This is a genomic window from Mesorhizobium sp. XAP4 (assembly GCF_029269325.1).
GTDB classification, from domain to species: Bacteria; Pseudomonadota; Alphaproteobacteria; order Rhizobiales; family Rhizobiaceae; genus Mesorhizobium; species Mesorhizobium ciceri.
In genome coordinates this window covers 334,432-390,972 of the sequence record NZ_JARIXW010000001.1, presented here as the reverse complement: position 1 = coordinate 390,972, position 56,541 = coordinate 334,432, and the positions used below count along the sequence as shown (strand labels likewise).

Annotated in this window: 56 protein-coding genes (1 of these 56 only partly in view); 22 read left to right on the top strand and 34 right to left on the bottom strand. The window is 63.4% G+C overall.

The window, feature by feature from the left end; genetic code table 11:
- Positions 1-2 precede the first annotated feature (2 nt).
- From P3C39_RS01965 to P3C39_RS01955, 3 genes are all read left to right on the top strand, one after another.
- Positions 3-446, top strand: a complete 444-nt coding sequence (locus P3C39_RS01965) for an SRPBCC family protein (protein ID WP_013530517.1) — start codon at positions 3-5, stop codon at positions 444-446.
- A 153-nt stretch (positions 447-599) separates the two neighbouring features.
- On the top strand, positions 600-1,748 hold the full coding sequence (locus P3C39_RS01960) for an amidohydrolase (protein WP_013530516.1): 1,149 nt from the start codon (positions 600-602) through the stop codon (positions 1,746-1,748).
- A gap of 43 nt (positions 1,749-1,791) precedes the next feature.
- The gene (locus P3C39_RS01955; RefSeq protein ID WP_027160885.1) at positions 1,792-2,265 is read left to right on the top strand and encodes a VOC family protein; all 474 of its coding nucleotides are present in this window, start codon (positions 1,792-1,794) and stop codon (positions 2,263-2,265) included.
- Between the two features lie 20 nt (positions 2,266-2,285).
- Here P3C39_RS01955 and P3C39_RS01950 read toward each other — a convergent pair whose 3' ends face one another.
- Together P3C39_RS01950 and P3C39_RS01945 are read right to left on the bottom strand one after the other, a co-directional pair.
- Positions 2,286-3,287, bottom strand: a complete 1,002-nt coding sequence (locus P3C39_RS01950; protein ID WP_024503923.1) for an NADP-dependent oxidoreductase — start codon at positions 3,285-3,287, stop codon at positions 2,286-2,288.
- Between the two features lie 65 nt (positions 3,288-3,352).
- Positions 3,353-4,168 (bottom strand): oxidoreductase, encoded by an 816-nt coding sequence (locus P3C39_RS01945; RefSeq protein WP_275952545.1) that lies wholly within the window; start codon positions 4,166-4,168, stop codon positions 3,353-3,355.
- Positions 4,169-4,271: 103 nt separating this feature from the next.
- Here P3C39_RS01945 and P3C39_RS01940 point away from each other — a divergent pair, with 103 nt between their 5' ends.
- Positions 4,272-4,841, top strand: a complete 570-nt coding sequence (locus P3C39_RS01940) for a TetR/AcrR family transcriptional regulator (RefSeq protein ID WP_013530512.1) — start codon at positions 4,272-4,274, stop codon at positions 4,839-4,841.
- 118 nt (positions 4,842-4,959) lie between these two features.
- Here P3C39_RS01940 and P3C39_RS01935 read toward each other — a convergent pair whose 3' ends face one another.
- From P3C39_RS01935 to P3C39_RS01925, 3 genes are all read right to left on the bottom strand, one after another.
- The gene (locus P3C39_RS01935) at positions 4,960-5,829 is read right to left on the bottom strand and encodes a sigma-70 family RNA polymerase sigma factor (protein ID WP_164747167.1); all 870 of its coding nucleotides are present in this window, start codon (positions 5,827-5,829) and stop codon (positions 4,960-4,962) included.
- Between the two features lie 62 nt (positions 5,830-5,891).
- On the bottom strand, positions 5,892-6,650 hold the full coding sequence (locus tag P3C39_RS01930; RefSeq protein WP_275952544.1) for an SDR family oxidoreductase: 759 nt from the start codon (positions 6,648-6,650) through the stop codon (positions 5,892-5,894).
- Between the two features lie 208 nt (positions 6,651-6,858).
- Entirely contained in the window at positions 6,859-7,920 is a 1,062-nt protein-coding gene (locus P3C39_RS01925; protein ID WP_275952543.1) for a hypothetical protein, read from the bottom strand.
- Positions 7,921-7,994: 74 nt separating this feature from the next.
- On the opposite strand from P3C39_RS01925, the gene P3C39_RS01920 reads away from it, so the two are divergent.
- On the top strand, positions 7,995-9,197 hold the full coding sequence (locus P3C39_RS01920) for a cytochrome P450 (RefSeq protein WP_275952542.1): 1,203 nt from the start codon (positions 7,995-7,997) through the stop codon (positions 9,195-9,197).
- 71 nt (positions 9,198-9,268) lie between these two features.
- On the opposite strand, the gene P3C39_RS01915 is transcribed toward P3C39_RS01920, so the two are convergent.
- The 4 genes from P3C39_RS01915 to P3C39_RS01900 form a co-directional block, all read right to left on the bottom strand.
- Positions 9,269-10,852, bottom strand: a complete 1,584-nt coding sequence (locus P3C39_RS01915; RefSeq protein WP_275952541.1) for a GH3 auxin-responsive promoter family protein — start codon at positions 10,850-10,852, stop codon at positions 9,269-9,271.
- Positions 10,842-11,525 (bottom strand): hypothetical protein, encoded by a 684-nt coding sequence (locus P3C39_RS01910; protein WP_156949269.1) that lies wholly within the window; start codon positions 11,523-11,525, stop codon positions 10,842-10,844. The genes P3C39_RS01915 and P3C39_RS01910 overlap by 11 nt, the downstream gene beginning before the upstream one ends.
- Positions 11,526-11,920: 395 nt before the next feature.
- Positions 11,921-12,118, bottom strand: a complete 198-nt coding sequence (locus P3C39_RS01905) for a hypothetical protein (protein WP_013530509.1) — start codon at positions 12,116-12,118, stop codon at positions 11,921-11,923.
- A 120-nt stretch (positions 12,119-12,238) separates the two neighbouring features.
- Positions 12,239-12,472: a hypothetical protein gene (locus P3C39_RS01900; RefSeq protein WP_013530508.1), complete on the bottom strand. Its 234-nt coding sequence runs from the start codon at positions 12,470-12,472 to the stop codon at positions 12,239-12,241.
- 203 nt (positions 12,473-12,675) lie between these two features.
- Between P3C39_RS01900 and P3C39_RS01895 the strand changes: the two genes are divergently transcribed.
- The gene (locus P3C39_RS01895) at positions 12,676-13,665 is read left to right on the top strand and encodes a Gfo/Idh/MocA family oxidoreductase (RefSeq protein ID WP_275952540.1); all 990 of its coding nucleotides are present in this window, start codon (positions 12,676-12,678) and stop codon (positions 13,663-13,665) included.
- An 89-nt stretch (positions 13,666-13,754) separates the two neighbouring features.
- Here P3C39_RS01895 and P3C39_RS01890 read toward each other — a convergent pair whose 3' ends face one another.
- Positions 13,755-14,030 (bottom strand): hypothetical protein, encoded by a 276-nt coding sequence (locus tag P3C39_RS01890; protein WP_013530503.1) that lies wholly within the window; start codon positions 14,028-14,030, stop codon positions 13,755-13,757.
- 143 nt (positions 14,031-14,173) lie between these two features.
- Here P3C39_RS01890 and P3C39_RS01885 point away from each other — a divergent pair, with 143 nt between their 5' ends.
- Complete coding sequence (locus P3C39_RS01885; RefSeq protein WP_275952539.1) at positions 14,174-16,198, top strand: amidase; 2,025 nt, start codon at positions 14,174-14,176, stop codon at positions 16,196-16,198.
- Between the two features lie 10 nt (positions 16,199-16,208).
- Here the strand turns inward: P3C39_RS01885 and P3C39_RS01880 are convergent, their stop codons facing one another.
- The 9 genes from P3C39_RS01880 to P3C39_RS01840 form a co-directional block, all read right to left on the bottom strand.
- Positions 16,209-16,622, bottom strand: a complete 414-nt coding sequence (locus P3C39_RS01880; protein WP_063168681.1) for a hypothetical protein — start codon at positions 16,620-16,622, stop codon at positions 16,209-16,211.
- 94 nt (positions 16,623-16,716) lie between these two features.
- Positions 16,717-17,094 (bottom strand): hypothetical protein, encoded by a 378-nt coding sequence (locus P3C39_RS01875; protein WP_224674977.1) that lies wholly within the window; start codon positions 17,092-17,094, stop codon positions 16,717-16,719.
- A gap of 26 nt (positions 17,095-17,120) precedes the next feature.
- On the bottom strand, positions 17,121-17,768 hold the full coding sequence (locus P3C39_RS01870) for a ThuA domain-containing protein (RefSeq protein WP_013530499.1): 648 nt from the start codon (positions 17,766-17,768) through the stop codon (positions 17,121-17,123).
- 41 nt (positions 17,769-17,809) lie between these two features.
- Positions 17,810-18,832, bottom strand: a complete 1,023-nt coding sequence (locus P3C39_RS01865) for an LLM class flavin-dependent oxidoreductase (RefSeq protein ID WP_224675031.1) — start codon at positions 18,830-18,832, stop codon at positions 17,810-17,812.
- A gap of 69 nt (positions 18,833-18,901) precedes the next feature.
- Positions 18,902-19,789, bottom strand: a complete 888-nt coding sequence (locus P3C39_RS01860; RefSeq protein WP_275952538.1) for an ABC transporter permease — start codon at positions 19,787-19,789, stop codon at positions 18,902-18,904.
- Positions 19,786-20,745, bottom strand: a complete 960-nt coding sequence (locus tag P3C39_RS01855) for an ABC transporter permease (RefSeq protein WP_275952537.1) — start codon at positions 20,743-20,745, stop codon at positions 19,786-19,788. Before P3C39_RS01855 ends, P3C39_RS01860 begins: the two co-directional genes overlap by 4 nt.
- A 7-nt stretch (positions 20,746-20,752) precedes the next feature.
- Positions 20,753-22,390 (bottom strand): ABC transporter substrate-binding protein, encoded by a 1,638-nt coding sequence (locus P3C39_RS01850; RefSeq protein WP_275952536.1) that lies wholly within the window; start codon positions 22,388-22,390, stop codon positions 20,753-20,755.
- Between the two features lie 34 nt (positions 22,391-22,424).
- Positions 22,425-23,201: a DUF427 domain-containing protein gene (locus P3C39_RS01845; protein WP_024503939.1), complete on the bottom strand. Its 777-nt coding sequence runs from the start codon at positions 23,199-23,201 to the stop codon at positions 22,425-22,427.
- Positions 23,202-23,215: 14 nt separating this feature from the next.
- Complete coding sequence (locus tag P3C39_RS01840) at positions 23,216-24,574, bottom strand: LLM class flavin-dependent oxidoreductase (protein WP_024503940.1); 1,359 nt, start codon at positions 24,572-24,574, stop codon at positions 23,216-23,218.
- Positions 24,575-24,765: 191 nt separating this feature from the next.
- Between P3C39_RS01840 and P3C39_RS01835 the strand changes: the two genes are divergently transcribed.
- From P3C39_RS01835 to P3C39_RS01820, 4 genes are all read left to right on the top strand, one after another.
- Entirely contained in the window at positions 24,766-26,574 is a 1,809-nt protein-coding gene (locus P3C39_RS01835; RefSeq protein ID WP_275952535.1) for an ABC transporter ATP-binding protein, read from the top strand.
- Positions 26,575-26,742: 168 nt separating this feature from the next.
- The gene (locus tag P3C39_RS01830) at positions 26,743-27,183 is read left to right on the top strand and encodes a hypothetical protein (protein ID WP_245459329.1); all 441 of its coding nucleotides are present in this window, start codon (positions 26,743-26,745) and stop codon (positions 27,181-27,183) included.
- A 291-nt stretch (positions 27,184-27,474) separates the two neighbouring features.
- On the top strand, positions 27,475-29,334 hold the full coding sequence (locus tag P3C39_RS01825; RefSeq protein WP_275952534.1) for an ABC transporter ATP-binding protein: 1,860 nt from the start codon (positions 27,475-27,477) through the stop codon (positions 29,332-29,334).
- A complete protein-coding gene (locus P3C39_RS01820; protein WP_275952533.1) occupies positions 29,334-31,226 on the top strand; it encodes an ABC transporter ATP-binding protein in 1,893 nt (630 codons plus the stop codon). The genes P3C39_RS01825 and P3C39_RS01820 overlap by 1 nt, the downstream gene beginning before the upstream one ends.
- A 26-nt stretch (positions 31,227-31,252) precedes the next feature.
- On the opposite strand, the gene P3C39_RS01815 is transcribed toward P3C39_RS01820, so the two are convergent.
- From P3C39_RS01815 to P3C39_RS01780, 8 genes are all read right to left on the bottom strand, one after another.
- Positions 31,253-32,032: an ABC transporter ATP-binding protein gene (locus P3C39_RS01815; protein WP_063168688.1), complete on the bottom strand. Its 780-nt coding sequence runs from the start codon at positions 32,030-32,032 to the stop codon at positions 31,253-31,255.
- Between the two features lie 10 nt (positions 32,033-32,042).
- Entirely contained in the window at positions 32,043-32,810 is a 768-nt protein-coding gene (locus tag P3C39_RS01810) for an ABC transporter permease (protein ID WP_027160903.1), read from the bottom strand.
- 109 nt (positions 32,811-32,919) lie between these two features.
- Positions 32,920-33,930, bottom strand: coding sequence for an ABC transporter substrate-binding protein (locus P3C39_RS01805; protein ID WP_164745972.1), 1,011 nt, complete (start codon positions 33,928-33,930; stop codon positions 32,920-32,922).
- Between the two features lie 197 nt (positions 33,931-34,127).
- Positions 34,128-35,426: a hypothetical protein gene (locus tag P3C39_RS01800; protein WP_275953154.1), complete on the bottom strand. Its 1,299-nt coding sequence runs from the start codon at positions 35,424-35,426 to the stop codon at positions 34,128-34,130.
- 29 nt (positions 35,427-35,455) lie between these two features.
- A complete protein-coding gene (gene hutC / locus P3C39_RS01795; protein ID WP_027160906.1) occupies positions 35,456-36,187 on the bottom strand; it encodes a histidine utilization repressor in 732 nt (243 codons plus the stop codon).
- 32 nt (positions 36,188-36,219) lie between these two features.
- Positions 36,220-37,245: a zinc-binding dehydrogenase gene (locus P3C39_RS01790; RefSeq protein WP_275952532.1), complete on the bottom strand. Its 1,026-nt coding sequence runs from the start codon at positions 37,243-37,245 to the stop codon at positions 36,220-36,222.
- Between the two features lie 15 nt (positions 37,246-37,260).
- Positions 37,261-38,583, bottom strand: a complete 1,323-nt coding sequence (gene hisD / locus P3C39_RS01785) for a histidinol dehydrogenase (protein ID WP_275952531.1) — start codon at positions 38,581-38,583, stop codon at positions 37,261-37,263.
- A 207-nt stretch (positions 38,584-38,790) separates the two neighbouring features.
- Positions 38,791-39,564, bottom strand: coding sequence for a glucose 1-dehydrogenase (locus tag P3C39_RS01780; RefSeq protein ID WP_275952530.1), 774 nt, complete (start codon positions 39,562-39,564; stop codon positions 38,791-38,793).
- A gap of 130 nt (positions 39,565-39,694) precedes the next feature.
- On the opposite strand from P3C39_RS01780, the gene P3C39_RS01775 reads away from it, so the two are divergent.
- Entirely contained in the window at positions 39,695-40,798 is a 1,104-nt protein-coding gene (locus P3C39_RS01775) for a histidinol-phosphate transaminase (protein ID WP_275952529.1), read from the top strand.
- Positions 40,799-40,903: 105 nt separating this feature from the next.
- On the top strand, positions 40,904-41,272 hold the full coding sequence (locus P3C39_RS01770; protein WP_275952528.1) for a hypothetical protein: 369 nt from the start codon (positions 40,904-40,906) through the stop codon (positions 41,270-41,272).
- A 147-nt stretch (positions 41,273-41,419) separates the two neighbouring features.
- Here the strand turns inward: P3C39_RS01770 and P3C39_RS01765 are convergent, their stop codons facing one another.
- The 5 genes from P3C39_RS01765 to P3C39_RS01745 form a co-directional block, all read right to left on the bottom strand.
- Positions 41,420-42,103, bottom strand: a complete 684-nt coding sequence (locus P3C39_RS01765) for an SGNH/GDSL hydrolase family protein (RefSeq protein WP_013530477.1) — start codon at positions 42,101-42,103, stop codon at positions 41,420-41,422.
- 90 nt (positions 42,104-42,193) lie between these two features.
- The gene (locus P3C39_RS01760; RefSeq protein ID WP_063168693.1) at positions 42,194-43,147 is read right to left on the bottom strand and encodes an ABC transporter permease; all 954 of its coding nucleotides are present in this window, start codon (positions 43,145-43,147) and stop codon (positions 42,194-42,196) included.
- A gap of 3 nt (positions 43,148-43,150) precedes the next feature.
- On the bottom strand, positions 43,151-44,113 hold the full coding sequence (locus P3C39_RS01755; RefSeq protein ID WP_013530475.1) for an ABC transporter permease: 963 nt from the start codon (positions 44,111-44,113) through the stop codon (positions 43,151-43,153).
- Positions 44,114-44,122: 9 nt separating this feature from the next.
- Complete coding sequence (locus P3C39_RS01750) at positions 44,123-45,634, bottom strand: sugar ABC transporter ATP-binding protein (protein ID WP_275952527.1); 1,512 nt, start codon at positions 45,632-45,634, stop codon at positions 44,123-44,125.
- Positions 45,635-45,715: 81 nt separating this feature from the next.
- Complete coding sequence (locus P3C39_RS01745; RefSeq protein ID WP_275952526.1) at positions 45,716-46,795, bottom strand: substrate-binding domain-containing protein; 1,080 nt, start codon at positions 46,793-46,795, stop codon at positions 45,716-45,718.
- Between the two features lie 322 nt (positions 46,796-47,117).
- Between P3C39_RS01745 and P3C39_RS01740 the strand changes: the two genes are divergently transcribed.
- The 9 genes from P3C39_RS01740 to P3C39_RS01700 all read left to right on the top strand — a co-directional run bounded on the left by P3C39_RS01740 (position 47,118) and on the right by P3C39_RS01700 (position 55,435).
- Positions 47,118-47,768 carry an SGNH/GDSL hydrolase family protein gene (locus P3C39_RS01740; protein ID WP_064992538.1) on the top strand — a complete coding sequence of 217 codons (651 nt, stop codon included), beginning with the start codon at positions 47,118-47,120 and terminating at the stop codon, positions 47,766-47,768.
- A gap of 57 nt (positions 47,769-47,825) precedes the next feature.
- Positions 47,826-48,920 (top strand): ROK family transcriptional regulator, encoded by a 1,095-nt coding sequence (locus P3C39_RS01735; protein ID WP_064992539.1) that lies wholly within the window; start codon positions 47,826-47,828, stop codon positions 48,918-48,920.
- 133 nt (positions 48,921-49,053) lie between these two features.
- Positions 49,054-49,746: an XRE family transcriptional regulator gene (locus P3C39_RS01730; protein ID WP_024503956.1), complete on the top strand. Its 693-nt coding sequence runs from the start codon at positions 49,054-49,056 to the stop codon at positions 49,744-49,746.
- Positions 49,747-49,749: 3 nt separating this feature from the next.
- Positions 49,750-50,829 (top strand): extracellular solute-binding protein, encoded by a 1,080-nt coding sequence (locus P3C39_RS01725; protein WP_275952525.1) that lies wholly within the window; start codon positions 49,750-49,752, stop codon positions 50,827-50,829.
- A 24-nt stretch (positions 50,830-50,853) separates the two neighbouring features.
- Positions 50,854-51,762 (top strand): ABC transporter permease, encoded by a 909-nt coding sequence (locus P3C39_RS01720; protein ID WP_275952524.1) that lies wholly within the window; start codon positions 50,854-50,856, stop codon positions 51,760-51,762.
- On the top strand, positions 51,759-52,547 hold the full coding sequence (locus P3C39_RS01715) for an ABC transporter permease (RefSeq protein WP_027160917.1): 789 nt from the start codon (positions 51,759-51,761) through the stop codon (positions 52,545-52,547). The genes P3C39_RS01720 and P3C39_RS01715 overlap by 4 nt, the downstream gene beginning before the upstream one ends.
- 1 nt (position 52,548) lies before the next feature.
- Positions 52,549-53,658, top strand: coding sequence for an ABC transporter ATP-binding protein (locus P3C39_RS01710; protein ID WP_275952523.1), 1,110 nt, complete (start codon positions 52,549-52,551; stop codon positions 53,656-53,658).
- 28 nt (positions 53,659-53,686) lie between these two features.
- On the top strand, positions 53,687-55,069 hold the full coding sequence (locus tag P3C39_RS01705; RefSeq protein ID WP_275952522.1) for an FAD-binding oxidoreductase: 1,383 nt from the start codon (positions 53,687-53,689) through the stop codon (positions 55,067-55,069).
- 9 nt (positions 55,070-55,078) lie between these two features.
- Positions 55,079-55,435: a cupin domain-containing protein gene (locus P3C39_RS01700; RefSeq protein ID WP_024503961.1), complete on the top strand. Its 357-nt coding sequence runs from the start codon at positions 55,079-55,081 to the stop codon at positions 55,433-55,435.
- Between the two features lie 17 nt (positions 55,436-55,452).
- On the opposite strand, the gene P3C39_RS01695 is transcribed toward P3C39_RS01700, so the two are convergent.
- Positions 55,453-55,719: a BrnA antitoxin family protein gene (locus P3C39_RS01695; protein ID WP_275952521.1), complete on the bottom strand. Its 267-nt coding sequence runs from the start codon at positions 55,717-55,719 to the stop codon at positions 55,453-55,455.
- A gap of 99 nt (positions 55,720-55,818) precedes the next feature.
- Positions 55,819-56,541, bottom strand: the final stretch of a protein-coding gene (locus P3C39_RS01690) for a nitrate reductase (protein WP_275952520.1). The gene runs 2,139 nt beyond the window's last position; 723 of the gene's 2,862 nt are visible here — the last part of the coding sequence; the start codon falls outside the window, past its right edge — the gene reads right to left on this strand; it ends in the stop codon at positions 55,819-55,821.

Here is a 56,541-nt window from a genome sequence, read left to right as displayed (position 1 = left end):
CAATGCCCGGCACCGTACGTTTGCACCGCGTTCTGACGACCAGCCCTGAAAAGGTCTATCGCGCCTTCGTTGAAGCGGACGCGCTGGCCAAGTGGCTTCCGCCAAACGGCTTCACCTGCACGGTCCATAATTTCGAGGCAAAGGTCGGAGGCACGTTCAAGATGTCGTTCCGCAATTTCACCACCGGCGACAGCCACGCCTTCGGCGGCGAATACCTTGAACTCGTTCCGGGCGAGCGCCTGCTCTACACCGACAGGTTCGACGATCCGAACCTGCCCGGCGAGATACGGGTGACCGTGGTCTTGAAAAAAGTGTCGGTCGGCACTGAAATCGACATCACCCAGGCCGGCATTCCGGACGTCATTCCGGTCGAGGCCTGCTATCTCGGCTGGCAGGAATCGCTCAGAAATCTGGCAAAGCTCGTCGAGCCCGAGATCAATCAATAGGCTGCGGATGGCCGGGAGAACGGCCGTTTCTGGCCTGCCGAAGCCTGAAACTTGGACTGTGGCGGGAACTGCCCTTTGTCGCTAGCAATTCATCATTGCGGCACCCCTGTGCCTGGACGTGTCGATGAAGAATGCAGCGGAGGTTGAAAAAGCATGACTCTGACCAACCGAGACATCGTCGAGTTGACGGCGTGGCGGCGCCAGCTGCACCAGTATCCGGAAATCTCGAATGAAGAGGAGAAGACGGCAAAGGAGGTCGTCGCCTTCCTCGCCGATACGGGGCCGGACAAGGTGCTGACACAGCTCGGCGGGCACGGCGTCGCGGTCACATATGACAGCGGCAAAGCAGGGCCGACGGTGCTGTTCCGTTCGGAACTCGATGCCTTGCCTATCGAAGAACTTTCAGGCGTGCCGCATGCGTCGCGCGTGCCGGGCAAGTCGCATATGTGCGGCCATGACGGACACACCGCCATCCTGGCATCCCTCGGCCGGCAGTTGGGGCGCGAGCGGCCTGCAAGCGGCCGCGTCGTGCTGATGTTCCAGCCGGCGGAGGAAACCGGCAATGGCGCAGCCGGCGTCGTTGCCGATCCCCGCTTCGGCGAGATCGCGCCGGATTTCGCTTTCTCGTTGCACAACCTGCCTGGCGTGCCGTTCGGCGAGGTGCGGCTCAAGCCCGGCGTGGTCAACTGTGCGTCACGCGGCATGCGCATCGTGCTGGAGGGCAAGACCGCCCATTCGTCCATGCCGGAGACCGGCACCTCGCCGATGCTGGCGATCAGTGAGCTGATGCCGGCGCTGCCGGCGCTCGGGCGCGGAACCTTCGCCGACGACGACTTCTCCATGCTGACCGTCACCCATGCCGCGATGGGCGAGGCCGTGTTCGGCATCGCGCCTGCTCATGCGCAGGTGTGGGCAACGCTGCGCACCCGGCGTGACGAGCGCATGGCGAACCTTTGCGCTGCTGCCGAAGCACTGGTCGCCAGGATCGCCGGCGAGCATCGCCTTACCGCCCGCTGGGACTATCACGAGATCTTCGTCGCCAGCGTCAACGCGCCGGACGCGGTGGAGCATCTGCGGCGCGCGCTCGATGAAGAGGGCGTATCGCACGGCGAAGAGGCCCTGCCGATGCGCGCCTCGGAAGATTTCGGCCTGTTCGGCCATAGTGCCAAGTCGGCGATGTTCTTCCTCGGTGCGGGCGAGCGGCACCCCGCCTTGCACAATCCCGACTATGACTTTCCCGACGACCTGATCCCGATCGGGTCGAGGATCTTCATGCGCACGGCACGCAATCTCCTGGGCTGACCTCCGCCAACTCCAACGCCGAAAGGAACATGCAATGCCAAAGATACCGAAGAACACGATTTGCCTTTGGTTCGACAAGGACGCCGAGGCTGCGGCGCGCTTCTACGCAGAGACCTTTCCCGACACCAGCGTGGGCGCCGTTCACCGTGCGCCGAGCGATTTTCCGTCCGGCAAGAAAGGCGACGTGTTGACGGTCGAATTTACCGTCGCCGGCATTCCCTGCATCGGATTGAACGGCGGCTCCACATTCAAGCAGAACGAGGCCTTCTCGTTCCAGATCGCCACCGACGATCAGCAGGAAACCGACCGCTACTGGAATGCCATCGTCGGCAATGGCGGCCAGGAGAGCGTGTGCGGCTGGTGCAAGGACAAATGGGGCGTGTCCTGGCAAATCACGCCGCGCACGCTGACCGAGGCCATGGCGGCCGGCGGCGAGGAAGCCAAACGCGCCTTTGATGCGATGATGGAGATGACGAAGATCGACGTCGCGGCGATCGACGCAGCCCGGCGCGGCTGACCTCGATCGCGGCTGAGTTGCTATCTGACCTTGATGACGACCTTGCCCTTGGCGCGTCCTGTTTCGACATAGGCCAGCGCCTCATTGGTCGCCTCGAAGGGAAATATCCGGTCGACGACCGGGCGGATCGCGCCGGATTCGATGAGCGATGCGATCTTGCTCAGCTGCTCGCCCTGCGCCCACATGAAAAGGAACGAGAACGTCACGCCACGGCGCTTGGCTTTCGCTCGAATACCGCGGCTCAGCAGGCGAAGCACCAGCCTCAGCACCACGTTCAGTCCCTTTTCCCTGGCAAATTCCGGATCCGGTGGGCCGGAGATGGAGATGAGCTTGCCACCCGGTTTCAGCACATTCAGTGATTTTTCAAGTGTCTTGGCGTCTTGGCTGTTCAAGACGACGTCGTAGCCCGAAAGGACTTTCTCGAAATCGTCTTTCCTGTAGTCGACGACGATATCGGCGCCGAGCCCCTTGACCAGACCGGCACTCGCCGCGCTGGCGGTGGTCGCAATGGTCGCGCCGAGATGCTTTGCCAGTTGGATGGCGAATGTCCCCACGCCGCCGGAACCGGCTTGAATGAAGACCTTCTGTCCCTTCTTCAGCTTGGCCCTTTCGACGAGCGCCTGCCAGGCGGTCAGGCCGACCAGCGGGATCGAGGCCGCCTCCTCCATGCTGAGGTTCCCGGGTTTCAGGGCCACGTCGGCTTCATCCATGGCTATGAACTCGGCGAACGTCCCGATCCGGCCATCGCGCGGCCGCGCATAGACGTCGTCGCCGAGTTTGAATTTGCGGACTTTCGATCCCACGCGCACAACCCTCCCGGCCACGTCGTGACCCAGGATGAAGGGCCGGCGATAGGGCAGGATCAGCTTGAACTCTCCGGTTTTGACCTTGGAATCGAGCAGGTTCACCGCCGCTGCGTGGACCTCGACCAGGACATCGCTGTCCCCGAGTTTCGGCTCCGGCATTTCGGCTAGCCGCAGAGTGCCGTTCTTGCTGTACTTGTCGACGACGAATGCCTTCATGGCAGTGACTTTCTGAGAGTGATTTTGGTGTGTCGCATGTGCGTGAAATCCTCTGCTCGCTGCGTTCAAACGGGCAGGCGGAATTGTTTCCGCAGGCTCTTGTCGAATATCCCAGCGGGAGCAAAGCGACGCAGCAGGCTGACCTGGCGCGCAGCCTTGCCGGCGGTGTAGCGCCGTTGCGGACGGGCATCGGTCGCTGCCTTGACGACCACTTGCGCCACCACTTCCGGCCGGTCGGCGACAGGCATCACGTCGCGAAGCAGCGCTTCCAGCGTAGCTCGGGCTTGATCGTATTCCTGCAACGGCGAATCCGGCTGGATCCCGTTCTGGTCGAAGACAGTACGAACGAATGCCGGCTCGATGACCGAAACGCGGATATTGAAGGCGCGAACCTCGTGGTCGAGCGATTCCGAATAGCCCTCAAGCGCGTGCTTGGCCGCCGAATAATGCGCTGAATACGGCGCCGGCACCAGTCCCAGCACAGAGCCGATATTGATGATGTGCCCCTCGCCACGCTGCCGCATCGACGGCAGCACCGCATTGGTCATGCGGATGACGCCGAACAGATTGACGTCGAACAGAGCCTGCACCTGGGCAATCGAGAATTCCTCGGCGCCTCCAAGCTGGCCGACCCCGGCATTATTGACCAAGAGGTCGATCCGGCCGGTCTGCGAGAGCACCGTCGAAACGAGTGCGGCAACGGCCTCACTGTCGGTCACGTCGCAGATCAGCATGGTCACCCCGTCCGGATCGTTGCCGGCCTTGCGCCGGCTGGTTCCGAAGACGGTGAACCCGGCCCGCGCAAGGGCTTCGGCACTGGCGCGGCCGATGCCCGAAGAGGCTCCGGTCACAACAGCGGTTTTTCCGGCATTCGTTTTCATTTCGTGCTCCAAACTCATGGGGGCTAGCTTTTTTGCATCTGTTAAATTACAGTCGTAATATCAGATTATGATCATAATGCAATAGCAGAAAGGAATAGCAGCCATGCGCTACGAAAAGGGCAGGAAGGACGCCTCGCGCGGCCGGATCCTGGAGGTCGCCGCGGAACGCTTTCGGAAAAACGGCATAGCGGCGTCCGGACTGGCAACCATCATGGGCGACGCCGGGCTGACGAACGGGGCTTTCTATCCCCACTTTCAATCAAAGGCGGCGCTTGTCCGTGAAACGGTCGCTGCAGCTCTCGAGGATCAGTCCGACGAGATACGGCAAGCATTGGCCTCCGGCGGCTTGGCAATGGCCATAGACACATATCTGTCGGCGGCGCATCGGGATAACCCCGGGAAGGGCTGCGCCTCTGCCGCCTTGCTGGCGGAAATCGCCCGTGAGCCACCCGAAACGCGTCAGCTTTATACCGAGCGTTTGCTGACCCAGGTGCACCAGGTGTCGGTAGAGCTGCCGCCGCAAACTCCTGATCCGGAGGGCGTTGCGTTCGCTATCTTTGCGACCCTCATTGGCACGCTTCAGCTGGCCCGTGCCGTGGAGGGAACGGAATTGTCGGATCGTATCCTTGCGGCAGGGAAAGCTGCGGCGCGCGCGCTGATCGAGCAGAGTTAAGGGCGTACCACGCGTGGGCACGTCAAAGTTATTCTCATGCGGTGTGACGCCCAGCCCCGCATCGGCCCCTTGGCAGGAACAGCACCGCCCGTATGATGGTCAGATGCGCGCCCGCTCTTCAGTGCCCGGTGCCGCGACCGAAGGACCTGGCGTCCTTGGCCAGCACCAGCTCGGCATCGTCGGTAACATAGCTGACATAGCGATAGTCGCGGATGAAGCTGATCTGACCTTCCCGCCACTCCAGCCACATGAAATGATGCGGTTTCTGGTCGGCATGGCTTTCGAACACAGCGATCACCTCGCGGCCGTCGAGCCAGGCCGGCGTCAGCCACACGCGGTCGCTTTTGGCGTAGATCGTGAAGAACATGCCGACATCCGCCGCACCCGAGCGCGTCGCATGCAGGGACTGATGAAGCCTGACGTCGTCGGCAAGCAGGGCGCGCAAGCCGTCCCAATCGCGCTGGTTGAACAGGGTCGCATAACGGACCACGGCGGCCGACGCGATACGCGCATCGGGAGCCGAGCTGGCCTGCGCACTGACTTCCCTAAGCCGGGCGCGGCCGCGCGCCAAGTGCCCTTTCACCGCATCGACCGTGATGCCGAGCAAAGCAGCGATCTCGGCCAGCGGCTCGTCGAGCACATCTCTGAGGATGACGACGCTGCGCTGGAGCAGCGGAAGCTCCGCGAAGCGCGACACTGCGGTCTGTATAGCTTGCCTGCGCATCAGCATCTCCACCGGGTCGGCTTTGGTGTCGTCGGCAATTTCAAGCGCCGCCTCGATAGGCTCCGCCGCGCGGATCGCGCGGCTGCGCAGCAGGTCCAGCGCACGGTTGTGGGCGACGCGGAACAGCCAGGGCCTGAGCTGCGGCACCTCGCCCAGCTCATTCAGCGCAACGAAGGCTCGCGCAAACGTGTCCTGCACGACATCCTCCCCGTCGATGACCGAGCCCATCAGGCGCGCGCAATAGCGGTGCAGCTCTGGCCGCATCGCGGCGGCAAGGGCAAGCAGCCCTTCCCGTCGGTCGCGGTCCACGGCAGGATCTCGTTCGCTCAAGCCGCAGCCCCCTCCATCACGGTTACGCCCGCGTCGCCATTGAGGCCGAAGACGATGCCCTCCGCATATTGCGGGTCTTCCAGCACGGAAACCACCCTGTCGCCGAAGGTCCGGGGCGGCATCGGCGCACCGAAGCGGGTGACGAATTGTTCGGGCGTGATGCCCATGGATCCGGAATAGGCGCCGGCCGCCGCATCGCCTGTTCCGGTGCCGAGGATCATCTGCCGCGGCACGATCGCCTGAAAGCGGATGCCGAGCTTCTTCTCCAGCGAAACGCCATTGGCGTACTTCGCCATGAACCACAGCATGCGCTTGGCGCCGCCATAGCCCCCCGACAACTGCGACCCGGTGACGGCGGCACCGCTCGATCCCACCAGAACACGGCTGCCCGGCTTGAGCGGCAGGTTGAGCGCCGCCTGCAGCCAGCATAGCCCGGCCTTGACGTCGGTTTCCCAGGCGATTGAAAAATCTTCCCAGCTCAGTTGGTCCAACCGGCCCATCCGGGGCGTGGCACCAGCATTCAGGACCACGACGTCAGGACGAACCTCGCTAAGAATGCGATAGGCCGCGCCCTCCTCCGCAACGTCGGCGCGGATAGTGGCGACCCCAAGCCGCGCACCGACCGCATCCAGCGCCTCGACGCCACGGGCAACGACGGTCACGCTGGCGCCCTGTTCGACCAGCGCCTCGACCAATCCGAGGCCAAGCCCACGGCTGCCACCGGTGACCACGATTTCTTTATTCCTGAGGCTCATCGACCCTGCTCCTTAGCTTCACTGTAGCTAAGACGTTTGAGGGTCGGAAAAAGAGCCAAGGTTTGGCGAGGCGCGCTGTCGCGGCGACGATCCGCGACATGCCGGCAATGTTGGCGATAGGGCGGAAGAAGCATGATGCCGCGCCGCGTGGGCAGTGGAGCGATTAGGGGCTGCATTGCATTAAATGTGAAGCCCAATTGCGCTCATGTCACCCCCAGCCAAACAGCCGCGCCAGCCGCTTCTTGAGCGGTCGCAGGGACAGGCGCCGACGCCGGGAGAATCCCGCAATCCTCTGCCGCACCGCATGCATGGCATCGGCGTGGATGGCATCGACGCTCATGGTACCGTTGCCGAGTAAAAGGTCGGGGCCCGAGACCGGGCGCATGATGCCACGCAGAGCCCGCTCGTGCATCTCGGCGTAGCGGCTGTAATCCACCCCCGCGTCCCAGCCAGGCGGCCGCGTCAGAACGGACGGGTTATTATTGATTTCGAAGGTCTGGACCTGGCCGTCGACGATGCCGTAATCGATGCGCCCATAGTCGATGCCGGCCAGGGCGAAGACACGCCCGATCTGCTCGGCATGCGGATTGTCGTCCACGTAAGCGCGGCTTTCGGCCCTATCGGCTTCGGTGAAGCGGGTGCTCGGAAACTTGATGTACCAGTTCTCATTGATGAAGCAGTGCTGCGGATAGACGGTTGGGCCGACCTTGTAAGCCGAGTATTTGCGGAACCGCCCATCGGCCGAGGGAGCCGCGCCGTATTCGACGATCATCAGGTCCGGGTCTTGACGGACATGGCCCGGCAGACGGGCAATCGCTGCTTCCAGCGCATCCGCGGCGTCGATCAGCCCGGTCAGCGGCGGCTCATGCTGGCTTTCCCAGCGCACGAAAACTGGAAAGCGGCGTACGGACTTGCGCTCACCCAGCCGATGCACATCGAAATGGTTGAGGCCCGCGGCCTTCAGGCGTTTCAGCAAGTCAAAGCGACTTGGCACGATTGCTGGATCGTTGAGCAGCAACAGGCCTGGATTGAGCGAGGCGATGCGCTCATGAAGTGAGACCGCCGCCTGCAATTGCGCCGGCGCCAGCCGTTCAAAATCCGTAAAGACGAAGGTGCCCGGAGAGAGGGGCCCGAGCCTCGCGGCCAGCTCGTAGGGAATGATCCGAACAAGATCACCAAGCCCATGCTGGTAATAGCCAAGCAGTACGCCCATCGTGTAAGCGTGTTGGCGTGTGCAGAAATAGTAGATCGGCCCCTGATTGTTGGTCATGGCCGGGCGTCGATATCCTGGCATGCATGACACACGACTGTCTTAGCCGACAAGATTGGACTTCCCCCAACGCAATGCATACCGAATTCCCCTCCAATGCTCTGTTCAAATCCGGCCGGCATCCCTGGCAAGTGATTCGCGCCGGTGCTTTCGAAGGTGCCACGGACACCTATGCTATCCACGATGAAATGCGACGGCACGCTCCGGTCTGGCAGGCGCCGTGGGGCGATGTCTATCTCACCGGCTACGATCTCGTTTCGAGCAGCCTCGCAAATCGCAAGCTTTCGCACGTGCCGCCGGCCGATGTAATGGCGGATTCGGATTCCGCGATCCGCGACTGGCTGATCTATCAGGAGGGCAGCGCTCACGCCGCCCTGCGCCAGGCCCTGCAGCAGCCCTTTGTCGGCAAGGGCATGCCGGCTTTGCGTCTCATTGTAGCTGAAACGATCGAAGACCTCATGGGCGATTCCGGCTTGTCCGGGACGACCGAAGTCGTGGCCGCCTTCACGCGCGCCGTGCCCGAACGTGTCATCTGCCGCCTGCTTGGCGTACCGGACCAGGACATGCCGATGGTCCGGGCATGGTCGGGTTCGATCCGCGCCCTTCTCGACACTGGTTTCGATGATGCGTTCGGCGGCGCCAACTCCGCCGACGAGATGTCCTGCTACTTCGTCGAGCATCTGCGCCATCTGCTTGCCGCTGGGCGAATGCCGCCGCTGCTGACCGGGCTGGCCGGCCTCGTCGATGCGTTGGGGCTGACGGCTGCCGGTCGCAACATCGCCTTCCTGGCCTTCGCCGGCCACGAGACCACGGTGCACCTCATCGGCAACATGCTGTTCCATCTTGCTCACCAGCCCGCCCAGTGGGCGGCCCTGCGGGCCGACCGCCGGCTTGCTGCCAGTGCCGTTGCCGAAACTCTGCGGCTGGAAAGCCCGGTGCAGAAGATCTGCCGCTGGCCGCTCGAGCCTGTAATCATCGGCGGCCAGGAAATCGAAAAGAACCGGCTGATGGTGCTGCTTGTCGGCGCTGCCAACCGCGACCCGGCCCAGTTTGCCGACGCATCGCGTTTCGACCTCGGCCGGGCCGGCAGGCAGAACCTGGCCTTCGGCCGGGGCGCGCATGTCTGCATCGGCAGGGCGCTGGCCGAAATGGAAGGTGTCGCGGTGCTGGAAGCCGCACTCACCCACTGGAGAGCCATCGAGCCTGTTGCTGCACGTTGGATGGACAATTCCTCGATCCGCGGCCTGGATGCGCTGGCGTTGCGGCTGACAGCCTGACCGGATGGTCGCTTGTCCGGTTTTCATGCCTTTGCGCGACCCATTTCCGCGACACGGGATGCCGCATCATCCTAAGCGTCCTCCTTGTCCGCCCCGAGCGCCGCGAGAAGCGCTGCGTCCGATCGAGTGAGCAGAACCGGCGCCTTCATTCCGGCAATGCTCGTGCCGCCCTTCATGCGGTGGCGCTTCAGCCTGCCATAGAGGTCGTCCACGCCGGTCGTCCGCAGCGGCCCCAACTGGCCGATGCGGCGGGCATACTCATATTGCGGGTTGGCCTTGAGCGCATGGTCGAGGCCACCGCCAAGCACCTCAACGGCCGGCCCCGGACCGGTCTCGACGAAAAGCCGGTAGTGCGGGTGCGGCGTCGCGACCGCCACCAGCAGCGAATAGGTACGATGATCGAGACCGGCCTCGGCCAGCGACCGCACGACAAAGGCTTCCGTGAGCTTTTCGCCACAGAGATCGGACACCATGCCGATACGCCCGCTGAAACGCAGGCGCGGCGTGTCGCCGGTGAACCCGGTGACTTCGACCATGTCTTGCGTATCGTAGCGATAGAGGCCGGAGCCGGTGGTCACGATAAGCCGGTAGGTCAGGCCTGCCTCCAACTGCCACGCGAAATAGCTGGCACCGCTGTCATCGACAAATTCAAAAAACCCGCTTTGCGATGCCAGGATGCACCCGGACCCGTCGCCATAGGGAAATGAAACGGCAGCTTCGGTAGACATCAGCCCTTTGGACTGGATGAAGACATGCCGAAATTGCGCCTGCAATGCGGCGGCAAAGCCACTGCTGGAAGCGTCTGTCCAGCAGCTGATCGTGTCGAGGCGAGGCCAGATCGCCGACAGCTGCGAACTTCCAAGCGCGCCCTCCAGCGCAGCAATGCGGCGGCGCACCACGTCCGCCGGCCGCACGGCGCCCAGCCTGTCCGCGAGCTCCGGCAACAGGCTCTCGGCATCGCGCTGCATCGCGCGCAGGATTTCGGTGAGATAGGTCGGGCTCCAGACCCAGATCAGGCTCAGATCCTCGGCCGCCAGCAGGTGCAGGCAGGTCTGCCTTTGCCACTCGGCGAAATCGCTGAGCAGCCTCAAATCCATCGGCACCGCCGAAACTTGGATCAGGCTGTCGCGCAAGGCGCCGAAATAAGCAAAAGGAACGGGACTGCCCAACCTGCGCGCACCGACGCGCTCGCTTGCGCCGCGGCCTACCGGGCTTAGCGCGAAATAGCTGTGCCCTTGCGCAACGCCCGGCCGGCGCCGTATCAGTTCCGACATCCAGGGATAGAGACAATCGGTGTAGGCCTGCAGGCCCGTGTCGGTATAAGGGATGTATTTCGCGCCACCGGAACTGCCGCCGGTTTGCTCGATAAACCGGACCGGCTCGGCAGTCAGCACATTTTCCTCTCCGGCGACGACACGATTGATGTATGGCGACAAGGCCTCGTAGCCGCGGATCGGCACGAGATCGCGAAAGGACTCGGCCGAAGCGACGTTGGCGAAGTTGTGGTCACCACCAAACACAGTCGCAGGATTGGCTTCTAGGAGCCGCCGCAAGAGGGAGCGCTGCGTGGCCTCAAGTTGATCGAGCCGCGCCCGAAAACCGGCATCCCCGGCAGCGGTCGCGCCGGCAATCCGTGCCCAGGCTTCAGCGCCCATCTTGCAGCCCTTCGGCGAAACTCGCGGCGGCGTAGCGCTTCAGATTGCCGAGTTCGAATTCCGCGAGGCAGGCAAGTTCGACACCTCGGAAGTAGAAGGGATTGGCCTGGAGAAAGAAGGCGGCAAAACGGTTGCGGAATGCTGTTTCCTCGACATCTGCCCACTGTTCCCGCAAGTGGCCTTGCGACAGGCCGAAGTCTATCAGTCCGGTCGACGGCTCGAATTGACGCCCGTATCGGGCAGTTGCGATGGCATCGCGGATCGTCTGCAGGCGGGCCGAAACCGGACCATCGACGGCTGGAACGAAGTCGCAGAAAAAATTGGGGAGAATGCGGAACGTCCTATGCCCTCCGATGATGGAGAACCAGAACAACCGGCCCGCCACCCCGGCCTTGGCGGCGCCGGCCGCGCGAAAGAAACCGCGCAGCAACACGGGGTCGCCCCAACGCGCGGAATGGAGAACAGTATCGCCGGAGAAGAGATAGTGAACAGTCTCCCCGCCGACGGTCTGTGGTCTGACAAGGTAAGTCGAAAAGCCGATTATCTCCCGGTCGCACCGGATGATCACGACAGCATCCTTTTCAGCGAGATCACGTTCGAAGACATTGCGATCGACTGCCTCGTAGTAGGTCTCATACAAGGCAAACATCCGGTCGCGCTCGGCAGGCGTCAATTCCCGCACCGGCGTCGTTGTCGAGCCAATGGAACCGATTTCATCCGCAGTAGTTCGCACGCAATCTTGCCGCCCATGTCAGACCCCAACAATCGAATATCAGTCATGGGCTCAGTAGTTCAACCCGCACCAACCCGAATCTTTACGAGCATTTGTCTCGGCATTCGGGGTGATGGTCCACCCGACCCTGTCGGTCAAAGCGGCCGCATTGGCCGCCGTGGCATAGTGCATTGGACGGCGGCCGGCGATCACACTGCCGGTCGCCCGCGAAATTGTTCGACCGCTACTCTCGGCTTTGGTCAGCTATCTTCATCGGAAGTCCAAAGCTGCCTGTCCGAGGCTGCCGGCGATGAAAGCGCTGCCGGTCCATGCTGCGGCATCCCAGCCGGATATGTTCAGAAGTCGAGAGCGACCATCATGCCGCGGACTTCGGCCATTTCCAGCAGCAGGTCTTGGAGTCTTTCGTCGAGTGCGGCACCGGTCAGCGCCAGAAGCTCGGTGACGCTCTCTCTCATCGATATGACGGCGGCGCCTGTCTTCTCGGCGAGCAGCCGTCCGATGGCAGCTCGGATCAGGTCGTCCTGATCAGACATTGCTTCACCTCCCAACGCACTGCAACCTCCCCTTGCTTTCCATGCCTCACCGCCGCTTTCGACAACAGGGCGTGATTTCCCATACCGTATGATTTTTGATGCGACATCGGGCAGCTTTGCTCATGCCAGCAGATCGTCTCGATGAGCCCGCCAGTCGTTCAACACCGACAATGAGGGCAGGAGCGAAAAATGGCCGGGCTGGACCGTTTCAACCGCTGCAAGCAGTGCCAGAGGCACTTCGTGCCGATAAAGCCCAATGCACACGCCCCCTTTGGCCGTTGCCGGCAATTCCGTGACGGTGTCGAAAATCGAAAACGTACCCGTTGGCTCTTCCACGATTTCGAAACGCCCCACCCCAAACCTCCCTCTGCACAAAAGTAGCGACCAACGCGGACATCCCCCTAGTGGTTCCCTAGGCCGGCAGTTTTTTTCGCGCCTTGGTTGTAGCGCATGCCGGCAGGACAGTCATGCCCGCAGGGCGCGCAGTCAAAAATCGCTACGCACATTTTAAATCTTGACGCGTGTAAATTTTTTATAAAACATGCGCAACCGTCGGCATGGGCGTGTACGACGTGTCGCCCAGCCTGGTGGCGCTGTGCACCTCGCAACACCCGACGGCAAGAACCTTCGAGACGGCCGAGGCGCTAATAGCGTCACCCGACATCGACGCGGTGTTCGTGCTGTCATCCGACGACACCCACAGCCGCTTCGTGCACGCGGCGATTGCCACCAACAAGCACATCCTGCTGGAAAAGCCCGCCTGTCTGACGGTGCGCGAGATCGACGATCTGCTGGCGCTGATGCCGGACTACGACAAGACCCTGTTCGTCGGCTATATGCGCCGCTACGCGCCGGCATATCTGGCCGCCAGGGACGAGCTGCCGGCCTTCGCCGACATCACCCATGTCCGCATCTTCGACCTGATCTCGGAGGGCCGGCATTTCCTCAAGAAGAGCCAGAACGTCCTCTATCCCAAGGACATAGACCCGGCCCTGCTGGCGCGTGGCGCCAAGGAGCGCGACGCGCTGATCCGCGAAGTCGTCGGTGCCGACGCGCCGGCCGACCTGGTGCGCGCCTATCGCGGGCTGACGGCGCTTTCCTCGCACCACATTTCGGCGATGCGCGGGCTGATCGGCGAGCCGGCGCGCGTGCTGGCCGCGCACCGCACCAATGGCGGCGCCAACACATCGGTCACCTTCGACTATGGCCATTTCGCTTGTCTCTACGACGCGGTGGTCGACGATCTCGGCCTGTTCGACGCAATGATCGAGGTGCGCTCCAACACCAGGCGCGTGCGCATCATCTACGACACGCCCTACATCCGCAGCCTGCCGACGCGGCTGGAGGTCACCGATGCCGGCCCGCTCGGCCCGGTGACGAAAGCCTTCGGCCCTCTCTACGGCGATGCTTTCTCGAATGAACTCGAGATTTTCCACCGCCACATCGCCGAAGGAACAAAGCCGCTGACCGACCTCGCCGATTCCCGCCGCGACCTGGCGCTGATGGCCGAAATCATCGAGCGTATGAAGGAGAGCGGCCAGCGTTGAGGCGCTCCCTACTGCCCTACTGCCGCCCTACTGCCGCCCTACTGCCGCCCTACTGCCCTACTGCCCTACTGCCCTACTGCCCTACTGCCTTATTTCCCGCAGTGATGATCGTTGATCTTGTTCAATGCATTCGCGTCGGGTCCAACGCGATGGTAGGAGCACGCGCCAGCCGCCGTCGTCACCAACTGCTGATCGTAGTAGTGCGGGCCGCCGAACAGGATATCGATGAGATCGCCTTCGGCGGGAACGTAGCGTTCGGAGTGGACCCGGCGGTCGTGATGCCGGTCGCCAGCCAAGGCCGGGGCGCAAAGACTCGCGCCCGTAGCAACCGCGAGAGCTAGGATCGCAACGCATTTCGTGGTCATCGGCACACCCTTCTGGCCATTCCGGAATCGCACCATACATCCAAAACCGCCAGCCGGACAAAAGTTCCGAGAAGACCGCGATAGGCTCTTGCCGAAGCCTGCGGCCTCGCTCATCCATGGTGCGTGGAAATGTGGGATCCGTGATGACCGACGCCAGCCTTCACCTCGTCGAAGCGACGATCGACCAACTGCGCCGCGCGCTCGATGACGGCACCGTCACCAGCGTCGAACTGGTCGGGGCGTATCTCAGGCGCATCGCGCATTTCGACCGGCACGGCATCAGCCTCAATGCCGTCCCAGTGCTCAACCCTGACATGTTTGAGCAGGCGGCGGCCTCCGACCAGCGGCGCCGCAACGGCGCCGTGCTCGGACCGCTCGACGGCATCCCCTACACCGCCAAGGACAGCTACAAGGTTGCAGGCCTGACGGTGGCCGCCGGCTCGCCGGCCTTCGAGCATCTCATTGCCAATGAGGATGCCTTCACCATAGCCCGGCTGCGCGCCGGCGGTGCGGTGCTGATCGGGCTGACCAACATGCCGCCAATGGCCAATGGCGGCATGCAGCGCGGCGTCTATGGCCGCGCCGAAAGTCCGTACAATGGCGATTATCTCACCGCCGCCTTCGCATCGGGTTCGTCCAATGGCTCCGGCACGGCGACAGCGGCCAGCTTCTGCGCCTTCGGGCTTGGCGAGGAAACCTGGTCGTCCGGCCGCGCGCCGGCCACCAACAATGCGCTGGTCGCCTACACGCCGTCGCGCGGCGTCATTTCTGTGCGGGGCAACTGGCCCCTGGTGCCGACCATGGATGTCGTCGTGCCGCATACGCGCAGCGTGCTCGACATGCTCGAACTGCTCGATGTGATCGTTTCCGACGATCCCGAGGCGCGAGGCGATTTCTGGCGCGCGCAGCCTTGGGTCAAGCTGCCGAAAAGCTCCGATGTGCGGCCGCCCCGTTATACCGATCTCGCACTGGCGGGGTCGTTGAAAGGCAAGCGGCTCGGCGTGCCCAGAATGTATATCGGCCGCGACAGCGAGGCCGATGCGCCGATCGAAACCCGCGCCTCGGTGCTTGCCCTGTGGCAACAGGCAGCGGCCGATCTCAAGCGGCTTGGCGCCGAGGTGATCGAGGTCGATTTCCCCGTCGTCTCCAACTACGAGCGCGACCGCCCCGGGGCGCGCACCATGGTCGAGCGCGGGCTGGTGCCGCAGGACTTCGCCGAGCGCGAACTCTGGGATCTCAGCATCTGGGGCTGGGACGACTTTTTGCGCGCCAATGCCGACCCGGCCGTGCCCGATCTCGTCTCCGTCGACGGCCCAAAGATCTTCCCGCAGCCGCCCGGCACGCTGCCCGACCGCTATGAGGGCGGCTTCGATCTGAGAGAATATGTGGAACGGGCCCGGTCCGGCGTCACGCCGTTCGCAGACATTCCAACGCTGGAAGACGGACTGAAGGGCCTCGAAGCAACAAGGCGGATCGATTTCGAGGTCTGGCTGGACGGCCAAGACATCGACGCCGTGGTGCTGCCCGCCGCCGCCGATGTCGGACCGGCCGATGCAGACATCGACGAGGCATCCGCCGCCCTTGCCTGGCGCAATGGCACCTGGGTCGCCAACGGCAATCTGGTCTGGCGCCATTTCGGCATCCCGACCGTCACCGTGCCGATGGGAACCATGGCCGATATCGGCATGCCGGTCGGCCTGACCTTCGCCGGTAAGGCCTATGACGACGAAAGGCTGCTGCGCATGGCCGGCGACTACGAACAGTCGACCCGGCGCCGCACCCTGCCCCCACGCACGCCGGAACTGACTGAAGATGTATTTTCCCGGCGGCCCACGCAAACCGGTAACGGCAAGGCACCTCCGCTCGTCATTGCGCTTGCCGCCGAGACGCGCACGACCGGCGATCAGGACGAGATCACCATCACCCTCGACCTGCCGATCGACGCCGAGGCGGAACACGCCAGCGTCAAGGTGCATGTCAACGGCGAGCCTGTCGCCATCCAGCGAAGCGGAGCGCGCTGCTGTGGACAGGCATTGGTTCCGGCCGCAGAGCACCAGCGGTTCCACAGCGTCTGGCGTGGCTCGTATGGCTCGATCGTGACGGCTATTGTGCGGCTGGAGGATGGGCGCAGCGCCGGCGCCTATCTGGTTACGGGCGGGATTGGATGAACGCCAGCAGCTAGGAAGGCAGCGAAGTCAGCCATTCTTCCCAAAATTCCTGCTGCATATGGACGAAAACCGGAACCACGTCGACGCCATCATCAAATATGTCGACCAGATCGCTCTCTTGCGGAAATTGCCCCGTCTTCACCTTGCAGGCTATCAATCCGCGACTTTTCTCCATCACGGTATTTTCCGGATAAACATTGGCGCTTGCTCCGTAACAGAAGGGTAGCAGGCCATCGACTTCGAGTGCCTGACGGATTTGGAACAGAGCCTCGAAAAAGTCTTCCTCTTCTGCCTCGATCACCTTGTCCCGATAACTGCATTTCAGATTGCAGGCAGCGCCGTTCACGTGCAGCGTGAACACGGCTTGCTCGTCGTCACCAACGGAACCTGCTCCGATCAGAAAAACAGTACGCTGATGGTCCATCTCATCCCCCTCGCCATGTGACGGGATGGTAGTACGACAACGGCCGCTTTCCAGCATGGCAGGGATTGGGACGCGGCCGCACTCCCTGCCGTCGTCATCCGCTGGCCGAGCGTCCCGCCGCAAAGGCAAGGTCCCGCCGAATGACATCCCGCTTGTCTTGCGACAGACCGGCAAGCAGCTTTTCATCGAGGCAGCCTGCTCGGATGAGATGAGTGAAGACATAAAGGAGCTGCGAATAGCGGTAGTCGAACGTCCGATCGATATCCCGCCGCTGTTCACGCAAATAGGCTTCCAGCTCCCACATCTGGGAGGGAACCGTCACCGCACTGGCCTTGCTCTTGAATTCGGCCATCGTCTTTGCGAGGGCCGCCTCAAGAGCCTTATCGAAGGCGTGGCGGGCGAGCTTCTTTTCGGAAGCGGACCAACTGGAATCGTTCATTGGATATCTCCGTAGATTTCCTGTGAATTCCATCAGATTTTCACGAACTTCGCCTGCTTCTACCCCCGCGCCGCCCAAAGCAAACCCCGCTCCACCATCAGCGCCATTTCCGGCACCGCGAACTCATCCGCCGTGTGACCAAGGGAACTGTAGAAAACCTTCCCCGCCCCATAGCGCCGTTTCCAGACGACCGGCATGACAACGCCGCCTATCCCCGGAAAATGCGCGTCGGTGAAGGTGGTGGTCGCCAGCACCTCATTGCTTGGGTCGACATGCATGTAATATTGCTCCGACCGGTAGGCGAAATCGCTGATGCCTTTTGTGATCGGATCGTCCGGCCGGGTGATCGCGACAGTGTAGTCGATGATGTTGCCGGGATGCGCCACCCATTGGCCGCCGGTCATGAACTGATAGTCGGGCTCATTGCGGAAACTGTCGCCCATCGTCCCGTGGAAACCGCCGAGCCCGCTTCCCCCGCGAACCGCAAGCGTCAGGTTCTGCAACTCGGCCTTTTCGATCGTCGACATCGTGATGACGGGCACGATGAGATCGAAGGAAGCAAGCTCCGGACCAGCGAACATCGCCGTGCCTTCGCCGAGCGTGACGTCGAAGCCGTTTCGCTCAAGCAAGGTGCGAACGAGCTTCGCGCTCTGCTCCGGCGTATGGCCCTCCCAGCCGCCCCAGGCGATCAAGGCCTTCTTTGGCATTGTGTACCTCCCTGGAAAACTCGGCCCTGATCGATCCGGCGTCAGCGCCAGCCCAGCGCTGGAGCGACATGGGTCAGGATCGCCTCGATGACATGCGCATTGTAGTCGACGCCGAGCTGGTTCGGAACGGTGAGCAGCAGCGTATCGGCTTCGGCGATCGCCTCGTCCTGCGCCAATTCCTTGATCAGCACATCCGGCTCGGCCGCGTAGCTGCGCCCGAAAATCGCCTTGGTGTTCTCCTCGATGAAGCCGATCTGGTCGCGGCTCTCATTGCCGCGGCCGAAATAGGCGCGGTCGCGATCGTCGACCAGCGCGAAGATGCTGCGGCTGACCGAGACGCGCGGCTCGCGCTTGTGGCCGGCTGCCTTCCAGGCCTCGCGATAGATGCGGATCTGCTCGGCCTGCTGGATGTGGAACGGCTTGCCGCTCTCGTCGAATTTGAGCGTCGAGCTCTGCAGGTTCATGCCGAGCCTGGCTGCCCATTCCGACGTGGCGTTGGTGGCCGCACCCCACCAGATCCGCTCGCGCAGACCCTCCGAATGCGGCTCGAGGCGCAAGAGGCCGGGCGGATTGGGGAACATCGGCCGCGGATTGGGTTGGGCGAACCCCTCGCCCCGCAGCGTCTCGAGGAAGACCTCGGCATGATGCCGCGCCATGTCGGCGTCGCTTTTGCCTTCCGGCGGCGCGTAGCCGAAATGGCGCCAGCCATCGATCACCTGCTCGGGCGAGCCACGGCTGATGCCGAGTTGCAGGCGCCCGCCGGCGATGATGTCGGCGGCACCGGCATCCTCGGCCATGTAGAGCGGGTTCTCGTAGCGCATGTCGATGACCGCGGTGCCGATCTCGATGCGGCTGGTCTTGGCGCCGACTGCCGCCAGCAGCGGGAACGGCGAAGCGAGCTGGCGGGCGAAATGATGCACGCGGAAATAGGCGCCATCCGCGCCCAGTTGCTCGGCGGCGACGGCGAGGTCGATGGATTGCAAAAGCGCGTCCGAAGCCGAGCGCACTTGCGATTGCGACGAGGGCGTCCAGTGCCCGAACGACAGGAAACCGATTTTCTTCATAGTCATGCGATATAAGGATGCGCGTCAGGCTTCAATGCAAAAGAGATTTTTTGGCGCCCGGATCAAGGCTCATGCATCGCTATTCTCGAAGGCGCCAATGCCTTGTGCGATCAGGTTGGTCGCCATCACCAGCGAGACGATTGCCCCGGAATTGAAGACGACGACCCACCATTTTCCGCCGGTCAGGAAGCCATAGCCGTCGGCGACGGCCAGTCCCCAGTCGGCCGATGGCGGCTGAATGCCGAGGCCGAGAAAGCTCAGCGTCGCGATCGAGAAGAACGCGTAGCCCAGCCTTGTGACGAGCTCGATGAGGATCGTTTCCCTGATGTTGGGCAGGATCTCCAGGAACATGATGGCGAGCGCGCCCTCGCCGCCGAGGCGCCCGGCGCTGACATAGTCGCGCTGCTTCTGCTCACGCACGGCGGCGCGAACGGTGCGCGCCACCAGCGGCGCGTAGGCGATGCCGATCACCAGGATGACGGTCAGGTTCGACGGGCCGATCGCCACCAGCGTCATGGTGACGAGAACGATGAACGGAAACGCCATCAGCGTATCGAGCAGCCGCGCGCCGATGGCATCAGTGAGGCCCTCGAAATAGCCGAGCACCAGGCCGATGATGCTGCCGGCGGCAACCCCGGCCAGCGTCGCCAGCGGCGCAACCAGCAGGATGTCGCGCGAACCGACGATGATGCGGGACAGCACATCGCGGCCGAGCTGATCGGTCCCGAACCAGTGCAGCGCATCGGGCGGCGTCAGCGTCGCCAGGAAATCCTCGGCATAGGGATCGTAGGGAACGAAGAGGTTGCCTGCTATGGCGCAAGCGACCCAGAACAAAAGCAGCAGCAATCCGACCACGACCGACGGCGGCAATCCGGCGAAAGCACTGCGAATCCGGCGCATTGTCGAAAAGCCCGCCACGGCGCGCTGCGGTGCGGGAAACTCGGCCAGATCCGTCATGGCGAGGTCCGGCGGCGTTGCCGCGGATCGAGCAGCGCCAGCAAGAGGTCGCCGGCCGCCGCCGACAGCACGAAGATGGCCGCCATCACCAATACGCCTGCCTCCAGCATCGGGAAATCACGGGCCTTGGCCGCGTTCAGGACCAGATTGCCAAGTCCCTGGATGCCGAACAACGCCTCGATCACCACCAGCCCACCCAGCATGTATCCGGTCTGCGTCGCCAGCACCGCGACGGTCGGCGTCAGCGCATTGCGCAGCACGTGCCGAAAGATGATCTCGCGCCGCTCGAGCCCTTTCAGGACGGCGGTGCGCGTGTAATCGGCGGCGATCGCCTCGATCACGCCTGCTCGCGTCATCCGGGCGATATAGCCGGAAAGGTTCAGCACCAGCGGCAGCGCCGGCAGGATCAGATAATAGCCATGCGTCCAGAAGCCCGCGCCATCGGGCGCAACGCCGGAGATCGGGAACCAGTTCAGCCACAGGCCGAAAACGATGAGCAGCATCAGGCCGGAAACGAAATCAGGCACAATGCCGAAGGAGACGCCCGCCATCACGATCAGCCGGTCGATGAGGCGGCCGGCATTGAGACCGGCGATGACGCCGGCACCAACGCCGAGCGGAACGAGGAAGAGCAAAATAATCCCGGCAAGCGCCGCGGAGCGCTTGAGGCTTTCCAGCACGAAGGGCGCCACCGGCCCGCGCATCGACAGCGAGGTGCCGAAGTCACCGGTGACCGCTTTGCTGAACCAGAGCCAATACTGGACGAGAACCGGTTGGTCGGCGCCTAGCCGCTTGTTCAGTTCCGCCACCGCTTGCGCGTCGGCAAAAGGCCCGAGCATGACACGGCCCACATCGCCGGGCAGGACCTGCCCGGCGAAGAACACCAGAATGCTGACCAGCCACAGGGTGAGGACAAGTGTGCCCACACGCGTTGACAGAATGCGACCGGTCAGCATGTCGCGATCATGCCTGGACGAAGGAAACGCGGTCGAGCAGGAGATGCGAAATCGCGGTGAAGCGCACGCCCTCGACCTTGGAGCTGACGATGCGGCTGTATTGCGAGAAGTAGCTGATGATCGCCGGCGTCTCGTCGAGCAGCAAGGTCTGAATCTTGCGGGCAACAAGGCGCTGTGCCTGCAGGTCGCGCGCCTTCGAGTAGTCAAGCAGCAGCGCGTCATAGGCCGGGTTGTTGAAATGTGCCGCGTTCCAAGCTCCCGAACTCTTTAGCGTGGCGTTGAGGAAGATGTCGGGCGTGCCGCGGTGGCCATAGTCGGTGATGCCGAGCACCGAATCCAGCCATGGCGAACTGCCAAACGTCGCCGAGCCGTAATAGGCGTCCTGCGGCAGGACATTGAGCTTGACGTCGATGCCGGCCTTCTTGGCGAAGTTCTGGATGATGACCGCATAGTCGGGAATGTCATAGGCGCGTTCGGTGGTCAGCGTCACCTCGAAGCCGTTGGGCACGCCCGCCTCGCCAAGCAGCCGCTTGGCCTCGGCAGTGTCCTGCTTGCGCTGCGGCACCGATGGATCGGCCGAGGGGAAGATCGGCGCGAACGGCGTGTCGTTGCCGACGATGGCGCGGCCCTTGAGCAGGCCCTTGACCACAGCCTCTCGGTCGATCGTGAGCGCCAGCGCGCGGCGGATGCGCTTGTCGGTAAACGGCGCCTGGTCGGTCCTGAGATGCACCTGGTCGTGCGAGCTCGCCTGCACGCTCAGCAGCTTGAAGTTGGGATTGCCCTCGATCGCCAGCTCCAGCCGCGTCGTGCTTGGGATCACGTCGAGCTGGCCGGCCTGCAAAGCTAGCACCTGTGCCTGCTCGTCGTCGAAGAACTTGATCTCGATCCGGTCGGGCAGCGCCTTGTCGCCCCAGTAATTCTCATTGCGCACGAAGCTGGCGCCTTGCTTGGGGCGGAAGGATTCGAGCTTGAACGGACCGGTGCCGTTGAAAGTCTTCTCGAAATCACCGGCATAGTCGGCAGGCAGGATGACGGCATTGTAGACGTCGGAGGAGACATAGAACGGGAAGTTGCTGTTCGGACCGTCGAGATCGAAGGCGACGGTTTCGTCGTCGACCAGCTTGGCGCCGCCCTTGGACAGGATGCCCTTGTAGGCGGACAACGCCGACGAGCCGCTGGCCGGATCGACCAGCCGCTCGAAGCTCGCCACAACGTCTTTGGCGGTGACCGCGCGGCCATCGTGGAATTTTACCCCTTGCCGCAATTTGAAGGTCCAGCGGCTGGCCGTCTCGTTGGCCTCCCAGGACAGAGCCAGCTTCGGCTGCAGACCATCCTTCGGATCGTCGAGGATCAGATACTCGCCGACCTGGCTGATCACCCCGATGCTGGCCGGATCGGTGACCGAAACCGGATCGATCGCCTTGGTCGGCTGGCCGAGCCCGACGCGAACCGTGCCGCCGCCGGCAGCCGCGGCGCGTGCGCCTCCCAACCCCTGCGAGGCGGCAAAGCCGGTCAGGCCGAGCAGTGCGGCATATCTGAGGAGATCGCGGCGCTTGAGAAAGCCGCCCTGATGTTCGTCGACGGCGACATTCCAGATGTCCCCCGACAGATTGCGAACTGCGTCGATATCTCTGCGTCTGGTCATTTTGAAACCCTGCTTTGAAATGAAGATTGAAAATCTATGCGACGGGCTCGCCGTCGAGATGGATGCGGTCGACGGCCTGCGGATAGAAGGCGATGAGGCCCTTGATCTTCGGCATTTCCTCAATGGGATCCCGGTAGCTCCAGGCGATATCAGGGCGCACCGAACCGTCGCTCAGCAGGCCGGACCAGTAAGAGGCGATGCCCTTGTAGGGACATCGCGTCGTGGTGACGGACGCCGTCAGCCGCTCCAGCCGGATGTCTTCCGCGGGCAGATAAAAACGCGTCGGCAGATGCGTCTCGAACAGCAGCACCGGGCGGTGGCTGTCGGCGATCGGCTCGCCGTCGAACCAGATCTGCAAATGGCTCGAGCTTTGCAGAACATCGATGCGTGCATAGGGATCGCGGGCGTGGACGAAGACTTCCTCTTCCTCCTCGAACCACTGGTCGACGGCCTTCCAGGTGAATGCAATGCGGCCGGCCAGCGGCGCCAGGTTTTCATCCGGCGGCGACACGAACGACCACGCCGCGTTGGCGCTGCGCCTGTCGCCGCTGTCGATATCCCAATAGGCGGTCTCGCCACCGACCGGATGCGGCTCGCGATGCAGCGAAGGTTTCAGCACCGATGGGTCGACCGCTGACGGCGGGAAGAAATAGATCGGCAGGAAATGATTGGAGCGCAGCACCAGCACGTTGCGGCTGTCGGCGATGGTGCGGCCGCCGAATTTGACGCGCACACGCTTGGGGCTGTGCAGGACATTGACGAGCTGCGGCGCGGTCGCTTCGCGCGGCTGCAATCTTGGTGCGACGGTCATGATCGTTCTTCCGGTCAGGACACGGCACGCGCATTGTCGCGCTGCTCGGCGAAGCGGTTGGCGGGCCGCGCCAGGCCGAAACGGTCGCGCAACGTTCCCGGCCCGTATTCGGTCGGGAAGACGCCGCGCCGCTGCAGCTCCGGCACCACCTGTTCGGCAAAATTCACCCAGTCTTCTGGCAGCAGCGGGAACATCAGGTTGAAGCCGTCAGCGGCACCCGAAACGAACCAGTCCTGCAACTGGTCCGCGATCTGTACCGGCGTGCCGGCAACCGTCGGCACCGAACCGCTGTTGGCGAGCTTGCGCGCGATCTCGCGCAGGCTGAGATTCTGCTTCGCCCACTGCTTGACCCGGTTGAGCGATGTGCGCCCGCCATTGAACGTGCTTTCGTCCGGCAGCGGCGGCAGCGGCCCGTCCGGCGGGAACAGCGACAGGTCCAACCCGCTCCAGCTCGACAGAAGGTCGATGCCGACCTGATCCGGCAGCAAGGTCTGCAGGTATTCCTGCTTTTCCCGGCCTTCCGCTTCGGAGGCGGCGACGATCGGCAGGATGCCGGGCAGGATCTTGAAGCTCTCCGGCCGCCTGCCGTGGCGGGCCAGCCGCTCGTTGATGTCCTGACGGTATTTGATGCCATCCTCCTTGGTGCTGTAGATGGCGAAGTGCGCATCGGCCTGGGCGGTGGCGAAGTTCTTGCCATCTTCGGACGAGCCGGCCTGGACGATTAGCGGATGGCCTTGCGGCGGCCGCGAGACGTTGAGCGGCCCACGCACCTTGAAGTGCTTGCCCTTGTGATCGATGGGATGGACCTTGTCGGGGTCGGCGAAATGGCCTGACGCCTTGTCGATCAGCAGCGCCTCGTCTTCCCAGCTGTCCCACAGCGCCTTGACGATATCGAGGAATTCGGCCGCGCGTTCATAGCGGAAAGCATGTTCGATATTGCCGTCGCGGCCGAAATTGCGCGCCTCCTCATCCATGGCCGAGGTGACGACGTTCCACGACGCCCTGCCCTTGCTGATATGGTCGAGCGAGGCGAACATGCGCGCCACATTGTACGGCTCGCTGTAGGAACTCGACGCCGTGGTGATCAGGCCGATATGCTTGGTCACGCTAGCCAGCGCCGATAGCAGCGTCAGCGGTTCGAGGCGGGCATTGGCGTAATGGGCGACGCCGCTCTTGACTGAATCCCAGATCGACACGTGGTCGGCGACGAAGATGGTGTCGATCCTGGCGCGTTCGGCCGCCTGCACGAGATCGCGGTAGAATTCGAAATCCAGCACCTCCCGCCCCGGCGCCCTCGGGTGGCGCCACGACATCCGATGATCGCCCTGCGGGTTGAAGAAGAATGCGCTGAGGATCATGTGGTCTCGAGCCATGCCGGGCCTCCTTCCAGATCTGCTCCGGAGACCGTCGCGCTGCCTCGGCAGACGGCGACAATCTCTGCTGATGCGAGAAAGGTAGATTGCGCTCCGGCTTAATTCGAGTAATTTTATAGAGATAATACATTGCGAAAGCGGAAGCGATTGCCCTCGATGGCGGCGCTGGAAGAAAGTGGTTTCAAGTCCCCATGTCCTCCTCGGTTCTGAACGTAGACCAGCTGTCCGTGGCCTATGACGGGCGCAAGGGATCGCATCCCGCCGTCAGCGGCGTGTCACTGCACATCGGCGAAGGCGAAGCGCTCGGCCTGGTTGGCGAGTCAGGATCGGGCAAAAGCTCGGTGGCGCTCGCCATATTGCGCTATCTGCCGAAAAACGCCCGCATCGCTGCGTCGGCGCTGGAATTCCACGGCCGCGAAATCCGCGACCTTTCCGCCGAGCAGCTGCGCCGGCTCAGGGGAAATCATATCGCCGCCGTCTACCAGCATCCCGGTGCTGCCCTCAATCCAAGCATGACGATCGGCCGCCAGATCACCGAGACGGTCATGCGGCATCGCCCGGTTCGCCTCGAAGAGGCGCGCGGGCGCGCCGCCGAACTGCTGGGCCGCGTCCGGGTCAGCCATCCGGAGCGGGTGCTGGATCTCTATCCGCACGAACTCTCCGGCGGCATGCAGCAGCGCGCCAACATCGCCATTGCCATTGCGCTCGACCCATCGCTGCTGGTGCTGGATGAGCCGACGACGGCGCTCGACGCCAGCGTCCAGTCCGAGATCATCGCCATCCTCTCCGACTTACGCAAGGATCACAAAACCAGCATCCTGCTGATCAGCCACGACATCAATATGATCCGCCGCTCCTGCGACCGGGTGGCAGTGATGCAGGCGGGAACCGTGGTCGAAAGCGGCGTTGCGAGCGATGTCTTCGACAACCCCTCTCACGCCTACACCAAGGCGCTCATCGCCTCGATCCCGGCGCTCAACTACACCAAGCGGGACGGAAGACTGGCGGAGACGGACGGCGTGCCAGCGCACCCAACAGCCCAAGGCGAAGACGCCGGCCTGCCAAAAGAACGCCGCATCGCGATCGCCTGCAAAGGCATCAGTCACGCCTTCGGCAGCCAGCCAGTGCTGCACCACGTCGATCTCGACATCGGCCAGGGCGAGACCTTCGGGCTGATCGGCGAGTCCGGTTCTGGCAAGTCGACCCTGGCACGGATCGTCACCGGCCTGCAGACGCCAAGCGCCGGATCGGTCGAACTGTTCGGCAGGACGGTCGCGCCGCGCGTCGAGAAGAGAAACCTTGCCGAACGCCGCGACGTGCAGATGGTCTTCCAGTCGCCGGATCGCACGCTCAATCCGCGCCAGCGGATCGGCACGATCCTAGGCCGCCCGCTGCGCAGGCTCGCCGGCCTGCGCCGCAGCGAGGTGAGAGCCCGCGTCGGCGACCTGCTGCAATCGGTTCGCCTCGCCGGCGCCACGGCCGAGCAGAAATCGCGTTCGCTGTCCGGCGGCCAGCGGCAGCGGGCGGCAATCGCGCGCGCCTTCGCCGGCGTGCCGAAGGTCGTCGTGCTCGATGAACCGACCTCCGCGCTCGACGTCTCCGTCCAGGCGACCGTTCTCAACCTGCTCAACGACCTGCAGCGCGACAAGGACACGACCTATCTGTTCATCAGCCACGACCTCAGGGTGGTGCGCTACATGGCCGACAGGATCGGCGTGCTCTATCGCGGACGCCTGGTCGAAACCGGCACATCCGACCAGATCTTTCGCGGCCCCAACCACCCCTATACGGCCCTGCTTTTGGCTGCGTCCTCCGACGAAGCTGCGCCGAGACTATCCGCTCCAATCGAGATCGAGGCAGCCGGTGTCCCGAATACGGGGTGCTCCTTCGCCGACCGCTGCCCGCTGGTCCTGCCCGACTGCCGAAAGGCGGAGCCGCCGGCCCGAGAGACCGCGGCAGGGCATCTGATCGCCTGCTGGCGGCACGGCAAGGGTGTCTGAGCGCCCGAAGGTCCGCAGCAGTGGCAGGGTTTTAGCGGCAAGCAGATCGTCGATGTCTGGAACCTCTCCGACGGCTGCTGCGGAGTTCCTGCCGCCGTGGTTGGGCCGCTTCCTCGCATACAAGTACATTCATTTGTGCTAATATATAACTGTCATGCACATTCGTTCGTGACGAAGACGTGGGAGGATGCAATGAAAACCATGAATCGCAGGTCTGCAATTGCTCTCGGTGTGACGGCTGCCGCGATAACGCCTCTGTTCACCCTGGCGGCATCAGCGAAGAAATACGGCCCGAAGGAAGGCAAGGAGATTGCGCCCGGTGTCAGGGTGGTTGAGGTCAGCACCGGCAACTCCGACATTCCCGCCTACAAGAGCATCGCAATTGTCGACGTGGTATTTCAGCCCGGCGCACACGCGCCTCAGATGGTGATGGACAACGATATGGTCTGCACCATTGCTTCAGGTGCGTTCACGATCAAGAAGGCCGACAAGGAATTCAAGCTCAAGACGGGTGACATGTACACCTGCGCCAAAGGCAAGACCGACGAGGCGACAAATACAAGCAAGGAGGTCGGCGTGCATCGGATCGCCATCCTGATACCTGCCTAGCAAACCGGATTCCGGCCGGATGGAAGGTCGCATGCCGTCCGGCCGGCGCTTGCGTACAGCTAAGTGCTGGCCTCGTCCGGCCAACGCCCTTCGGCAAGATCGGCAGGATTCCGCCGCTGGTGCCAGCCGGGTCACAGCCGCATGTTCGCTTTCCTTCAGGCACAGTGCGATGCCGGCATTGGCTCTTGAAGGGCCAAGCCAGACCCGCGTAACATAGCGCCAAGTCAACCGCTCACATTGAGTCTGCTTTATTAGTCCGGACTAACGTCCGGATTGGTTTGGATATTTTCCTTGAACACGCAAGCAACCAGCAGCGCGCCGGAGCGCGGCAAATCGTTTGCTCACGTCGCGGAAGCGTCCTGGGGCAAGGGCCTCAGCACCTTGCTTCGCATCGTGCGCATGACACTGCGCCATCCCTGGCAGGTCGCCATCACCATCGTCTCGACCTTCATTGCCGCGACGCTGCAGCTTTTCATTCCACGCCTGCTGGGACGCGCCATCGACCAGGCGCAAGGTGTGATGGCCGCGGGTGCCGGCGCTGCGGCGGAACAGGCGCTGTGGAACACGGCGCTGACGCTGCTCGTCGTCTCGATCCTGCGCGGCCTCTTCACCATGGCGCAGAACTACTATGGCGAGGCCGTCGGTCATCGCACCGGCTATGAACTGCGGCTCGCCTTCTACGAGAAGATCCAGCGCCTGAGCTTCGCCTACCACGACAGGGTCCACACCGGCGATTTGATCACGCTCGGCCTGCTCGATCTCGACGGCGTGCGCATGTTCTTCTCCACCGGCATCCTGCGCGTCGTCCTGCTCGGCGTGCTGATCGGCGTCGGCGCCTATCTCCTGATCAGCACCGATCTCATGCTCGGGCTGCTCAGCCTGAGCTTCGTGCCGTTCGTTGCCTGGCGGTCCTCGGTCACCCAGCTCAAACTGCGCAGCACCTGGCTGACGTTGCAGGAGCGGTTGTCTGTGCTGAGCCGGGTGATGGATGAGAACCTCGGCGGCATCCGCGTCGTGCGGGCCTTTGCGGCACAGCGGCATGAGCTCGACAAATTCGACCGCGCCAAGCTGTCGGCGCTGGAGCTTGCCAATCGGCGCGTCGACATCCGCGTCTCCAACACCAGCGCCATGAATTTTTCCTTCCTGGTCGCCATGGGGCTGGTGCTCTGGTTCGGCGGCCAGAAGGTGATCGCGGGTCAGATCAGCGTCGGCACGCTCGCCCAGTTCCTCACCTTCATGACCATCCTGCAGATGCCGGTGCGCCAGCTCGGGCTGATGGTCAATTCCTTCGCGCGCGCCTCGACCTGCGGCAGCCGGCTATTCGAACTGCTCGACGCCGAACTCGACATCGAGGACGCGCCCGGCGCCAAGGATCTCGTCGTCACCGATGGCGTGCTGCGCTTCCACAATGTCGGCTTCCGCTACGAGGGCGCGGGCGACCGGCCGACTCTGTCGGGCATCTCCTTCGAGGCGAGGTCCGGCGAGACCATCGGCATCGTCGGCCCGCCAGGCAGCGGCAAGTCGACCATCGCGCACCTGATCCCGCGCTTCTACGACGTCACCTCAGGCGCGATAACCATCGACGGCCAGGACATCCGCAAGGTGACGCTGCAATCGTTGCGCAAGGCCGTCGGCGTCGTGCAGCAGGACGCGTTCCTGTTCACCACCTCGATCGAGAACAACATCGCCTACGGCAATCCCTGGGCGCGCGAGACCCGCATCGGGCAGGCAGCCGAGTACGCGCAGCTGCACAACTACATCATGGGCCTCCCAGCCGGTTACACCACGGTCGTCGGCGAACGCGGCGCGTCGCTTTCCGGTGGCCAGCGGCAGCGCCTGACCATCGCCCGCAGCCTGATGCTGCGGCCGTCCGTGCTGGTCTTCGATGATTCCACCGCGGCCATCGACGCCGGCACCGAACAGCGGATCCGGGCAGCGATGAAACGCTTCGCCAGGGATCGCGTGACACTCATCATCTCGCACCGGCTGAGTTCGCTGATGCATGCCGACCAGATCCTGTTCGTCGAGGGCGGCCGGATCGTCGAGCGCGGCACGCATGAGGAGTTGCTGGCGCTCGGTGGACGCTACCGCGCGCTCCATGACCTGCAGTTGCGGCCGGACGATGAGCGGCCCGTGGCGGGAGCCGCGTGATGCAGACACCGGCCGACGACGAGAAGGAAGACACCAGCGGGCCACCGACAAAGGCGGTCGTGGGCTCGCACCGCGACGACGAAGAGGTCTTCGGCAAAGCTTATGACCCGCGCATCGTGCGGCGTATCTGGAGCTTCGTGAGGCCGTATCAGAACCGGATTTTCATCTCACTCGCCGCGGTGCTGGTGTTCACGCTGACGCAACTGGCGATCCCGCTGGTCATCCGCTACGCCATCGACCACGGCATGACGGCTGGCAAGCTGGACCAATCGGTGATGATCGCCGCGATCAGCGCTTTCGCCGTGATCATCCTGATCAACTATGCCGCCAGCTATGTGCAGGAAAGCGTCGTCGGCAAGGTGGCCGAAAACGTGCTGTCGGACCTGCGCCGCGCCATGTTCAGCCATCTGCAACGGGTCTCGCTGAGCTTCATGGACAAGACCGAGGTCGGGCGGCTGATGTCGCGCCTGCAGGGCGACGTCAATTCGATGCAGGAATTCCTCGAAACATCGGTGATGTCGGTAGGCGACATCGTGCTGTTGTTCGGCATTGTCAGCGTGCTTTTGTGGCTCGATTTCCGACTGGGCCTGCTGACGCTGTCGACCATGCCGGTGCTGTTCATCGTGCGCCTTTTCTGGCTGCCGCGCGCCAAGGTCGCCTTCATGGCCGCGCACGAAACCAACTCGATCGCCAACGGCGCACTGGCCGAAGGCATCCATGGCGTGCGCACGGTGCAGAGCCTCGAGCGCCAGCACGTCAATTTCGACCTCTACGACGAAAAGGTGCTGGCCAACCTCAATGCCCATTTGAGGTCGGCGAAATACGCGCAGGTAATGGTGCCGATCGTCGACACGCTGACCGGCATCGCCATGGCAACTGTCATCGTCGTCGGCGGGTCGATGGTGCTCTCGCACAGCCTCGACATCGGCGTCATGGTGGCGTTCCTGTTCTACATCCAGCGCTTCTTCGACCCGATCCGCTCGCTGACCATGCAATACAGCGTCATGCAGCGAGCCATGGCTTCGGGCCAGCGCATCTCCGAAGTGCTCGACGTGCCGGTCGACATCAGAGACAGGCACGGTGCCGTGGCGCTGTCGCGCGACATGGACGGCTCGGTCGAGTTCAGGAACGTCACCTTCGGCTATAGGCCGAACCAGCCGGTGCTGAAGAACATCTCCTTCCGCGTCAACCCGGGCGAGACCGTGGCCCTGGTCGGCCCGACCGGATCGGGCAAGTCGAGCTCGATGGCGCTGGTGCACCGCTTCTACGATGTCTGGTCGGGTGAGGTTCTGGTCGGCGGCCATGATGTGCGTGACCTGACCCAGGATTCGCTCGGCGATCAGGTCGCGATGGTGCTGCAGGAGCCGTTCCTGTTTTCCGGCTCGGTGCTGGAAAACATCCGCTACCACAAGACATCAGCCAGCCGCGAGGAGGTGGTCCGCGCCGCACAAGCCGTCGGCGCGCACGATTTCATCGAGAACCTGCCAGATGGCTACGATACCGAACTCGAGCAGCGCGGCGGCAATCTCTCGCTGGGCCAGCGCCAGCTGATCAGCTTTGCGCGCGCGCTGGTGGCGGATGCAAAGATCCTGGTGCTCGACGAAGCCACGGCCAGCATCGATTCCTACACCGAGATGCTGATCCAGAAGGCGCTGATCACGCTGCTGGAAGGCCGCACCGGGCTGGTCATCGCCCACCGTCTGGCCACTATCCGCGGCGCCGACCGCATCATCGTGCTGCAGAACGGCGAGATCGTCGAAAGCGGCAACCACGAACAGCTGATGGCAAGAAAAGGCCTCTACGCCCGCCTCTACAACATGAACTACGCCTCGTTCCACGACATTTCCGAAGGCGAGCTGGAACTGGACGCGGCAGTCGGCAAGGCGACCTGATTGGACCTGCAAACGACCGCAGGCGCCTAGGCCATTTCGGGGCGTTTTGAACCCTCGCGGATGGCCTTGTGCACGCCGCGTTGCAGATCCATGAATACAGGGCTTTCCATCACCTCTTCGCGGCGCGGGCGCTCGATATCCACGTTGAATGTCTGCGTGATACGTCCCGGGCCGATGCCCATGACGACGATGCGGTCCGACAGATAGACGGCCTCCTCCACATCATGGGTGACAAACAGGACGGTCAACCTGTGTTCCTCCCAGATCTGGGTCAGCAGTTCCTGCATCTGATGCCGGGTCAAGGCATCGAGCGCGCCGAAGGGCTCGTCCATCAACAGCATCTTGGGCCGGTAGGAAAGCGCGCGCGCAATGGCGACGCGTTGTTTCATGCCGCCCGAGAGTTCGGCCGGATAGCGGTCCGCACTACCAGACAGCTTGACGAGTTCGAGATGCTCCAGCGCGATCCTGCGGCAGGTCGGGCGATCGTAACCAGCGGCCTTGAGGGCAAACTCGATGTTCTGCCGCGCCGTCAGCCAGGGAAGCAGCGTGTAGGACTGAAAGACGACGCCACGGTCGAGACCAGGCTGCAGGATCGGCGCGCCATCGATGCTGAGATCGCCCGCGTCGAAGTCCTGCAGTCCGGCCACGATCGACAGCAGCGTGCTCTTGCCGCAGCCCGACGTGCCGACCAGGGAGACGAACTCGTTGTCGGCAAGATCGAGGTTGATACCGCGCAGTACTTCCGTGCGCCGCTCGCCCGTGCCGAAGCTCTTGTGGAGACCGGCGATCCGCAATTTGGGGCTCATCGGCTGGACCTCATTGCGAGCGGCCCTCTTGCTTGAACAGCACCTTTTCCAGCGCCTTCATCACCTGGTCGGTGATGAGGCCAAGCAGGCCGAGCAGCAGGATGTAGCCGATGATGGTGTTGGTCTGGAAATAGCGCTGCGACACGGTGATGCGATAACCGAGCCCCGAAGTGGCGGCGACGAGTTCGGCCAGCACCAGCCAGGTCCATGCCCAGCCCAAGCTGATGCGCAGCGTATCCCAGATGCCCGGCAAGGCACTGGGCACGACGATGCGCGTCAGGATCTTGCGATCCGGCAGGCCTAGCGTGCGCCCAAGGCCGATGAAATCGGCTGGAACCCGTTTCACATTGTCCATGATCATCAGCACTTGCTGGAAGAACGTGCCGATAAAGATGATCAGGAATTTCTGCGAATCGCCGGTGCCGGCCCACAGGATGGAGAGCGGCACGAAAGCGACGACCGGCATGTAGCGGATGAAATCCACCAGCGGCTCGATGGCCGCTTCCCAGGAACGGAAACTGCCGATCAGCACGCCGATCGGTATCGACAGGGCCGAGGCGATGAGGAAGCCGATGGAGATACGGTACATCGAGGCTTTGAGGTCCAGCCACAACGTGCCGTCGGCCGCGAGCTTGGCGATCTGCATAGCGACGCTGCCCGGCGATGGCAGGAAGATCGGCTTTACCAACCCCAGTCCGGTCGCCGCCCACCAGGCAAGGCCGAGCCCGACGAACACGGCCACCGCGATCACCAGGAAGCGCGACCTGGCGATGGGCACGCCGATGCCGGAGGATCGGCGACGCCTCGCCTGTTTCGTGGGGCGAGCCGGATCCGTTTGAGCGGGACGCTCCCCGGGCATCTGCGTCACCACCGCGATCCGGCCTTGGTCATTCCGCCGCCTTGACGAATGACGGGTCGATCATCTGCTCCGGCGTCACATCGGCCTGCAGCAGCTTGGCGTTCTTGGCGGCGGCTTCGACATCGGCGAAGGTCTTGGTGGTGAAATCACCGGTCAGCGCCGCCTTGTTTTCGGCGAGTGAGTAGTAACGCACGCCGTCAAAGGCGGTGTTGAGGTCCTTGACGTCCGAACCGACAGCTTTGGCGATGATGGCGCGCCCACCGGGCGTATCGGCATTGTAGTCCTTGAGCGCTGCGTCCCAGCTCTTGATCATGGCCAGCACTTGGCCGGGCCGCGACTTGATCACCTCGTCACGCACCACCAGCACGTCGCTGATCAGGCCGGGATCCTCGCCGGCGGTGAACAGCAGCTTGAGGTCCTTGTTCTGCGCCATGGCGACGGTGAGGTACGGTTCATAGGTCACCGCGACCGGCACCTGGCCGGCGATCAAGGCGCTGCCGGCGTCGGACGCAGGCATCGGAACCGGCTTCACATCGTCGATCGACATGCCGTTCCTGGTGAGCGCGTATTTGAGCAGGATGTCGCTCGTCGTGCCTTCCTCGAAGGCCACCTGCTTGCCCTTGAGGTCCGCGATGGAGGTGACGTCCTTGCCGGCGATGATCGCGTCGGCGGTCATGGAGACGTCGAGCAGCAGCACGATCTTCACCGGCAGGCCGGCCGCAACCATGCCCATCGCCGTGTGGGTGGCGATGTTGGCGGCGTCGAGCTGGCCGCTTGCAAGTGCTGCATTGATGTCCTTGTCCTCGGCGAAGTTGACGATCTGGACGTCGCTCAGCCCGTTCGTCTTGAACAGGCCCTTGGCCTCGGCGACATGCCACTGGCCATAGCCGAGCCAGGGCTCGATGCCGATCTTGAACGCTCCTGCCTCGGGCGTGGTGGGAATGGCCGCATCGGCCGCGTAGGCCGCCGGGGCGGCGGCGAGCCCGATGGCGGCGGCCATCACGAGCGCGCGAAATTGTCCTGTTAGGTTACGCATCATCCTTGTTCCCCTTGATGATCGGACCGCTTTTTCTGACGGAGGTAGCCGGTCCGGTGAGACTGCGGGTTTCTGCTCTTGCGGCACTGTGCCTCGGCGTCTTACCTGCCACTTCATGGTGAAGTGCGCGGATATTTCAGCGTCAGCGGGAGCGGATGTCAAGGCTAAAATACATACATGCATATACAAGTTGGAAAGACTCAATTTTTACGCTCTCCGGGATCGATCCGGTCTAGAAAATCGGTCACCCGATCGGTTCCGGCGACAGGTTCGCTGCCGACCATGACCGCCACCGAAAAGGCAATAAGGGAAGAAACCGACGTGTGGCTGCGCACGCCGGTGCGCAGGTTCATGACCAGCGTCGGCGACAGGAAGAGACCGGCCCGGAGCACCGCGCGCCAATCGGCCGGCAGCATGCCGCGCCGTTTGAGCTCAAGCAGCAATGGCCGCCACAGCGCTGTGGCCTTGACCTCCAGCAGGTCGCGGCGGACGGGGCTCAGGTCCCAGTCCGTGTCGACATGGAGCAGGTTTCCGTCCAGCCGCGCATGGGCGCGAAAAGCCTCGGTCGCGGTCGCCGGATCATAGAGCCAGAACGGGTGGGCGAAGATGTTGTGGAACGTCGCCTTCACCTCCGCCAGCAGCGTGGGGATATGCGAGCCGGCAAAGGCGGGATCGAAGAAGGACAGCTCCGCCCTCCCCGCCTTCGCCGTGTACCAGACATTGGCGTTGTGGGCGTCGCCATGCGCGACCACGCCGCCTGCATCGGCAAGCCGGTCCGGCCGCAAGCGCACTGCGGCGGCATCGAAAAGCTCACCGACGCTGTCGGTGTACTGCTGGCCGTTGATGACGAATTTCAGCCGGGAAAACCGATCCCAATCCAGCTCGGCACCGGGAAAGACGAACGGCTTGCCGACATAGAAATCGGCCAGCCGGCCGCCTGGCGACAAGCGTGTCTCGGCATCGATCAGCCGCTCATGAAACAGCCTGTGGATCGGTTCCGCCGCCACCTCCTCGACGGCTACCGGATGCAGCGTTTCGAGATAGACCTTGAGCAGCCTGGCCGACAGGTCGCGCTCGGCAAGAACGGCTTCTCGCCGTTTGCCGGCATCGTCCTGCGCATCCAGCGCGAACAGCACATCCGAAAACCTCGGATCCGTGCGCCGCCGATAGACAAGGATCTGCTCGCCCGGTTGGGCCGACATATGCACGGGTTGATCAACCGGCAGGCCGGCGCGCGACAGAATCTCGGCGCGGTAATACTCGCCCGTCATCGCCTCTTCCCGCTCCTCCTGATGGAACTTGAAGAAGTAGGCCTTGCCGTCGTCCTCGAAGAAGCCGTTCAACGAATTGAGGCTGTATTTATCGAAGTTGATGCGGACATCGCGGGGGCGCATCGCGAACAGGTCGCCCAGCAATGCCGCCAGCGCGCTTTGTGCTTCGGCAACATCATGCTGCGCGAGTGCCCGGATCCGCGCCGTGCGGCTCGGCGCCGGCGTCATCTGTCGCTCTTGCATTCGACCTGCTTCCGTCAGCTGCTTTTTGAAGGGGAATAGCGGCTGCCGAGCGAGTAGCGGCTGCCGGCATAAGTCAGCTTGCTGATCGTCGCCACCACCGCGCCCGTCCATGTCCGGCGGTGCAGGAAAAGGCAGCAGGCGCCGACATCGATGCCCAGATGCCGCGCCGTCTCGGCATCCGCCGGGACGGCGGAAATGATATGCTCGACCTCGGTCACCGGGGTTTTCTGCATGAGGTAGTCATAGGTCGCCGTCTTCGAAAAATCCTGCTTGTCATAGTCGGGGATAAGGCTCGGATTGACGAAGCGCTCTTCGAGTTGCACCGGCAGATCGTTCTCGAAATTGACGACGACGGAATGATAGATCGAGACGCGCTTTGGAAATTCGAACGACAGCGCCAGCTCTTTTGTCGGCATGATGGTTTCGAGGACGAGGACTTCGGAACGATGTCTGTTGCCGCGCTCGACGATCTCGGCTGCGATGTTGTTGATCTCGATCAGCGTCGACTGTGGCCTAGGCGGCGCGATGAAGGTCCCCACACCTTGCAGGCGGATCAGAAACCCGGCCGAGGTCAATTCTCTGAGTGCCCGGTGAACCGTCATCCGCGAGACGCCGAGTGAAGCGACCAACTCATTCTCGGACGGCAGCTTGCGATCTTTGCCCCACCGGCCCGTTCCGATGTTTGCCAGGATGTAGTCCTTCACCTTCTCGTAAAGAGGGCTGGCGGTGTCGGGCAAAGTGATCATTTCAAAAGTCCTTTCCGGCGATTCATCGGAAATCACGACTGCTCGACAGGTTGCCGCATGCGGATGATTGTTTTCAAGCCGTCGCTGCGCCCCGCCAACAGCCGCTCATAGGCAGCCGGAATGTCATCCAGGCCGATCTCCTGGTCGATCAGCGCCAGCAGCGGTTCGCTCAATTCACCCAGCATCCGCACGGCCTCGGGCAGTTCGTCGGCAAAGGCATGGCATCCCAGCAACCCGATTTCGCGTTCGACCAGCGTATTGGGATCAATGTCGAGGCGGCCGTGGAAGATGCCGACCATGGCGATCGTACCGCCGGGATCGAGAACGCCGAGCATCTGATTGAGCGCCGCGACGCTGCCGGTCGCCTCGATGGCCGCGAGCAGCGGGGCATTGGCAGTTGCGGCGGCAACGGCGTCCCGGCTCAGATCGACGATCCGGGCACCCGTCACCCGCGCCACCCGGGCGCAGCGGCTCTGGTTGCGGTCGGCGATCAGCACGGTGCCGGCGAAGGTCCGCGACAACAGCAGGGCGGCAAGACCGCCGATAGGCCCGCAGCCGACGACCAGCACGGAGCCTGTCGTTTTCGGCAGGCGCCGCACCGCGTGCAGCGCCACCGCCAGCGGCTCGGCCATTGCCGCGACCCGCTCGTCGAGCCCGGCACCGATGATATGCAAAAGCCGTGCAGGCAGCACCGCCTGTTCGGCAAAACCGCCGTCGCAGACCTCTCCGACGAAGCCCAGTGACGCGCAGAGATGATGCCTGCCGGCTTGGCATTGCGCGCAGTCTCCGCACCAGAAGCGGGAATCGGCGACAACCCTGTCACCGATAGCGAAGGCGTCGACGCCCTCGCCGGTGGCGGTCACCGTGCCGGTCAGCTCATGGCCGGCCGTCGAAGGCGACCGGCTTATCCACTGTCCCGTGCGGAAATTATGCAGGTCCGAACCGCAGATGCCGGCGGCATCGACCCTGAGCTTCACCCAGCCTGCATCCGGCGCGCCCGGCGTCGCGATGTCCTCGACGCGCAGATCGCCGGGCCCGTAAAGTCGTGCCGCCTTCATCTCGATCGGTTCCGCTCAGCCGGCAAGATAGCGGTCGCGGATCTCCGAGACCGCGTTCTCATGCGAGCTGAAGCCCTCGTAGCGGGCGAGCCTGCGGGCGTGCAGAGCGAGTTCCCGATAGGCCACCGAGGTGACATAGCCGACCGACGAGCGCTTGACGAAATCCGTCACCGAAAGCGGCCCGTAGGTCCGCGCCCAACGGCTGGTCGGCAGCACCGCATTGGGTCCAAGCACGAAATTGGCCAGCGTCACCGGCGTGTGCGGCCCCATCAGGATTTCAGCCGCCTCGGTGATGCGCCCGAGATGCGCGAACGGCTCCTTCGACAGGATCTCGAGATGTTCGGGCGCATAGTCGTTGATGAAGCGGTAGCTGTCTTCCAGCGACGCGGTCAGCACGATGCCACCGCGCTTGCCGGTCAGCACCGCGCGTGAAAACTCGACACGCTGCTCGGTCATCCGCGACCAGTGCTCCGGGATTGCAGCCAATGCGGCTTCGGCGACCTTGCGGCTGTGCGTCACCAGATAGGCCGAAGAATCCGGCCCGTGCTCGGCTTCGATCAACAGGTCGAGCGCAGCAAGCCCGCCGTCGACGCTGTCATCGGCAAAGATGATCGCTTCGGACGGCCCGGCCGGAAGGCCTGTGTTGATGACCGACGACAGCACGCTCTTGGCCGCCACCACCCAGGGGCTGCCGGGGCCGACGATCTTGAGCGCGGGCTTCACCGTCTCCGTGCCGTAGGCGACGGCGGCAACTGCCTGAGCGCCGCCGCATTTGTAGACGGTTCCGACGCCGGCGAGGCGTGCGGCGACCAACGTTGCCGCGTCCACCGAACCATCCGATGTCGGCGGCGTCACGATGGCGATTTGCGGCACGCCGGCAATCACCGCCGGCACCGACGTCATCATCGTCACCGATGGGAAAGCACCCTTGCCGCGCGGCACGTAGAGCGCAACGGAAGCGATCGGCGTGTACCGGTCGCCGGCATAGGCGCCCGGCCGGACTTCCTTGAGCCACATCGTTTCCGGCTTCTGCTCCTCATGGAAATGCCTGATGTTGTCGATGCCGAACTGGATGCTCTCGACGACGTCCTTTTCCACCTTGTCGAACGCCGCGTCGAACTCGGCTTCCGACACCTGCAGCTCGCCCTCGGCGACATTGGCCTTGTCGAGTTCCCTGGCGAAGCGGATCAAGGCGGCGTCGCCTTCGTCCTTGACGGCCTGGATGATCGGCCGGACCTTCTCGACGAAGACCGTCAGATCGGCCTCGGCGCGCTTCAGCAGACTGGCGCGCTGGTCGGCATCGATGGATGACAAATCGTGGAAGCTGATGTCGGACATGGCTGCTCGTTCTCCTGGAACTCTTGGAACGCAATGACGGCTGGCGCAGGCCGGCCATATGCTGCGGGCCGACAGGTCGACCCTGAACAAGGATCAAAGCCGTCGAGAGGCTTCACTCGGCCAAAAGTATATACATGTCTATGTGATGGTCGCCAGCGATTTTTCCATCATCCTTCCCGTCGAAACTACCGAGATAAACCTGCCTCATCAGATCGAGGCGAGAAAGCCGCCATCGACCGGAATGGACTGGCCGGTTATGTAGGCCGCCGCATCCGAAGCGAGGAACACGGCGATGCCATGCAGATCGGAGAGATCACCGAAACGCCGCTGCGGGATCTTGGCCAGCATGGAGTGCTGCCATGCCTCGTTGTTGTAAAAAACGTCCGTCATCGCCGTCCTGAAATAGCCCGGCGCGATGGCGTTGACCCTTATGCCAAGCTCCGCCCACTCGGCCGCAAGCGCCCGCGTCATGCCGAGCAGGCCGGACTTCGACGAGCCATACGGCACCGCGGTTGGGATTCCGACTTCCGACGTCAGCGAGCACAGGTTGATGATGGTGCCGGGACGGCCGGCGTCGCGCATCTGCCGCGCGGCGGCCTGGGCGCAGAAGAACGCTCCCTTCAGATTCGTGTCGACGATCCTGTCCCACAGCGCCTCGTCGACATCGAGCGAGGGCCGCACCTCCTCCGTCCCGGCATTGTTGACGAGAATGTCGAGACCACCAAGCAGGCTGGCAGCCTCGTTGGTGGCTGCGCGGCAGCGGCCGACATCGGTGACGTCGAGAGCGACGGCATGCGCCACCCCACCGGCCGCGCGGATGGCGACCGTCGTGTGCTCCAGCGCGGCCAGGCTGCGCGCCGTGACCGCGACGTCGGCGCCGGCAGCGCTCAGCGCTTCGGCGATGCTGCGCCCGATGCCACGGCTGGCGCCGGTGACAAGCGCCTTCCTGCCGGAGAGATCGAAGAGAGAAGCGTTGCGCATATGATCCTCCTGGTCGGTGTCGGTTTCCGCTTCGGCGTAGAGACTATCAGGTCAGCTTACATATACAAGCATATACAAAGCATTTCAGCTGCGGTACGGATGACGAAATCCACCGCAGAGGAGCCAGCCCGTGTCGAAAGCCTCGGATATGGTCCGCACCGAAGTCAACCGCCTGTCGCCCTACAATTCCGGACTGACCATTGACGAGGTGCGGAAACGATACGCACCGGCCAGAATCGCCAAACTGGGCTCGAACGAAAACCCGCTCGGGCCCAGCCCGACCCTCGCCACGACGATGCATGCCGGCTCCGAGATGTTCCGCCTCTATCCGGACCCTGCCGGGCGCAAGCTGCGCCAGGCGATCGGCGACAAATATGCCGTCGCCGAGGACCAGATTATCCTCGGCAATGGTTCCGAAGATCTTCTCTCCGTCATCAGCCGCGCCGTGTTGCGGCCGGGCGACGCCGTCGTCACGCTCTATCCGTCGTTTCCGCTGCATGAGGACTACACGACGTTGATGGGCGCTACCGTCAAGCGCGTTGTCGTCAACGACGATCTGACCATCAATGTCGATGCGCTGGTCGAGGCGGTGCGCGAACGGCCGCGCATGCTGCTGTTCTCGAACCCGATGAACCCGGTCGGCAGCTGGCTCTCCGGCGGCGATCTGTCGAGGGTTCTGGATGCGACGAGCGACGAGACGCTGATCGTCATCGACGAAGCCTATGCCGAATATGCCAAGGGCGACGACTATGCGTCATCCCTGCCCTATCTGGGAAAGCTCGACCGGCCCTGGATCGTGCTTCGGACCTTTTCCAAGGCGTTCGGCCTGGCCGGATTGCGGATCGGCTTCGGCATCGTCGGCGACCCGGAGCTGCGCGCGCTGCTGGACCGCGTCCGCACGCATTTCAACGCCAACGGCATGGCCCAGGCCGCAGCATTCGCGGCGCTGGCCGATGACGAACACCTCGCCAGGGTCGTAGCTCTGGCCAGGGCGGAGAGAAAACGCGTCGAGACTTTCCTGGCGAGCAAGGGCCTCGACGTCGCCGCCTCCAGAGGCAATTTCCTGTTCTTCAACTGCCGGCAAGATGCCTCCGTCTTCGTCGAAGGCCTGCTGCGGCAAGGGGTCATCGTCAAACCTTGGAAGCAGCAGGGCTCTGACACCTATGTGCGTGTCAGCATCGGCTCGACTTCGGAAAACGACCACTTCATGGCCGCTCTGTCGGCGCTGTTGTGAATGCACGTCTGGGCGGATCGCTCCGCGCTTGGGAGCCGATCGCTGCCGCCCTATTTCGCCCAAGGCTTTGACCGACGCTTGGCTTGGCTGCCGTGCGGATCGTCGATGACCACAGCGTATTTATTTGGCTTCGGACCAGCCGCAGGCCTTAACTTTCGCAGCGTGGGTTTTTACATCCGAGGGGTCTGCAAACGATCGACGCTTGAGGAGGCTCCCTTGCAGCAGCCAGATGACATAGCCGCCCGCCGATTGGGCATTCTCATCGAGCAATATGTGGAAGCGCGTAAAAAGCGCTATGACTATGTGTCGACCGAGCAGGCCTATCGGGCCATCCGGCAGGTCCTCAAACCCGCCATTCCCGATCGCGAGCTCGACGACATGGTCGCCGCACTTGCCGTCAAGAACGGCCTGGCGGTCGTCTTCGATCGTCAAACCAAAGCATCGGCCGATGATGTTCCGAGGCCAAGCCCCTAGATCGACGCACATCTGCCGGCGCCAGGCGCCATATCAACGCGGGGCCAAACGCATCGTTCGGCCCCGCATCGATGTGCATCGCCGGAGGAACCTGCGACACACCTGCGCCGTGGGCCTGTGTGCCGCAAGCCGACGGGCGTGGCGGCTTCAAGCGGCGGTGCTGACCTGGCCCGGCTCGAGGATCGACTTGACCTTGTCGGCGACGGCGCGTCCCAGATCGGCGTTGTTTGCGGCGGTGAAATGAATTCCGTCGACACCGTCCGTGGTGAGGTAATCGCCGGCATTGAGGAAATCGATCTTCATGAAATCCGCCATCGCCTTGTACTGCCTGGCCAGGTCCCTGGATTTTTCGTGCCCGCCGCCGAACATGCCCTCGAACCATGGATCGGGCATCGGGGTCAGCGGCGGCGGCGCAATGACCAGCGCCTTGGGGGCCGGATAAGGGGTGCCGATGCCGCCGGCACTGGTCAGGATTTGCCCGACCAGTTTCGCCATTCCATTGGCGATCTCATAAGGCGTCCGGCGGAAATAGGACTTGGTGTCGTTGGTGCCGAGCATGACGATGACCAGGTCCAGCGGCAGATGGCTGGCGATGGCCGAGGGCAGGTAGTTCGCCCCGTTCAGGCGCGGATCGTTGGGGTCGTCGAGACAGGTCGTGCGCGCGCTCAGGCCTTCCTCGATGATGTGGTAGCCCCCTCCCAGCGCCGCCGCCATCACACCGGTCCAGCGCTGGTCATAGGGGTAGCGGTAGGTCGGCGACCCCTCCTTGACCGGAACCCAGCCCCAGGTCAGCGAGTCGCCGTAGCACATGATGTTTTTTGGCGGTGACATCCATGTTTCTCCATCTGTTTGCAATTGTCTGAACGCGTGGATTTGTCAGTCCCGGCGAACGCCGGTCGGCTTGCTTTTCGCCGTCTCAGGTCAGGGGTTTCGCACCCGCACTCCGTAGAAGATCGCGGCACCCAGGATGATGACGCCCTGCGCGATGAGCTTGCCGGGCTCGTCGATGCCGAGCACCGTCATCACCACGAACAGCAGCGCAAAGCACAACGCCCCGAAGAAAGGTCCCCAGACGCCACCGTCGCCGCGACCGAAGACGACGCCGCCGAGGATCGTTGCCGCGACCGCCAGGATCGGCAGGTCGAGGCCGACACGGACGCTGCCGACGGCGATCGAACCGGTCTGTACCAGGGCCGCGATCGCCGCGATCAGGCCGGCGAGCGTGTGCGCAAGGATCACCGTGCGCTGGACCGGCACGCCGGAAAAATGCGCGGCTTCGGCATTCTCCCCGACCGAGGCGACGTAGCGGCCAAAGACGGTCCGCGACAGCAGCAGCCACACCAAAGCGGTCAGCAGGACCCAGAACAGCACCGGCGTCGGAACCGACAGGAATTTCGTGTTGTAGAGGTCGTTGAACAGCTTCGGCACATCGCCGGGCGGATTGCCGCTCGACAGGAACTGCACCAGCCCGACCAGGATGATGCTGACCGCCAGCGTGACGATGACCGCCGACACCCGCCGGCTCCCTATCATGAAGCCGTTGAACAGGCCGATGACGAGGCCGGTACCGAGCGCCAGCACGACGAAGAAAGGCATCGACGCGCCGGGGAAAGTGCCCGACGAAATGAAATAGTTGATGAGCAGGATGATGCCGCCGCCGGAAAGGTCGATCGACTTCACCCGCATGACGACGAGCTGCCCCAGAACCAGGATGCCGAGCGGGACGATCTGCCTGACGAAGATACCCATGATGTTGAGGTTGAGCATGTTCGGCCGTGCGATCCACAGCGTGGCCAGCAGCACGAGGAAGACAAAATAGGACGGCGGTATGCGCAGCAGGCGCCGGGCGATCGGATTTGCGAGAACGGCAGCCATCTTTCAGAGCCCCATCTTCTTGCGGGATTGCAGCCCGACCACCGCCAGCAGGATGCCGCCCTTGATCGCGGTCTGGACGAACGGCGAGACGTTGGCAAGGTTCATGCCATTGGCCAGCAGCGCCATGACCAGCGCGCCGATCACGGTGCCGTGCAGGCTGCCTATGCCACCGGAAAGCTGGGTGCCTCCAAGCGCCACGGCGGTGACGGTATCGAGTTCGAAAAGCAGCCCAACATTCGGATCGCCCGACACGATGCGCCCGGCCAGGAAGACACCGGCAACGGCTGCGAAACAGGAACAGATCACATAGGCGAGGATGATGTTGCGGCGGTCGGAGACGCCGAAATTGCGGGCAGCACTCTCGGCGCCGGACGCGATGCCGCCGCCGATCGCAAACAGATGCAGCCCATACCGGGATCCGTAGAGCAGTTTCCACGCTGCCAGGATCACGACGATGCCCCAGAAAACCGGATAGGGAATGCCGAGGAAACTGCCCGAGACGGCATCGATGACGATCTCCGGCACCGTGCCGCCGGAGACGGGCCGCAGGATGCGCGTGATGCCGAGCACGATGTACTGCGTCGACAGCGTCGCGATGATCGGATGGACGTTGAAACGGGTGATCGCCAGACCGTTGATCAGCCCGATGACTGCCGCCAGCACGAAGACCGCCGGGATCAACACAATCGCTGGCTGGTCGAGCGCCAGCACCGCGGTGGTGAAGCTGATGACCGAGCCGACCGACAGGTCGAGCCCGCCGATGAGCACGACGACGAGCTGTCCGATCGCCGCGATGATCAGCGGCATCGCCTGGGCAACCAGGTTGAAGAGGTTTTCGGCCGTGGCGAACTGCGTCGTCTCGACGGTCAGCCACAGCGAAATGAGCAAGGCGACCAGCAGCGGCAGGCCCCACAGGCCCTGCCGCGTGTTCCGGCCATTCAGGATGTTGAAAACCGAACGAACCATGGCAGGCCCCTAATGCTGGCGCGTGGAGCCGCCCATGAGGGCCGCGTCGAGAATCTTGTGTTCGCTCGCCTGCGCTGCCGGCATTTCGGCCACGATCGTGTCGTGATGGACGACGTAGATGCGGTCGCAGAGCCCGATCAGCTCGATCGTCTCGCGCGACAGCACCAGCACCGCGCCGCCCTTCGCGGTGAAGTCCCGCAGAAGATGGTAGATCTCGGACTTGGCGCCGATGTCGACGCCGCGCGTCGGCTCTTCGACCAGCAGAAGATCGAGATCGGCGGCAAGGTAGCGGCCGAGCAGAACCTTTTGCTGGTTGCCGCCCGACAGCGAACCGACCGCAGCCGACAGGCCCGCCGCCTTTATGTTCATGACCTCCATCATGCGGGCGATGACGTTTCGATATGGCCGCGCCGGCGCAAGTGCAGGGCGCCTCGAATGCAATCCGATGGCGATGTTGTGGGCGATCGGCAAAGCGAGGAAGAGCCCCTCTTCCTTGCGGTCCTCGGGAACGAAGCCGACCTTCAGCTGCTGCAAATACCGAACGCCCGCCGACGCCGGGAGCGGCATCTTCAGCGCCTTGCCGTTGATGGAAATCGTCCCGGCGAAGGGATGGTAGCGGCCAATCAGCGATCGCAGGAAGCGCTGCTGGCCCTGCCCTTCCAGCCCGGCCAGGGCGACGATCTCGCCCTTGTGCAAAGTCAGCGACAGCGGCTGCGATGTCTCGGTGATCTTGAGGTTTTCGACGCGCAGTATCTCATCGCCTACATCGCCCGTACGATCGGGAAAAAGGTCCTGGAGTTCGCGTCCGACCATCATGGCGATGAGTTCGTCGGTGGTGATCTCGGACACCGTCCTGGTGCCGACCAGTGCGCCATCCTTCAGCACCGTCACCGTGTCGCACAACTCGAAGATCTCCTCCATGCGATGCGAGATGTAGACGATGGCTTTTCCCTTGTCGCGCAGCCGGCGGATGTTGCGGTTGAGCACATCGACATCGGCCGCGTTGAGCGCCGCCGTCGGCTCATCGAGGATGAGCACGCTGGCGTCGGCCTGGATGCAATGCGCGATCTCGACGAATTGCCGCTCGGCGATCGTCAGGTTGGAAACGAGTTGCGACGGGTCGAGCGTGAGGCCGAGTTCGCCAAGCGCCCTGGCGGTCTGGCTTTTCATCGCGGGATAGTCGATCGAGCCGAACCGGGTCGTCGGCTCCCGGCCGAGGAACATGTTCTCGGCGATCGACAGATTGGGCAGCAGCGAATGCTCCTGGAAAACGGTCGAAATGCCGGCATCGAGCGCGGCGCGCGGCGACTTCAGATCGAGCTTCTCGCCGCTCATGAAGATCTCGCCGGAATCGGGCTGATGCACGCCCGCCAGAATCTTCATCAACGTCGATTTGCCGGCACCGTTCTCGCCCATCAGGGCGTGGACGCTGCCCGCCTTGAGGTCCAGGGAAACGGAGTGGAGCGCCTTGCTTCCTCCGAATGCCTTCGAAATGTGGGACATCTCGACAAGATTGGTCACGAAACCCTCGAACGAACCGGATTCAACACATGGAACGGCCTGCGGGGAATGTTTGTCCACTCCCCGCCGGCCACGGCGCCGTCACTTCTTGCCGTAATATTCCTTGAGCTTGTCTTCCGGCAGTTCGCTTGGCCACCAGACATTGGCGGTCAGGTCGTCACGATAGTATTTTTTGGCTTTGTCCTGGTCCCATCCGTCGGGATTGTAGACATAGCGCTTGTAGAGCTGCTTGCCTTCCAGAAGGGCGACGGCGGCGCGCACGCCGGCAGCGCCCTGGGCGGGGCTGTATTCCGGAGAGATCGACTTGAACCCGTCAGTGATCCACTGGCCGAAATAGCCATTGTTGCCCTCGCCCGAAATCGGCGGAATGGGTGTGCCGAACTGCTTGAAGACATCGACGCAGGCGCGCGTCATGTCGGCGCCGGACGACCAGATGCCGTCGACCTGCGGATTGTTCAGATAGAGCGTCTCGCACAGCTTCTTGGCCTTGTCGTACTGCCAGTCGCCATGCTCCTCGGCAAGGATCTGCACATGCGTGCCCTTGAGCGATTCCAGGAGGCCGTTGTAGCGGTTGGTGTCTTCCGGATGGCCGGCCAGGCCACGCAGGACCCAGATCTTGCCGTTGTCGCCGACGGTCTTCACCAGCCAGTCGCCCATGACCTTGCCGAAGTGCTCGGCGCCGCCCTGGATTTCGGTGGTGTAGGCGTCGGAATCGATACGCCCTGTGTGAAGGATGACCGGGATGCCGGCGGCGACCGCCTTGGCGATGCTGGCATTGGCCGACGTGCTGGTCACCGGTTGAACGATGATGGCGTCGACATGCTGTGCGATCAGGTCCTCGATATCGGCCACCTGCTTCTTCTGGTCGAAGCCGGCATCGAGCAGGATGAATTTCGAGATGCGCTTGTCCTTGGCCGCGGCGTTCTCCGCCTCATGCGCCACCTGCACCGTCCAGGTGTTTGCGTTGACACCGAAGTCGCTCATGCCGATGACCCAGGGCGGGTCCTTCTTGAACGCACCGGCGGCGGTCATGCGCGTGTCGTCAGGGCGCGGCGCCACGCCGTCCATCAGCTTGACGTCTTGCGCATGCGCCAGGGACGTCACGGCAAGCGTGGACGCAACGAGCATCCCCAGGCCGACGGTTTTCAGCAATCCTAACATTGAACACTCCTCCTTGTGGTTGCTCCGGCCTACAAATTCGTATGGCCACGAGACGCTCTCCCAATGCATGCCCCCGTCACAAACCGACCGATGCGCGCAATTCTCCCGCCCCCGAACACATGCGTGTCGAAGCCCAACTTCTGCTGGACGATGATGACGGTCGAGAACTCCTCCGGCCACTTTAGAAGCACAGCGGATACGCTCTGTCAATAGTTAGTCATGTTGAATGACTATTCCATTTGCTTGCCTTTCGCCGCTCCTCTATCCATCATGATTGGCGCTCGCCGGCATCGGCGCGCAGTCTGTCCCGGCGGGAAAAAACATGCGATCAGTCTTGTGCTACGGCGACTCCAACACGCACGGCCAGATCCCCGGCAGGGGGCCGCTCGAGCGCTATGGTCCGGGTGAACGCTGGCCGGGCATATTGCGTTCTCAGCTGGGCCCTGACTGGTATGTCATCGAGGAAGGATTGAGCGGCCGCACCACCGTCCATGACGACCCGATCGAGGGCGCCCACAAGAACGGCCGAACCTATCTTCGGCCTTGCCTGCAGAGCCATGCGACGCTCGACCTCGTCATCATCATGCTCGGCACCAACGATCTGAAGATCCGCTTCAACAAGCCGCCGTCGGAAGTGGCCATGGGCATCGGCTGCCTCGTCTACGACATCAAGGAGCTGGCGCCAGGTCCGGGCGGCTCGACGCCCGAGATCATGATCGTGGCGCCGCCGCCGATGCAGGACGACGTCAAGGAATGGAAGTCCATCTTCGCCGGCGCACCCGAGAAATCGCGCCTGCTCGCGCTCGAATTCGAAGTCCTGGCGGACTCGCTCGAACTGCACTTTTTCGATGCCGGCTCGGTGGTGTCGTGCAGCGAGGCGGACGGCTTTCACATCGATGCCGAGGCGCACAGATTGCTGGGCGCCGCGCTCGCCCGCGCGGTCGATGCCATCGGCTGGAGCCGCTCGACATGAGCAACCATACCGCCGCCAGGCAACGCGCTCTTACCGACGGGGCGACCTTTGCCTGACATGAGATTCGCACCACCCAATCCCTTGCGCATCGCCGATCGTGCGAGCGGGCTGAACGCATTGAGCGTCCGCAGCTACAACGAGCGGCTGGTGCTATCCCTGCTGCTTCAGAACGAAGGCATTTCGCGGATGGAAATCGGCGAGAAGACCGGCCTGTCGGCGCAGACGGCTTCGGTCATCGTTCGCTCGCTCGAGCAGGAGGGCCTGGTCTCGCAGGGCGAGGCGCAGCGCGGCCGCGTCGGGCCGCCGACGATCCCGCTTTCACTCAACCCGGAGGGCGCCTATGCGGTTGGCGTCGGCTTCAGCCGGCGCAGGATCGATATCGCGCTCATCGACTTCATCGGCACGGTGCGCTTCCACACGCAGTTGCCGGCGGATGAAGCCAATCCGTTTCCGCAAAGCAGCGATCTGTTCGGCGCGATCGGGCAAGCCATGACCAGCCTGCCGGTCGAGGCGCGCAGCCGGGTTGCCGGCATCGGCCTGGCGGTTCCCGACGATGTCGACACGATGGCTGCAACCCGCAACGGATCGAGCACCTCGCTGAAAGCCTTGCAGGCCGAGATCGAGGAACAGATCAAGCTGCCGGTTTTCGTGCAGAACGACATCACCGCGGCAGCCGGCGGCGAGAGCATGTTCGGCGTCGCAAAGCCGCTCAACGACTATCTATTCTTCTATCTCGGAGCACGGCTGCAGAGCAGGCTCATCCTCAACCACCAGATCTACAAGGGAAGCTCCAGCGCCAGCTTCGATCACGGCCTGATGCGCCTGGAGAGCGAACTGGCCATGCGCGGGCGCCCGTCCGAAATCATCTGGAGCAGCAGCCCTGAGTGGCCCGATCTGGGCGAGGCCTACAGCGCATGGCTGGGCGAGTGTTCCGACCGCTTGAAAGCGTCGATCTCCGCGCTGACCCAGTTTGTCGAGTTCAGGACGGTCGTCCTGTCCAGTTATGCGCCGCAAAAGATTGCCGAGGCCTTGTGCGACGACATCGGCCGGGAATTCCCCGGCATCGAAGCGCTGCCGGCGCGCGTCACCATCAGCCCGAAGGCCGTCGGCGCGGCAAGCCTGCCATTCAGTTCGCGCTTCATGATCCAGTGATCGAGCTGAACCGGGTTGCCGGTCGGCCGATCATGCCCCTCTGCAGGTCCATCGATGATTTTCAGGTGACCAGGCGAATCCGCTTGCCAGGACGCCCCACTTAATAGCATGTTAAGTGAACCCTGAGATCGCCATGAAAATCGCTGCGGATCACGCACTCAACGACAATGCCGCGACCAGCGCCGAAGCGCGCCGCTCGACGGTATTGGGCGATCGGATCAAGGCCTATCGCACCACGCGGCGCCTGACGCTGCGCCAGCTCGGCGACATGATCGGCACCACCGCCAGTTTCCTGAGCCAGCTCGAGCGCGGCCTTTCCGGCGCCAACACCAGCACGCTGATGCTGATTGCCAATGCGCTCGGCATCAGCCTCGCCGATCTTTTCGACGAATGCGAAGTGTCGCCGCACGCGGTGCTGACACGCAGCGAGCGGCCGGCGCTGCCGACCAGCGAAGGCTACCGCAAGACGCTGCTGTCGCGCCGGCCGATCCGCGAGATGGAAGTCTATTGCGGCGAGTTCGCCGTCGGCGGCTCGACCGGCGACGTGCCCTACACGCACGGCAACGCGAGCGAGATGTTCCTCGTGCTGCGCGGACGCGTGCAACTGACGCTCGGCGAGGAGAGCTTCACCCTCGAAGAGGGCGATAGCATCGAATATTCGACCTCGACGCCCCACCGGACGATCAATGTCGGCGATACGGTGGCCGAAGTGCTGTGGATCATTGCGCCGCCGACCAGCGGCGCCGTCGACCTCGACCAATATGTAGCCCGGAAAACGCTCGCGCCCGGCCTACCAAAATCAAACAGCGAGCCATCGGAGGGTTAGAAAATGGGAAGCAGATCAAGATTGGCCGGGTTCGTCGGCGCCGCCGCACTGGCCTTGCTTGCGGCCGCCGCTCACGCGCAGAACGCACCGCCGGCCGGGACCGTGGTGGACGGCTCGCTGAAGGGAAAGACGCTGACCTTCGTCTCCTATGGCGGCATCTACCAGGACGGCCAGGTCGCCGCCCTCAAGGAATTCGTCGACAAGAGCGGCGTCAAGCTTTTGAATGACGGGCCGACCGAAATCGCCAAGCTCCAGGCGCAGGTCGAATCAGGCAATGTGACCTGGGATGTCGTCGATACGGACGATTTTCCGCCCTTCGTGCATTGCGGAAAACTGTTCCAGAAGCTGGATTTGACCAAGCTCGACATCTCGCACATCCCGCCCGGACAGGTCGGCGAGTGCAGCGTGCCGGCGATGAACTACGGCATGGTCCTGATGTACAAGAACGACACGTACAAGGACAATCCGCCGAAGGACTGGAAGGACTTCTTCGACGCCGCGAAATTTCCCGGCACCCGCGCCATCGACGGCAGCGGCAGCCCGCTCGGCGGCCTGATCGAACAGGCCATCCTGGCAGACGGCGGCAAGGTCGACGCCATGACGCCGGCCGACATCGACAAGGGCATCGCCAAGATCAAGGCGATCGGTCCCGACACCATCTTCTGGAAGACGGGCGCAGAATCCCAGCAGCTCGCCGAATCCGGCGAGGCCGACATGATCATCATGTGGACCGGCCGCGCCATGACGGCGGTCAAGAATGGCGCTGCCTATACGCCGGTTTGGAAGGACTGGCTGGTCGTCATGGATCAGCTGACCATCCCGGTCGGCGCCAAGGACACCGACGCTTCCTACGCGCTGATCAACGCCTATCTCGGCAAGAAGTCGCAGGAGATCCTGACCGAGCAGACCTCCTACTCGCCGATCAACAACGAGGCACAGCCGAAGGTCGACGCATCCGTCGCCGCCTTTCTGACCAACACGCCGGACCACGCCAAGCTCGGCTATCAGCAGAACATCAAGTTCTGGGTCGCCAACTTCGCCGCCGCGTCCGACAAGTGGACAGCGCTGATGGCCGGCAACTGAGCCGGCTACCGCTGAGGTGACGGCGTGAGCCGGACATCGCATACGCCGACGGCCGGGGGTGATCATCCTCGGCCGCCAGGTGCCGTGCGGGCGCCGCAGCGGCGCCCGCACCTTGCTGCCTATCCTTCGCTGCTGGCGATGCCCGCCTTGGCTTTGCTCATCGCCGCGATGGGCTATCCCTTGCTGACCGTCACGCTGCGCAGCTTCTCGGACCCATCTTGGGGCTTGCAGAACTATGTCTGGTTCTTTTCCACCCCGGTGAACGTCACCGTCCTGTGGCGCACCTTTTCCATCGCAGCCTGGGTCACCATCGTTTGCGTCATCGCCGCCTACCCCTATGCCTATCTCATGACGGCGGTCGGACCGCGCCTGCGGCTGGTCCTCATCCTGTGCGTTTTGGTGCCGTTCTGGGTCAGCGGCGTGGTGCGCACCCTGGCCTGGGTCATCCTGCTGCAGGATTCCGGCATCATCAATTCGGTCATCAGGCTGCTCGGCTTTGACGGCGTGAAGCTGATCCGCACGCAGACCGGCGTCGTCATCGGCATGGCGCAGGTGCTGCTGCCGTTCATGATCCTGCCGCTCTATTCGGTCATGCGCGGCATCGATCTGCGCCTCGTGCAGGCGGCGCGCAGCCTTGGTGCGCGCCCGGCACGCGCCTTCCTGCAAATCTATCTGCCCCTGTCGCTGCCCGGCGTTTTCGCCGGCGCCATCATCGTCTTCATCCTGTCGCTCGGCTTCTACATCACGCCTGCCCTGCTCGGCGGCCCGCGCAGCACCATGCTGTCGACGCTGGTGCAGAGCCAGGTGCTCAGCCTGCTCAACTGGGGCCGCGGCGGCGCCATGGGCGTCGTGCTGCTGGTCGCGACCTTCGTGCTTCTGGCGCTCGCCGCCCCGCTGATGCGCCAGCGCCACAAGCAGGCGTCCAGATCATGAGACTGGCACCATCCCGCCTTCTGCTCGGTCTGTTCTGCCTGCTGGTCGCCGTCTGGCTGGTGATGCCGACGCTGGTCATCATCCCGATGTCATTCAACGAGAAGAAGTCGCTCGCTTTCCCGCCGTCCGGCTTCTCCTGGCAATGGTACGAGAATTTCTTCACCAACCCCGATTGGCTGTCGAGCTTCTTCAATTCGCTGAGGGTCGCGGGCCTCGTCGCCGTCGCCGCCACGCTGATCGGCACGCTGGCGTCGCTCGGCCTCAGCCGCATGAAACATTCCGGCGCCGGCCTGCTGCGCGCCATCCTGATCACGCCGATGATCGTGCCCGGCGTGGTGCTGGCCATCGGCATCTACGCCGTCTATCTCGACTACCAGCTCGTCGGCACCACCACCGGCTTCGTCATCGCACATACGATGCTGGCGATCCCCTTCGTCATCATCGCCGTGTCGGCAAGCCTCGAAGTCTTCGACGCGCGGCTGGAGACGGCGGCGGCAAGTCTCGGCGCCAACCGCTTCACCACATTCCGCACCGTGACCTTGCCGCTGATCGCGCCCGGCATCCTGTCCGGGCTTTTGTTTGCGTTCGTCACCTCCTTCGATGAGATCATCGTCGCGCTGTTCATCACCAGTCCCTACCTGAAGACCTTGCCGGTGCAGATCTTCACCAGCATCACCCGCGACGCCGATCCGACGGTGACGGCCGTCGGAACCATCATCTTCATTGCCACGACGCTGATCATCAGCGCCGGGCTGATCATCAGCTCGAAATCGACGAGGAGTTGAGATGACTGCGAGGAAACGCGGCGCGGCCATCGACATCAAGGGCGCAACCAAGCGCTACGGCAATTTCACCGCACTCGACGATGTCAGCCTGCATATCGAGCCGGGCGAGTTCATGACGCTGCTCGGCCCCAGCGGCTCAGGCAAGACCACGACGCTCAACGTCGTGGCGGGCTTCACCGACCTCACCTCCGGCGACCTCGCCGTCGGCGGCAAAAGCATCGTCGCCCTGCCGGCCCACAAGCGCAACATCGGCGTTGTCTTCCAGCACTACGCGCTGTTTCCGCATATGACGGTCGGCAAGAACGTCGCCTATCCCCTCACCTTGCGCGACATGGACAAGCAGGCGCGCGACCGTCTCGTCGTGCGCGCGCTGGACATGGTCAAGATGGCCGACTTCGCGCATCGCTATCCCTCCGAACTTTCCGGCGGCCAGCAGCAGCGCGTGGCGCTGGCGCGCGCCATCGTCTTCGATCCGCCGCTGCTGTTGATGGACGAACCGCTCGGCGCGCTCGACAAGAAACTGCGCGAATGGCTGCAGCTGGAGATCAAGCGCATCCATCGCGAACTCGGCACCACCTTCGTCTATGTGACGCACGACCAGGAAGAGGCGCTGGTCCTGTCCGACCGCATCGCCGTCTTCAATCAGGGCCGCATCGAACAGGTCGGAACCGGCCGCCAGCTCTACGACGAGCCGACGACCCTGTTCGTGGCCAAGTTCATCGGCGAATCGACCAGTTTGCGTGGCACCGCCCAGACGTCCGGAAGCGAGACCAGCCTGACGATCGCCGGCCAGAAGATCGTGGCCAACGGCAAGCTCGCCAGCGGCCGCAAACCGGTGGTCCTGCTGCGGCCGGAGAAGCTTTTGCTTGCCGGCACCAACACGCCTCCCGCCGCCGGGCAGAACAGCCTCACCGGTCAAGTCAGCGAGGCGATCTATCTGGGCTCCGGCTCGAAATACCAGGTGACGTTGCGCGACGGCTCGGTCGCCATCGTACGCTCGTCGCTGGAAGCCACACCGTTCTCGATTGGTGACACGGTCGATCTGCGCTGGTCGGTCGTCGATGCAAAACTTCTTGCCGACGACGACCGCGCCGACATGACGATGACCTGATCGCTCTTTCCCCGCAGGATTTTTAGACATGGACGCCAAAGTCAACGGCAACGTCTCGTTCTGGTATGCCGACATCGGCCTGCCGCCCTATCGCGCGCCGCTTCCGGGCGATCTCGAAGCCGATGTCTGCATCGTCGGCGCCGGCTACACCGGCCTGTGGACCGCTTATTACCTGAAGAAGGCCGATCCATCGATCCGCATCGCCATCGTCGAGCGGGAGTTCGCCGGCTTCGGCGCGTCGGGCCGCAATGGCGGCTGGCTGTCCGGCGGCTTCAGCTGGTCGCGCGAGAAATATCTGCAGACCTCGACGCGCGGCGCTGTCATCGACATGGAAACGGCCATGCATGGCACGGTCGACGAAGTGATCAAGGTGACCGAAGCCGAAGGCATCGATGCCGACATCCGCCGCGTCGACAATCTGACGGTGGCGACCAACCCGCCGCAGCTCGAACGAATCAACGCCGCCTATGCCGATGCGATCGGCTGGAGCGTGCCGAGCGAGCGTGTCAGCCTGATCGGCCAGGCAGAGGCCAAGGCCCGCATCAACATCAGGAATGTGCTTGGCGGTTATATCCACCACGGCACCGCGCGTGTGCAGCCGGCCAAGCTGGTGCGCGGCCTGTCCGAAGCCGTCGAGCGGCTCGGTGTGCCGATCTACGAGCAGACCACCGTGACCGGCATCGAGAAGGGCAAGGTCACGACGAACCGCGGCGCCGTGCGCGCGCCGATCATCATCCGTGCCACGGAAGGGTTCACGGCCGGCATACCAGGCAATGAACGGCTCTGGCTGCCGCTCAACAGCGCGCAGATCATCACCGAGCCGCTGCCGCAATCACTGTGGGACGAGATCGGCTGGGAGGGCCATGAGCTTCTGGGCGACTCCGCGCACGCCTATTGCTATGCGCAGCGCACCAGGGAAGGCCGCATCACCATGGGCGGACGCGGCGTACCCTATCGTTACGGCTCGCAAACGGATGTGCGCGGCCAAACGCAGCAGGCCACGATCGAAAGCCTGCACGCGATCCTCACACGGCTGCTGCCGCAGACTGCCAGGCTTCGCATCGACCACGCCTGGTGCGGCGTGCTGGGCGTGCCGCGCGACTGGTGCACGACGGCAGGGCTCGATCCGCAAACCGGCATCGGCTGGGCCGGCGGCTATGTCGGGCTCGGCGTCTCGAGTTCCAACCTTTCAGGCCGAACGCTGCGCGATCTCATCCTGCGCCGCGACACCGAATTGACCCGCCTGCCCTGGGTCAACCGAAAGGTCAGCAAATGGGAACCCGAGCCAATGCGCTGGCTCGGCGTCCATTCGATGTATCAGCTCTATCGCGTTGCCGACGAGCGCGAGGAAGCCGGCCTCCAGCACACGTCGAAACTGGCCGCGATCGCCGACCGCATCACAGGACATTGAGAGACTGCCATGACCGACTTCCAGACCTTCGCCCACCTCGCCTCCATCGACCTCGGCGAGGCTGAGCCCAAGCCGACCTCGATCAGCGGCGATCAGTTCGAAGCCTCGACGACGCTGTGGACCTCGCCGGATGGCGCACTGGAAGTCGGCGTCTGGGAGTGCACGCCGGGCCGCTTCACGGCCTCGCGCGAGACCAATTCCGAAACCTGCCACATCGTGTCAGGCCGGGTCTCGCTGCATGGTCCCGATGGCCGCAGCGAGGACGTCGGTCCGGGCGAAATGCTGGTGCTGCCGAAAGGCTGGAAAGGCGAATGGACGATCCACGAGAAAACGCGCAAGCTCTATATCCTGCACTTCGAAGCGTGAGCCGGCTGGAACAGCCGCTACTCGTCGTCTGAACGATCACCCCCGGTAACGATCGGCTTGCCTTCTATCACACGCCGCAAGGCGTCGTTGATGCGGTCCTGCCAGCCGGGACCGTCCTCCTGGAAATGGTCCAGCACGGCGCGGTCGATCCGGATCGAAACAAGCTCCCTGACGCCTGGAGCGGCCAACGGCTCACGAATAGGAGCAACCGGCTTCTTGATTGGCTTGAAAGCCGCTTCGGCGGCCGTCATCGGATTTGTCGGTCGGCGCGGAGGATTTGCCATTGGATGACCCTGACTGAGGATGATTCGTGCGCGACGTAGCACGCCTGAGCCACCATAGCCCAACCAGCACCGTCGCGCAGGCCCCTTTGGTCAGGACGATCACTCGGCTGCTTGGAGGCTCTGTGCGTCGATGATGACCCTGATCTCGGCGCGGCAGGAGCCGCAATTCGTGCCGGCATTCAGGGCCGCGCCGATTGCCGCGACGCTGCCGCAGCCGCGGCGTACCGCTTCCGCGATCTGGTTGGCGCCAACGCCGAAGCAGGAGCAGACGATGGCGCCGCGATCGACGTCGATCCCGCCCGGCCGCCCGGCCACGATCGCCAGCCTGCTGCGCCGATCAACATGATCGGCGCTCAGTTGTTCCGCCGCCCAGCCGCGCGACACGGCGACCGGGCCGGGCGCGACGAACAAGGCGCCTGACAGTTGGTCGTCGTCGAAGGCGGCGATGCGGTGCTGGCCGGCGTCGCGGTCGTGATAAGCTGATATTTCGGCACCCAATGACGTACCGAACAGCGACCCGGCAAAGCCCGCCCAGTCGATGTCGTCATCGGCAAAGGCAAGCTCGACCCGCCAGCCGCCCTTGCACTTGGCCACGGCCCAGTAGGGCGCAGTATTAGGCTCCGGCCGCTGCCGGGCCACCGCAAAGCCAAAGGCCTTTGCCGCGAATTTCTCGATGCGGACGGCGACATGTTTCAGCGCCGGCTGACCGGAAATGGGATCGGTCAGCGGCGCGGTCAGCGTGTCGAGCCGGCCCTTTGCCGAGAACTGATCGGTCCAGTGCATCGGCGCAAACAGGCTGCCCTGGCGCTGGCGCGCCGTCAC

Bases quoted from the DNA above. Each gene is read 5' to 3' on its own strand.
- P3C39_RS01730 (WP_024503956.1), top strand. From the start codon at position 49,054: ATGAAAATCGCTGCGGATCACGCACTCAACGACAATGCCGCGACCAGC.
- P3C39_RS01820 (WP_275952533.1), top strand. From the start codon at position 29,334: ATGCAGACACCGGCCGACGACGAGAAGGAAGACACCAGCGGGCCACCG.
- P3C39_RS01930 (WP_275952544.1), bottom strand. From the start codon at position 6,650: ATGAGCCTCAGGAATAAAGAAATCGTGGTCACCGGTGGCAGCCGTGGG.
- P3C39_RS01920 (WP_275952542.1), top strand. From the start codon at position 7,995: ATGCATACCGAATTCCCCTCCAATGCTCTGTTCAAATCCGGCCGGCAT.
- P3C39_RS01890 (WP_013530503.1), bottom strand. From the start codon at position 14,030: ATGACCACGAAATGCGTTGCGATCCTAGCTCTCGCGGTTGCTACGGGC.
- P3C39_RS01715 (WP_027160917.1), top strand. From the start codon at position 51,759: ATGAGACTGGCACCATCCCGCCTTCTGCTCGGTCTGTTCTGCCTGCTG.
- P3C39_RS01815 (WP_063168688.1), bottom strand. From the start codon at position 32,032: ATGAGCCCCAAATTGCGGATCGCCGGTCTCCACAAGAGCTTCGGCACG.
- P3C39_RS01740 (WP_064992538.1), top strand. From the start codon at position 47,118: ATGCGATCAGTCTTGTGCTACGGCGACTCCAACACGCACGGCCAGATC.
- P3C39_RS01960 (WP_013530516.1), top strand. From the start codon at position 600: ATGACTCTGACCAACCGAGACATCGTCGAGTTGACGGCGTGGCGGCGC.
- P3C39_RS01800 (WP_275953154.1), bottom strand. From the start codon at position 35,426: ATGACGCCGGCGCCGAGCCGCACGGCGCGGATCCGGGCACTCGCGCAG.
- hutC (WP_027160906.1), bottom strand. From the start codon at position 36,187: ATGATCACTTTGCCCGACACCGCCAGCCCTCTTTACGAGAAGGTGAAG.
- P3C39_RS01765 (WP_013530477.1), bottom strand. From the start codon at position 42,103: ATGTCACCGCCAAAAAACATCATGTGCTACGGCGACTCGCTGACCTGG.
- P3C39_RS01915 (WP_275952541.1), bottom strand. From the start codon at position 10,852: ATGGGCGCTGAAGCCTGGGCACGGATTGCCGGCGCGACCGCTGCCGGG.
- P3C39_RS01725 (WP_275952525.1), top strand. From the start codon at position 49,750: ATGGGAAGCAGATCAAGATTGGCCGGGTTCGTCGGCGCCGCCGCACTG.
- P3C39_RS01870 (WP_013530499.1), bottom strand. From the start codon at position 17,768: ATGCCAAAGAAGGCCTTGATCGCCTGGGGCGGCTGGGAGGGCCATACG.
- P3C39_RS01875 (WP_224674977.1), bottom strand. From the start codon at position 17,094: ATGGAATTCACAGGAAATCTACGGAGATATCCAATGAACGATTCCAGT.
- P3C39_RS01935 (WP_164747167.1), bottom strand. From the start codon at position 5,829: ATGCGGCCAGAGCTGCACCGCTATTGCGCGCGCCTGATGGGCTCGGTC.
- P3C39_RS01710 (WP_275952523.1), top strand. From the start codon at position 52,549: ATGACTGCGAGGAAACGCGGCGCGGCCATCGACATCAAGGGCGCAACC.
- P3C39_RS01945 (WP_275952545.1), bottom strand. From the start codon at position 4,168: ATGAAAACGAATGCCGGAAAAACCGCTGTTGTGACCGGAGCCTCTTCG.
- P3C39_RS01755 (WP_013530475.1), bottom strand. From the start codon at position 44,113: ATGGTTCGTTCGGTTTTCAACATCCTGAATGGCCGGAACACGCGGCAG.
- P3C39_RS01770 (WP_275952528.1), top strand. From the start codon at position 40,904: ATGACCACAGCGTATTTATTTGGCTTCGGACCAGCCGCAGGCCTTAAC.
- P3C39_RS01895 (WP_275952540.1), top strand. From the start codon at position 12,676: ATGGGCGTGTACGACGTGTCGCCCAGCCTGGTGGCGCTGTGCACCTCG.
- P3C39_RS01855 (WP_275952537.1), bottom strand. From the start codon at position 20,745: ATGCTGACCGGTCGCATTCTGTCAACGCGTGTGGGCACACTTGTCCTC.
- P3C39_RS01735 (WP_064992539.1), top strand. From the start codon at position 47,826: ATGAGATTCGCACCACCCAATCCCTTGCGCATCGCCGATCGTGCGAGC.
- P3C39_RS01700 (WP_024503961.1), top strand. From the start codon at position 55,079: ATGACCGACTTCCAGACCTTCGCCCACCTCGCCTCCATCGACCTCGGC.
- P3C39_RS01940 (WP_013530512.1), top strand. From the start codon at position 4,272: ATGCGCTACGAAAAGGGCAGGAAGGACGCCTCGCGCGGCCGGATCCTG.
- P3C39_RS01780 (WP_275952530.1), bottom strand. From the start codon at position 39,564: ATGCGCAACGCTTCTCTCTTCGATCTCTCCGGCAGGAAGGCGCTTGTC.
- P3C39_RS01860 (WP_275952538.1), bottom strand. From the start codon at position 19,789: ATGACGGATCTGGCCGAGTTTCCCGCACCGCAGCGCGCCGTGGCGGGC.
- P3C39_RS01695 (WP_275952521.1), bottom strand. From the start codon at position 55,719: ATGGCAAATCCTCCGCGCCGACCGACAAATCCGATGACGGCCGCCGAA.
- P3C39_RS01905 (WP_013530509.1), bottom strand. From the start codon at position 12,118: ATGTCTGATCAGGACGACCTGATCCGAGCTGCCATCGGACGGCTGCTC.
- P3C39_RS01880 (WP_063168681.1), bottom strand. From the start codon at position 16,622: ATGGACCATCAGCGTACTGTTTTTCTGATCGGAGCAGGTTCCGTTGGT.
- P3C39_RS01840 (WP_024503940.1), bottom strand. From the start codon at position 24,574: ATGGCTCGAGACCACATGATCCTCAGCGCATTCTTCTTCAACCCGCAG.
- P3C39_RS01745 (WP_275952526.1), bottom strand. From the start codon at position 46,795: ATGTTAGGATTGCTGAAAACCGTCGGCCTGGGGATGCTCGTTGCGTCC.
- P3C39_RS01865 (WP_224675031.1), bottom strand. From the start codon at position 18,832: ATGAAGAAAATCGGTTTCCTGTCGTTCGGGCACTGGACGCCCTCGTCG.
- P3C39_RS01760 (WP_063168693.1), bottom strand. From the start codon at position 43,147: ATGGCTGCCGTTCTCGCAAATCCGATCGCCCGGCGCCTGCTGCGCATA.
- P3C39_RS01850 (WP_275952536.1), bottom strand. From the start codon at position 22,390: ATGACCAGACGCAGAGATATCGACGCAGTTCGCAATCTGTCGGGGGAC.
- P3C39_RS01705 (WP_275952522.1), top strand. From the start codon at position 53,687: ATGGACGCCAAAGTCAACGGCAACGTCTCGTTCTGGTATGCCGACATC.
- P3C39_RS01845 (WP_024503939.1), bottom strand. From the start codon at position 23,201: ATGACCGTCGCACCAAGATTGCAGCCGCGCGAAGCGACCGCGCCGCAG.
- P3C39_RS01885 (WP_275952539.1), top strand. From the start codon at position 14,174: ATGACCGACGCCAGCCTTCACCTCGTCGAAGCGACGATCGACCAACTG.
- P3C39_RS01790 (WP_275952532.1), bottom strand. From the start codon at position 37,245: ATGAAGGCGGCACGACTTTACGGGCCCGGCGATCTGCGCGTCGAGGAC.
- P3C39_RS01965 (WP_013530517.1), top strand. From the start codon at position 3: ATGCCCGGCACCGTACGTTTGCACCGCGTTCTGACGACCAGCCCTGAA.
- P3C39_RS01950 (WP_024503923.1), bottom strand. From the start codon at position 3,287: ATGAAGGCATTCGTCGTCGACAAGTACAGCAAGAACGGCACTCTGCGG.
- P3C39_RS01925 (WP_275952543.1), bottom strand. From the start codon at position 7,920: ATGACCAACAATCAGGGGCCGATCTACTATTTCTGCACACGCCAACAC.
- P3C39_RS01835 (WP_275952535.1), top strand. From the start codon at position 24,766: ATGTCCTCCTCGGTTCTGAACGTAGACCAGCTGTCCGTGGCCTATGAC.
- P3C39_RS01805 (WP_164745972.1), bottom strand. From the start codon at position 33,930: ATGATGCGTAACCTAACAGGACAATTTCGCGCGCTCGTGATGGCCGCC.
- hisD (WP_275952531.1), bottom strand. From the start codon at position 38,583: ATGTCCGACATCAGCTTCCACGATTTGTCATCCATCGATGCCGACCAG.